The 56,221-nt window shown below is 71.3% G+C and carries 52 protein-coding genes and 1 riboswitch (2 of these 53 cut by a window edge); of the genes, 14 read left to right on the forward strand and 38 right to left on the reverse strand.

Annotated features, from left to right (window positions below; all coding sequences use genetic code 11):
• Both ACTMTI_RS41845 and ACTMTI_RS41850 read right to left on the reverse strand, forming a co-directional pair.
• Positions 1–627, reverse strand: partial view of a carboxyl transferase domain-containing protein gene (locus tag ACTMTI_RS41845; protein WP_441126352.1) — the 5' end (the start) only. Its footprint begins 861 nt before the window's first position; 627 of the gene's 1,488 nt are visible here — the first part of the coding sequence; its start codon is at positions 625–627; the stop codon falls past the left edge of the window.
• 73 nt (positions 628–700) lie between these two features.
• Positions 701–1,858 (reverse strand): CaiB/BaiF CoA transferase family protein, encoded by a 1,158-nt coding sequence (locus tag ACTMTI_RS41850; RefSeq protein WP_441126353.1) that lies wholly within the window; start codon positions 1,856–1,858, stop codon positions 701–703.
• Positions 1,859–1,934: 76 nt separating this feature from the next.
• On the opposite strand from ACTMTI_RS41850, the gene ACTMTI_RS41855 reads away from it, so the two are divergent.
• Positions 1,935–2,465, forward strand: a complete 531-nt coding sequence (locus ACTMTI_RS41855; RefSeq protein WP_441126354.1) for a uridine kinase family protein — start codon at positions 1,935–1,937, stop codon at positions 2,463–2,465.
• A gap of 6 nt (positions 2,466–2,471) precedes the next feature.
• On the opposite strand, the gene ACTMTI_RS41860 is transcribed toward ACTMTI_RS41855, so the two are convergent.
• From ACTMTI_RS41860 to ACTMTI_RS41880, 5 genes are read right to left on the reverse strand one after another with little or no spacing between them, the layout of a single operon-like run.
• The gene (locus tag ACTMTI_RS41860; protein ID WP_441126355.1) at positions 2,472–3,131 is read right to left on the reverse strand and encodes a histidine phosphatase family protein; all 660 of its coding nucleotides are present in this window, start codon (positions 3,129–3,131) and stop codon (positions 2,472–2,474) included.
• A 28-nt stretch (positions 3,132–3,159) separates the two neighbouring features.
• On the reverse strand, positions 3,160–3,915 hold the full coding sequence (locus ACTMTI_RS41865; RefSeq protein ID WP_441126356.1) for an ABC transporter ATP-binding protein: 756 nt from the start codon (positions 3,913–3,915) through the stop codon (positions 3,160–3,162).
• Positions 3,896–4,885 (reverse strand): ABC transporter permease subunit, encoded by a 990-nt coding sequence (locus tag ACTMTI_RS41870; RefSeq protein ID WP_441126357.1) that lies wholly within the window; start codon positions 4,883–4,885, stop codon positions 3,896–3,898. The genes ACTMTI_RS41865 and ACTMTI_RS41870 overlap by 20 nt, the downstream gene beginning before the upstream one ends.
• The gene (locus tag ACTMTI_RS41875; RefSeq protein ID WP_441126358.1) at positions 4,882–5,862 is read right to left on the reverse strand and encodes an ABC transporter substrate-binding protein; all 981 of its coding nucleotides are present in this window, start codon (positions 5,860–5,862) and stop codon (positions 4,882–4,884) included. The genes ACTMTI_RS41870 and ACTMTI_RS41875 overlap by 4 nt, the downstream gene beginning before the upstream one ends.
• Positions 5,859–6,998, reverse strand: coding sequence for an agmatinase family protein (locus ACTMTI_RS41880; protein WP_441126359.1), 1,140 nt, complete (start codon positions 6,996–6,998; stop codon positions 5,859–5,861). Before ACTMTI_RS41880 ends, ACTMTI_RS41875 begins: the two co-directional genes overlap by 4 nt.
• A gap of 51 nt (positions 6,999–7,049) precedes the next feature.
• Positions 7,050–7,147: riboswitch (guanidine-I (ykkC/yxkD leader) on the reverse strand.
• Between the two features lie 115 nt (positions 7,148–7,262).
• Between ACTMTI_RS41880 and ACTMTI_RS41885 the strand changes: the two genes are divergently transcribed.
• Positions 7,263–8,132 carry an NAD(P)-dependent oxidoreductase gene (locus tag ACTMTI_RS41885; protein WP_441126360.1) on the forward strand — a complete coding sequence of 290 codons (870 nt, stop codon included), beginning with the start codon at positions 7,263–7,265 and terminating at the stop codon, positions 8,130–8,132.
• 211 nt (positions 8,133–8,343) lie between these two features.
• Here ACTMTI_RS41885 and ACTMTI_RS41890 read toward each other — a convergent pair whose 3' ends face one another.
• The 4 genes from ACTMTI_RS41890 to ACTMTI_RS41905 are packed head-to-tail and all read right to left on the reverse strand — an operon-like array spanning position 8,344 to position 13,045.
• Entirely contained in the window at positions 8,344–8,766 is a 423-nt protein-coding gene (locus tag ACTMTI_RS41890; protein WP_441126361.1) for a hypothetical protein, read from the reverse strand.
• Between the two features lie 56 nt (positions 8,767–8,822).
• Entirely contained in the window at positions 8,823–10,637 is a 1,815-nt protein-coding gene (locus ACTMTI_RS41895) for a hydantoinase B/oxoprolinase family protein (protein WP_441126362.1), read from the reverse strand.
• Positions 10,634–12,700 carry a hydantoinase/oxoprolinase family protein gene (locus tag ACTMTI_RS41900; RefSeq protein WP_441126363.1) on the reverse strand — a complete coding sequence of 689 codons (2,067 nt, stop codon included), beginning with the start codon at positions 12,698–12,700 and terminating at the stop codon, positions 10,634–10,636. The genes ACTMTI_RS41895 and ACTMTI_RS41900 overlap by 4 nt, the downstream gene beginning before the upstream one ends.
• A 6-nt stretch (positions 12,701–12,706) precedes the next feature.
• Positions 12,707–13,045: a hypothetical protein gene (locus ACTMTI_RS41905; protein WP_441126364.1), complete on the reverse strand. Its 339-nt coding sequence runs from the start codon at positions 13,043–13,045 to the stop codon at positions 12,707–12,709.
• A 134-nt stretch (positions 13,046–13,179) separates the two neighbouring features.
• Here ACTMTI_RS41905 and ACTMTI_RS41910 point away from each other — a divergent pair, with 134 nt between their 5' ends.
• Positions 13,180–13,797 (forward strand): thymidine kinase, encoded by a 618-nt coding sequence (locus tag ACTMTI_RS41910; protein ID WP_441126473.1) that lies wholly within the window; start codon positions 13,180–13,182, stop codon positions 13,795–13,797.
• Here ACTMTI_RS41910 and ACTMTI_RS41915 read toward each other — a convergent pair.
• Positions 13,789–14,193, reverse strand: coding sequence for a MarR family winged helix-turn-helix transcriptional regulator (locus tag ACTMTI_RS41915; protein ID WP_441126365.1), 405 nt, complete (start codon positions 14,191–14,193; stop codon positions 13,789–13,791). The genes ACTMTI_RS41910 and ACTMTI_RS41915 overlap by 9 nt on opposite strands.
• A gap of 62 nt (positions 14,194–14,255) precedes the next feature.
• On the opposite strand from ACTMTI_RS41915, the gene ACTMTI_RS41920 reads away from it, so the two are divergent.
• Positions 14,256–15,125, forward strand: a complete 870-nt coding sequence (locus ACTMTI_RS41920) for an LLM class flavin-dependent oxidoreductase (protein ID WP_441126366.1) — start codon at positions 14,256–14,258, stop codon at positions 15,123–15,125.
• On the opposite strand, the gene ACTMTI_RS41925 is transcribed toward ACTMTI_RS41920, so the two are convergent.
• From ACTMTI_RS41925 to ACTMTI_RS41935, 3 genes are all read right to left on the reverse strand, one after another.
• Positions 15,110–15,781 (reverse strand): DsbA family oxidoreductase, encoded by a 672-nt coding sequence (locus ACTMTI_RS41925; RefSeq protein WP_441126367.1) that lies wholly within the window; start codon positions 15,779–15,781, stop codon positions 15,110–15,112. The genes ACTMTI_RS41920 and ACTMTI_RS41925 overlap by 16 nt on opposite strands.
• A gap of 36 nt (positions 15,782–15,817) precedes the next feature.
• A complete protein-coding gene (locus tag ACTMTI_RS41930) occupies positions 15,818–16,714 on the reverse strand; it encodes a hypothetical protein (RefSeq protein ID WP_441126368.1) in 897 nt (298 codons plus the stop codon).
• Between the two features lie 129 nt (positions 16,715–16,843).
• On the reverse strand, positions 16,844–17,608 hold the full coding sequence (locus ACTMTI_RS41935; protein ID WP_441126369.1) for an SRPBCC family protein: 765 nt from the start codon (positions 17,606–17,608) through the stop codon (positions 16,844–16,846).
• A 300-nt stretch (positions 17,609–17,908) separates the two neighbouring features.
• On the opposite strand from ACTMTI_RS41935, the gene ACTMTI_RS41940 reads away from it, so the two are divergent.
• Positions 17,909–19,252, forward strand: coding sequence for a cytochrome ubiquinol oxidase subunit I (locus ACTMTI_RS41940; protein WP_441126370.1), 1,344 nt, complete (start codon positions 17,909–17,911; stop codon positions 19,250–19,252).
• Positions 19,253–19,263: 11 nt separating this feature from the next.
• Entirely contained in the window at positions 19,264–20,154 is an 891-nt protein-coding gene (cydB, locus tag ACTMTI_RS41945; RefSeq protein WP_441126371.1) for a cytochrome d ubiquinol oxidase subunit II, read from the forward strand.
• Between the two features lie 122 nt (positions 20,155–20,276).
• On the opposite strand, the gene ACTMTI_RS41950 is transcribed toward cydB, so the two are convergent.
• The 5 genes from ACTMTI_RS41950 to ACTMTI_RS41970 are packed head-to-tail and all read right to left on the reverse strand — an operon-like array spanning position 20,277 to position 24,818.
• Complete coding sequence (locus ACTMTI_RS41950; protein WP_441126372.1) at positions 20,277–21,008, reverse strand: ABC transporter ATP-binding protein; 732 nt, start codon at positions 21,006–21,008, stop codon at positions 20,277–20,279.
• Entirely contained in the window at positions 21,001–21,744 is a 744-nt protein-coding gene (locus ACTMTI_RS41955) for an ABC transporter ATP-binding protein (RefSeq protein ID WP_441126373.1), read from the reverse strand. The genes ACTMTI_RS41950 and ACTMTI_RS41955 overlap by 8 nt, the downstream gene beginning before the upstream one ends.
• Entirely contained in the window at positions 21,741–22,730 is a 990-nt protein-coding gene (locus tag ACTMTI_RS41960; RefSeq protein WP_441126374.1) for a branched-chain amino acid ABC transporter permease, read from the reverse strand. Before ACTMTI_RS41960 ends, ACTMTI_RS41955 begins: the two co-directional genes overlap by 4 nt.
• Complete coding sequence (locus ACTMTI_RS41965) at positions 22,714–23,595, reverse strand: branched-chain amino acid ABC transporter permease (protein ID WP_441126375.1); 882 nt, start codon at positions 23,593–23,595, stop codon at positions 22,714–22,716. Before ACTMTI_RS41965 ends, ACTMTI_RS41960 begins: the two co-directional genes overlap by 17 nt.
• Positions 23,589–24,818 (reverse strand): amino acid ABC transporter substrate-binding protein, encoded by a 1,230-nt coding sequence (locus ACTMTI_RS41970; RefSeq protein WP_441126376.1) that lies wholly within the window; start codon positions 24,816–24,818, stop codon positions 23,589–23,591. The genes ACTMTI_RS41965 and ACTMTI_RS41970 overlap by 7 nt, the downstream gene beginning before the upstream one ends.
• A gap of 107 nt (positions 24,819–24,925) precedes the next feature.
• Between ACTMTI_RS41970 and ACTMTI_RS41975 the strand changes: the two genes are divergently transcribed.
• From ACTMTI_RS41975 to ACTMTI_RS41985, 3 genes are all read left to right on the forward strand, one after another.
• The gene (locus tag ACTMTI_RS41975; protein ID WP_441126377.1) at positions 24,926–25,960 is read left to right on the forward strand and encodes a LacI family DNA-binding transcriptional regulator; all 1,035 of its coding nucleotides are present in this window, start codon (positions 24,926–24,928) and stop codon (positions 25,958–25,960) included.
• 91 nt (positions 25,961–26,051) lie between these two features.
• Positions 26,052–26,777, forward strand: a complete 726-nt coding sequence (locus tag ACTMTI_RS41980) for a hypothetical protein (protein WP_441126378.1) — start codon at positions 26,052–26,054, stop codon at positions 26,775–26,777.
• Between the two features lie 28 nt (positions 26,778–26,805).
• A complete protein-coding gene (locus ACTMTI_RS41985; protein WP_441126379.1) occupies positions 26,806–29,121 on the forward strand; it encodes a PQQ-dependent sugar dehydrogenase in 2,316 nt (771 codons plus the stop codon).
• Here the strand turns inward: ACTMTI_RS41985 and ACTMTI_RS41990 are convergent.
• From ACTMTI_RS41990 to ACTMTI_RS42060, 15 genes are all read right to left on the reverse strand, one after another.
• Entirely contained in the window at positions 29,118–29,540 is a 423-nt protein-coding gene (locus ACTMTI_RS41990; protein ID WP_441126380.1) for a hypothetical protein, read from the reverse strand. The genes ACTMTI_RS41985 and ACTMTI_RS41990 overlap by 4 nt on opposite strands.
• A 32-nt stretch (positions 29,541–29,572) precedes the next feature.
• Positions 29,573–30,001 carry a hypothetical protein gene (locus ACTMTI_RS41995; RefSeq protein ID WP_441126381.1) on the reverse strand — a complete coding sequence of 143 codons (429 nt, stop codon included), beginning with the start codon at positions 29,999–30,001 and terminating at the stop codon, positions 29,573–29,575.
• Between the two features lie 32 nt (positions 30,002–30,033).
• A complete protein-coding gene (locus tag ACTMTI_RS42000) occupies positions 30,034–31,050 on the reverse strand; it encodes a leucine-rich repeat domain-containing protein (protein WP_441126382.1) in 1,017 nt (338 codons plus the stop codon).
• Positions 31,051–31,081: 31 nt separating this feature from the next.
• Entirely contained in the window at positions 31,082–33,451 is a 2,370-nt protein-coding gene (cutA, locus tag ACTMTI_RS42005) for an aerobic carbon-monoxide dehydrogenase large subunit (protein ID WP_441126383.1), read from the reverse strand.
• A complete protein-coding gene (locus tag ACTMTI_RS42010) occupies positions 33,448–33,924 on the reverse strand; it encodes a (2Fe-2S)-binding protein (RefSeq protein ID WP_441126384.1) in 477 nt (158 codons plus the stop codon). The genes cutA and ACTMTI_RS42010 overlap by 4 nt, the downstream gene beginning before the upstream one ends.
• Positions 33,914–34,789, reverse strand: coding sequence for an FAD binding domain-containing protein (locus tag ACTMTI_RS42015; protein ID WP_441126385.1), 876 nt, complete (start codon positions 34,787–34,789; stop codon positions 33,914–33,916). The genes ACTMTI_RS42010 and ACTMTI_RS42015 overlap by 11 nt, the downstream gene beginning before the upstream one ends.
• Positions 34,786–36,198 (reverse strand): uracil-xanthine permease family protein, encoded by a 1,413-nt coding sequence (locus ACTMTI_RS42020; RefSeq protein WP_441126386.1) that lies wholly within the window; start codon positions 36,196–36,198, stop codon positions 34,786–34,788. The genes ACTMTI_RS42015 and ACTMTI_RS42020 overlap by 4 nt, the downstream gene beginning before the upstream one ends.
• 227 nt (positions 36,199–36,425) lie before the next feature.
• Positions 36,426–37,688, reverse strand: coding sequence for an MFS transporter (locus ACTMTI_RS42025; protein WP_441126387.1), 1,263 nt, complete (start codon positions 37,686–37,688; stop codon positions 36,426–36,428).
• Between the two features lie 88 nt (positions 37,689–37,776).
• Complete coding sequence (locus ACTMTI_RS42030) at positions 37,777–38,592, reverse strand: MOSC domain-containing protein (protein ID WP_441126388.1); 816 nt, start codon at positions 38,590–38,592, stop codon at positions 37,777–37,779.
• Positions 38,589–39,794, reverse strand: a complete 1,206-nt coding sequence (locus ACTMTI_RS42035) for a Cmx/CmrA family chloramphenicol efflux MFS transporter (RefSeq protein ID WP_441126389.1) — start codon at positions 39,792–39,794, stop codon at positions 38,589–38,591. Before ACTMTI_RS42035 ends, ACTMTI_RS42030 begins: the two co-directional genes overlap by 4 nt.
• A gap of 57 nt (positions 39,795–39,851) precedes the next feature.
• Positions 39,852–40,424, reverse strand: a complete 573-nt coding sequence (locus tag ACTMTI_RS42040; RefSeq protein ID WP_441126390.1) for a TetR/AcrR family transcriptional regulator — start codon at positions 40,422–40,424, stop codon at positions 39,852–39,854.
• Positions 40,425–40,503: 79 nt separating this feature from the next.
• Positions 40,504–42,633: a protein kinase domain-containing protein gene (locus ACTMTI_RS42045; protein ID WP_441126391.1), complete on the reverse strand. Its 2,130-nt coding sequence runs from the start codon at positions 42,631–42,633 to the stop codon at positions 40,504–40,506.
• Between the two features lie 159 nt (positions 42,634–42,792).
• A complete protein-coding gene (locus ACTMTI_RS42050) occupies positions 42,793–44,166 on the reverse strand; it encodes a DUF1116 domain-containing protein (protein WP_441126474.1) in 1,374 nt (457 codons plus the stop codon).
• A complete protein-coding gene (locus ACTMTI_RS42055; RefSeq protein WP_441126392.1) occupies positions 44,166–45,542 on the reverse strand; it encodes an FdrA family protein in 1,377 nt (458 codons plus the stop codon). Before ACTMTI_RS42055 ends, ACTMTI_RS42050 begins: the two co-directional genes overlap by 1 nt.
• Complete coding sequence (locus ACTMTI_RS42060) at positions 45,539–46,405, reverse strand: DUF2877 domain-containing protein (RefSeq protein ID WP_441126393.1); 867 nt, start codon at positions 46,403–46,405, stop codon at positions 45,539–45,541. Before ACTMTI_RS42060 ends, ACTMTI_RS42055 begins: the two co-directional genes overlap by 4 nt.
• A gap of 130 nt (positions 46,406–46,535) precedes the next feature.
• Here ACTMTI_RS42060 and ACTMTI_RS42065 point away from each other — a divergent pair, with 130 nt between their 5' ends.
• Positions 46,536–48,143 (forward strand): PucR family transcriptional regulator, encoded by a 1,608-nt coding sequence (locus ACTMTI_RS42065; RefSeq protein WP_441126394.1) that lies wholly within the window; start codon positions 46,536–46,538, stop codon positions 48,141–48,143.
• Positions 48,144–48,154: 11 nt separating this feature from the next.
• Entirely contained in the window at positions 48,155–48,364 is a 210-nt protein-coding gene (locus tag ACTMTI_RS42070; RefSeq protein WP_441126395.1) for an RNA-binding S4 domain-containing protein, read from the forward strand.
• Positions 48,365–48,380: 16 nt separating this feature from the next.
• Here ACTMTI_RS42070 and ACTMTI_RS42075 read toward each other — a convergent pair whose 3' ends face one another.
• The 3 genes from ACTMTI_RS42075 to ACTMTI_RS42085 all read right to left on the reverse strand — a co-directional run bounded on the left by ACTMTI_RS42075 (position 48,381) and on the right by ACTMTI_RS42085 (position 53,361).
• Positions 48,381–49,949 carry a bifunctional 3'-5' exonuclease/DNA polymerase gene (locus tag ACTMTI_RS42075; RefSeq protein ID WP_441126396.1) on the reverse strand — a complete coding sequence of 523 codons (1,569 nt, stop codon included), beginning with the start codon at positions 49,947–49,949 and terminating at the stop codon, positions 48,381–48,383.
• Positions 49,950–49,970: 21 nt separating this feature from the next.
• Positions 49,971–51,323 carry a metallophosphoesterase family protein gene (locus tag ACTMTI_RS42080; RefSeq protein ID WP_441126397.1) on the reverse strand — a complete coding sequence of 451 codons (1,353 nt, stop codon included), beginning with the start codon at positions 51,321–51,323 and terminating at the stop codon, positions 49,971–49,973.
• A gap of 340 nt (positions 51,324–51,663) precedes the next feature.
• Positions 51,664–53,361 carry an FAD-binding oxidoreductase gene (locus tag ACTMTI_RS42085; protein ID WP_441126475.1) on the reverse strand — a complete coding sequence of 566 codons (1,698 nt, stop codon included), beginning with the start codon at positions 53,359–53,361 and terminating at the stop codon, positions 51,664–51,666.
• A 31-nt stretch (positions 53,362–53,392) separates the two neighbouring features.
• Here ACTMTI_RS42085 and ACTMTI_RS42090 point away from each other — a divergent pair, with 31 nt between their 5' ends.
• From ACTMTI_RS42090 to ACTMTI_RS42100, 3 genes are all read left to right on the forward strand, one after another.
• Positions 53,393–53,902, forward strand: a complete 510-nt coding sequence (locus ACTMTI_RS42090; RefSeq protein ID WP_441126398.1) for a TetR/AcrR family transcriptional regulator — start codon at positions 53,393–53,395, stop codon at positions 53,900–53,902.
• Positions 53,895–55,391 (forward strand): glycerol-3-phosphate dehydrogenase/oxidase, encoded by a 1,497-nt coding sequence (locus ACTMTI_RS42095; RefSeq protein WP_441126399.1) that lies wholly within the window; start codon positions 53,895–53,897, stop codon positions 55,389–55,391. Before ACTMTI_RS42090 ends, ACTMTI_RS42095 begins: the two co-directional genes overlap by 8 nt.
• Positions 55,392–55,494: 103 nt before the next feature.
• Positions 55,495–56,221, forward strand: partial view of a sucrase ferredoxin gene (locus ACTMTI_RS42100; protein WP_441126400.1) — the 5' portion only. It continues 143 nt past the right edge of the window; 727 of the gene's 870 nt are visible here — the first part of the coding sequence; its start codon is at positions 55,495–55,497; the stop codon falls past the right edge of the window.

Genomic DNA, 56,221 nt, shown 5'->3' on the forward strand with positions numbered 1-56,221 from the left:
GCCGGCCGACACCACCGCGTCGAGCAGCCCCTTGCTGTGGAGGTTCTCGGAGACCTGGACGCCTTCTGGAAAGGGGTAGCCGTGCAGCGCCTCGAACACGCGCGGCCCCAGGAACCCGATCAGCGCCCCCGGCTCGGCGGCCGTGAGGTGCCCGAGCGACCCCCATGACGCCAGCACCCCGCCGGTGCTCGGATGCCGCAAGTACACCAGGTAGGGCAGGCCGACGGCCCGGTACGCCTGGATCGCCGCGGTGATCTTCACCATCTGGACGAACCCCAGCGCGCCCTCCTGCATCCGCGTGCCGCCCGAGGCCGGCGCGGCCAGCAACGGCAGCCGCTCGCGGGTGGCGCGCTCGACGGCGGCCACGAACCGCTCGGCCGCCGCCACCCCGATCGAGCCGGCCATGAACGAGAACTCGCAGGCCACGATGGCCACCCTGCGGCCGTCGAGCAGCCCCTCACCGGTGACGATGGCCTCGTCGTAGCCGGATTTGACGCGGGCCGCGGCCAGCTCGTCGGCGTAGGAGGAGCCGGGCTCTGCCGGGTCCGCGGGCGGCGCGTCCCACGATTTCCACGATCCCCGGTCGAGGACCGTGTCGATCAGTGTGCGCGCGTCCGGACGGCTCACTATCGCTCCCTAGAGTCGGCCAACGTTGCAATGTTGACGCACGAAGGCGCCGTCCGGTGCCCCGAAATACGGATCATCGTTCGCGCTCTTCGAGCCAGGCCAGCACGGCGTCGCCGTCCTGGCCGAGCATGGGCGGCGCGGTGTGCTCGATCCCGGTCGTGCCGTCGAAGCGCAGCGGCGGTCCCGGCAGCTCGATGCGGCCGAGCACGGGATGCTCCACCTCGACGACCAGGCCCTGCGAGCGGGTCTGCGCCCAGGAGTAGACCTCGTCGATGGACCTGATCGCGCCCGCGGGCACGCCTGCCTCGGCCAGCCTGGCCAGCCAGTGGGCGCGGTCGTGGGCGGCCAGGGCCTTCTCCATGTCGGCGATCAGGTCGTCGCGGTGCGCGTGCCGGTCCCTGTTGGTGGCGTATTTCGGCTGGCCGGGGTCGATGCCGAGGAGCGCGGCGACCTTCTTCCACTGGCCGTCGTTGGCGGCGGCGATCTGCAGCATGCCGTCGGCGCAGCGGAAGGCGCCGTAGGGGGCGATGGAGGTGTGGTGGTTGCCGCTCGCGGCCGGCACCTTGCCGCCCACCGTCCAGGCGGTGCCGTGGTAGGCGTGCACGCCGGTCACGGCGGCGAGCAGCGACGTGCGTACGACGCGGCCCCGGCCGGTGCGCTCGCGCTCGTAGAGCGCGCCGGCCACGCCGTAGGCGCCGTGGATGCCGGCGAGCAGGTCGGCGATGGACGCGCCGACGCGGTAGGGCTCCTCCGGCGAGGGGCCGGTCAGCGACATCAGCCCGGCCTCGCCCTGGGCGATCTGGTCGTAGCCGGGGCGTCCCCCTTCGGGGCCGTCGTGGCCGAAGCCGGTGATCGACAAGATGACCAGGCGCGGGTTGAGCTCGTGCAGCCGCTCGACGGAGAAGCCGAGGCGGTCGAGCACGCCGGTGCGGAAGTTCTCGACGAGGACGTCGCTCTGGCGGACGAGACGCTCGATGAGCTGCTTGCCCTCGGGGGATTTCAGGTCGACGGCGATGGACTGCTTGTTGCGGTTGGCCGCCAGAAAATAAGTGGAAATATCGTGATCCGGCCCGACGAAGGGCGGCCCCCAGCCGCGCGACTCGTCACCCCCATCAGGATGCTCAACCTTGATCACCCGCGCGCCCAGGTCGCCGAGCAACTGCGTGGCGTGCGGCCCGGCCAGGGCTCTGGACAGGTCGAGCACGACGATGTCGCCGAAGGGTCCGCGCAAGGTCGACCTCCTAGGTGCGGCTAGAGCGAAAGAACATTCTCTCAGTTGCCGCTGCTCAGTCATCTACCCTGGGCCGGTGAATTCCCCGGCCGACAGCATCAGCAGCATGCCGCCTTCGTGCGGCCCCGTCCGCCTGGTGGCCGTGGACGGTCCGGCGGGCTCGGGCAAGACGACGTACGCGCGGCGGCTGGCCGCGGCGCTCGGCTGCCAGGTGGTCCACAGCGACGACTTCCCCGTGCCGTGGGACGAAGGCCCCGGCGGCTGGTTCCACCTGCTGGAGGAGCAGGTGCTCCGGCCGCTCCAGCGCGGCCGCCCCGGCTGTTTTCGCAGGTACGACTGGGTACGCGGGGAATATGCCGAGCCGGTGACCGTTCCCGTGGCACCGGTCCTGATCATCGAGGGCGTCGGCACGGCCCGCGCCTCGGCGGCACACCTGCTGGCGTTCACCGTCTGGGTGGAGGCCCCGGAGCCGGTCCGCTTCGCCCGTGTGCTGAAGCGGGACGGCCCCGAACTCGAGCCGCGATGGCGTGAGTGGTTCGCGGCGGAGCAGGCCTGGTTCGACGCCGACCGCACCAGGGACCGCGCCGACCTGATCGTCGGAACCTGACCTGGGCTATGGGCCGAGGTGCGCGACGTCGTTGAACCTGACGAGCTCGAAGCGCCCGGTGCCGGTGCGCCAGACGGAGACGGAGGCGTTCAGCACGGGGGCGAATTCGAGCACGGCGGCCAGCTCGGCGTCGGGGCCGCCCGCGATGACGTGGCGCAGCCCCAGCACCACCGAGTCATGGGCGACGATCAGCACCCGCCGCCCCTCCGCGCGCTCGTCCAGGTCGGCGAGCAGGCTTCGGAGCCGGGCCACGACGTCCGCCAGGGACTCGCCCCCGGGCGGCCGGAAGGCGTAGGCGCCCTCGGCCTCGCGCCGCGCCAGCTCCTCGGGGAAACGCTCCTTGATCGCGGCCAGGTTGTAGTGCGCGAACGCCCCCGCCTCCTGGTCTCTGAGCCGCTCGTCCACGGTGACGGGAAGGGCGTCGGCGCCCCACGCCTGCCAGGCGGTTTGCCACGTGTCGAGCGCGCGCCGGTAGGGCGAGCACCACACCAGCTCCGGAGTCTCGCCGTCGGGCAGCGTCGCCAGCAGCCGGCCGAGCGCGGCCGCCTGCGTCCTGCCGCGCTCGGTCAGCGTCACCTCGTCGTCGCCGCGCTCGTAGACCAGCGGCCTCTGGCCGGCCTGCTGGTGGGCGAGGTTGGCCTCGCTCTCACCGTGTCTTACTGCCATGATCCGGGACGGTCTCATGGCGATATCTTCACACACGGCTGCCCGCGTGCCCCCTGATGAGATCTTCGACCCGCGCCCGGAGCGCGAGGAACTCCGGTGTCCGTTTGAGACCGAGCTGCCGGTGGCCGGCGAGTGGCACCGGCAGCTCGGCGGCCACCCGGCCGGGGTCGGAGGCGAGCACGATCACGCGCCGCCCGAGCAGCACGGCCTCCTCAACGTCGTGGGTGACCATGAGCACGGTGGCGCCGGTGTCGCGCCACACCTGGTGCAGGAAGACCTGCATGTCCTCCTTGGTCTGTACGTCGAGCGCGCCGAACGGCTCGTCCAGCAGCAGCACGGACGGCTCGCAGGCCAGCGCGCGGGCGATGGACACCCGCTGCCGCTGCCCGCCCGACAGCTGCTTGGGCAGGGCGTCCGCGAGCGGCAGCAGGCCCACCTCGGACAGGTACCACTCGACCCGGCGCGCGCGTTCGGCGGCGGGCAGCGGCAGCAGCCGCAGGCCGAATCCGACGTTCTCGGCGACCGTGAGGAACGGGAACAGCGCCCCGGACTGGAAAACCAGCCCACGTTCCGGGCCTGGACCGCTGACCGGGTCGCCGTCCAGCTCGATCGTGCCGCCGGTGACGGGTTCCAGGCCGGCGATCATGCTGAGCAGGGTGGACTTGCCGGAGCCGCTGGCTCCCACCATGCACACGAAGTCGCCCTGCCCGACCTCCAGGCCGATGCCGTCGAGCACCCGCCGGCCGCCGTACTCCTTGACGACGTCACGCAGCACCAGCGTCACGCCGCCCACCTCCCACGCGCGCCCTGGCCAGCCGCAGGCCGACGTCGATGGCCAGGCCGATGAGGCCGATCACGACGAGCACCGCGAAGATCCGGTCGGTCTGCAGGAAGCGCTGGGCCCGCACGATCCGGTAGCCGAGCCCGGACTCGGCGGCGATCAACTCGGCGACGACCACGAAGTTCCAGGCGGCGGCCGCGTTGACGCGCATGGCGTCGAGCATGCCCGGCAGCGCGTACGGCCACACGACCTTGCGCAGCACCTCGCCGCCGGTCGCGCCGAGCGTGGCGGCGGCCTTGCGCAGCTCTCCGGGTACGGCGCGGACCGCGTCGGCCGTCATGAGCGTGTTGAAGAACACCACCCCGATGACCAGGATCGCGATCTTGGACGGTTCGCCCAGGCCGAGCCAGATGATCAGAAGCGGGATGAACGCCGACGCGGGCAGGTAGCGCAGCATCCCGATGACGGGCTCCAGCAGCGCCAGCGCGACCTGGGACGTGCCCATGGCCATGCCGAGCGGGACCGAGATCGCCACCGCGAGGGCGAACCCGGCGCCGACCCGGCCCAGGCTGGCGGCGGTGTCCGACAGGAGCTGGCCGCTGCCCGCCATCTCCGCGAACGCGCTCGCGACGGCGGCGGGGGAAGGCAGGAAGGTGGGGTCGACGACGTCCATGGAGCTGACCGCCGCCCAGAGTGCCAGCGGCACGAGCACCGCCACGGCTCGCAACCCCCATCGCGCCCGCCCCGTCAACGCCCGCCCGCTCCATCCGCGCCGCGTGGCGCGAGCCGCTCGTTCGGGGAGCGGCGGCCAGCCGGCGCGGTCGCCGGTCCGCCGGCCGGGCACAGGCTCCGAGGCGCGAGGATCGGATGCCGCCTCCGACGCCCGGGAGTCCGAAACCGGGCGGCCGGGCTCCGGCGCCGGGGTGCCGGCGCCGGGCAGCGGGGTGGAGGCGGCTTGGGCGGGGCCCGTCACGACGAAGCCCCTTGGACGAAGCGCGGGTCCAGGAGCCCGTCCAGGGGCGGGGCCGTGTCGGCGAGGCCCGATTCGGTGAGGAAGGCGGCGATCTCCTTCGCCTGCCGCTCCAGGCTCCCCGAGCTGAACGCCTTCAGGTTGTCGGCCAGCGAGAGGATCGTGGTCCCCGCGTCGTAGTCGGCGTACGCCTGCTCGCTCACGCCCGCCCGCTTGGCCATGATCGTACGGGCCTCGGCCTTGTTGGCCCCGATCCAGGCCAGCGTGTCGAACCAGGTCTTCACCAGCCCCTGCACCGCCTCAGGCCGGGAGGCGGCGAACTCCCGCGTCACCACCAGGTGATCGGGAATGGCGCCGGGGAAGTCCTTGGAGGTGGCGATGGCCGTGGAACCGGGCAGCTCCAGCGCGGTCGTCGTGAACGGCGCGAACGCCCCGACCGCGTCCACCTGCCCCGCCTTGAACGCGGCCGCCGCCGCGTCCGTGAGCAGCGGCTTGAACGTGATGTCGGCCTGCGTGAGCCCCGCCTTGCGCAGGGCGAGCAGCAGCAGATAATGATCGACGGTGCCCTGCTCGGCCGCCACGGTCTTGCCCTTGAGCTGCGCCACCGACGTGATGCCGGGCCTGGCGATGATCTGGTCGTTGCCGGTGGAGTTGTCGTTGACCAGCACCACGGTCTGCTTGGCGCCGCCGGAGACGGAGGCCAGCGTGTCGTTCAGGGTCTGGCTGTTGGCGTCGATGTTGCCGGTGGCCAGGGCGGTGAGGCTGTCGGTGTAGCTGTCGAAATACTTCAGCTCGACCTCGACGCCGTTCTTGGCGAACAGCCCCTTCTCCTGGGCGATCTGCCAGGGGACCCAGCCGGGCCAGGCCGAGAAGCCCAGGGTGACGGCCTTGCTGGAAGCGCTGGGGGTGGCGGCGGTGCCGCCGCCACCGCAGGCGGCGCAGAGGGTCAGCAGGGCGGCGATCAGGAGCCGGCGGATCATGACGCGGCCTCCTTCTTCCTCGAGGGCAGGTGGCCGGAGCGGACGAGGCAGCCGAGCGTGTCGCAGATGACACGGGTGGCGATCAGCGAGGTGATGTCGGCGTTGTCGTACGGCGGGCTGCACTCGACCACCTCGATCCCGGCCAGCGGCGCCGCGTCGGCGATGATCTGGATGAACTTGAGCACCTCGCGCGGCAGGAACCCGCCGGGCTCCGGCCAGCCGGTGCCCGGCACGAACGCGGCGTCCAGGCAGTCCACGTCGAACGACAGCCACACGGCCTCGGCGTTGCGCCAGGCCACCTCCAGCGCCCGCTCGGCGGCGGCCTCGATGCCCATCTCGACGCAGTCGGTGACGGTCATGATGGTGGTGCCGCGCTCCCGCCCGACCTTCACTCCGGGCCTGGGCGCCTGCCAGCCGCCGATGCCGATCTGTACGAGGTTCTCCGGCGGCACGTTCGGGAGGTCCGTCGCGTGGAACCACGGCGTCGTGTGCATGCGCTCGTCGAGGTCGGTCTCCTGGGTGTCGACGTGCCGGTCGAAGTGGATGATCCCGAGATTTCCCGACAGGTGCTCGGCGACGCCGCGTACCGTCGGGTAGCCGATCGAGTGGTCGCCGCCGAGGACGACGGGGAAGGCGCCGCTGGCGTACACGTGGGAGACGGCCTTGGAGATCTGGTCGAAGGTCTTCTCGATGTTGCCGGGGATGGTGAAGATGTCGCCGAGGTCGGCCATCGTGATCGACTCGCGCAGGTCCACGCCCAGCTCGAAGCTGTAGGGGCCGTACAGCGCGGAGATCCGGCGCATGCCCTGCGGCCCGAACCGGGTGCCGGAGCGGTACGTGGTGCCGCCGTCGAACGGGGCGCCGAGCACGGCCACGTCGTAGTCGCCGCAGGTCCGCACGTCCTCGACGTACGGGGCCTTGAGGAAGGTGTTGATGCCCGCGAAGTGCGGCAGCTCGCCGCGCGAGAAGGTCGGGATGCGCCGGTCCACGATGGAGTCGGCGCCCTGCAGGCCGAGCTCCAGCGCGCGGGCCACCTCGCGGTCCCAGGCGGTGGTGGGCAGCTCGGCCTCGCGTTCGACGGCGAAGCGCGCCTCAGGGCCGTAGTCTTCGTGGAGTTTTCGGGGGTGCCAGTGCATTCGAGCTCCGAGGGATCGTTGCCCGGCCGGAAGGCAGCCAGGCGGTGGCTGACCTCCCGGGCTTTTGTCCCGCCGTGGAGCGGCCCTGATGCCGCCTGCACCTCTTGGACCAGACCCGTGGAACCGGCGGAACCCTAGATGCGCCTCACGCTCTCGGTGAGTCCCCCTCAGTGCACTCCCGCCGTGTTTCCCCGGGATTAACAGGCTGTTCCAGTCGGCTTACCCCGGCCACGGCGCAGCTGGTCGCCGGTCATATGGTGAACCATGACCTCTGTCGCAGTTCTCGGAACCGGGCTCATGGGTGCTCCCATGGCCCGGAACATCGTCAAGTCCGGTATGCCGGTCAGGGTGTGGAACCGTACGAAGGACAAGGCTCAGCCGCTCGCGGCCGATGGCGCGGTGGTCGCGGACTCCCCCGCCGAGGCGGTCGAGGGCGCGGACGTGATCGTCACGATGCTGAGCGACGGCAACGCGGTGCACGCGGCGATGTCCGCCGCCGCTCCCGGGCTCAGGTCCGGCCAGGTGTGGGCGCAGATGAGCACGGTCGGGGTGGAGGCGGCCGGGCGGCTGGCCGCGCTGGCGGCCGAGCACGGGCTGACGTTCGTGGACGCGCCGGTCCAGGGCACCAGGCAGCCGGCCGAGCAGGGCAAGCTGGTCGTCCTCGCGGCGGGGCCCGCGGCGGCTCGGCAGGTGCTGGAGCCGGTCTTCGGCGCGGTGGGGATGCGGACACTGTGGCTGGGCGAGGACGGGGCGGAGGGGACGGCGTCCAAGCTGAAGCTCGCGGCCGTGAGCTACGCCATCTCGCTCACCGCCGTCGTGGCCGAGTCGCTGGCCCTGGCCAAGGGCCTCGGCCTGGACCCCGACCTGGTCCGCCAGGTGATCGGCGGCGGGCCGCTGGACAACGCCTACTTCCAGGGCAAGTCCAAGGCCATCCTGGAGGGCGACTTCACACCCAGCTTCACGGTCAGCAACGCGGAGAAGGACACGCGGCTGATCACGCGGGCCGGGGAGTCGGCCGGAGTCAAGCTGGACGTGGTGGCGGCCGCCGGGGAGCGGTTCCGCCGCGCCGAGGCGCAGGGGCACGGCGAAGAGGACATCGCGGCCACGTATTTCGCGAGCTTCGACAAGGGGTAAGCGATAGAGTCCCAGCACGCCGCCTTCCTGCGGGGAGGATTGGAAGTGGGCCCGGGGGGACCGCCGGAATGACGGAAGCCCGGGCCCGCGCTTTTCAGGTGACTTTCCGTGTGCGACCGGGTACACTAGGGGCATCGCCGCCCTCCTACGGGGGGGATGGAAGTGGGCCCGGGTGGACCGCCGGACGACGGAAGCCCGGGCTTCGCGCTTTTCAGCGGGCCTCAATACGGTGCACGAGCAAGTCAGCATCCACCTGACTCCAGAATCGTTGATCGCCACGCTCGGCGAGCGACTTGGCGCCCGCCACGATGTCCGGCAGCCACAGCAGGGGTTCCACTTCGGGGTCGCGCCACGACAGACGCAGCCTGGGAGGCATCGCATGGCGACCTTGCAGGACCGCGATGAGTTCGTGATCTCGCCGATCGAGCTCACTGTGGCGGCGCTCGAACACCACATCGACCACATGGTGGTTGCCCAGTTCCCAGAGAAGGCATTCCATGCACTTGCGACGCGCTCGCTCCTGACGCTTCGCATCCAGGCCGGCTCCGGCGACGATGATGCCAACCGGCCGCAGCGCCGCCACGACCTCGATGAGCTGTGCCCGACGCTTGTCGTTCTCGTCGCGCCAGTGCAACCGCAGCTGACCTCGCAGCAGTAGTGCGCGGAGGTTGACGAAGAGTGATTAACTCCTCACAATTCGTCAACCTCCGCGAGAGCCCGCCCGCCCGAGAGCTTGGCGTAGCCCGGTCCCCGGTCGAAGAAGCGGTCCGCCGGGGGCCGCAGCGTGGCCCGGAGTTCGGCCGTGCCCTGCTCGTCGATGCGGTCCCCGTCCAGGACCACCCCGTAGTCGCCGAGGGCGCCCGCGATGGACACCTTGCCGTCGCGTACGTCGGCCGCCACCGCGCGGGGGTCGCGGTCGTACGGGGAGCCCCAGCCGCCGCCCCCGGTGGTGCGGATGCGGATGACCTCGCCGGCCTGGACCGGGTAGTCGTCCACCAGGCCCTCCATCTCCTTGCCGCCGATCTCCACCCGGAACGGCCGCCCGGCGAGGCCGCCGTTGACGCCCCAGCAGGACAGGATCGAGCGGTCGGCGATGGACATGTACGAGGCGTCCCTGAGCATCCTGATGTGCTTGTCGTAGCCCAGTCCGCCCCTGTACATCCCGGGGCCGCCGGAGTCGCAGGCCAGCGCCAGCCGCTCCACCCGGAACGGCCAGCGGCTCTCGGCGAACTCCACGGGGATGTTGCGCGAGTCCGGCACCACGTGGATGGTGTCCTCGCCGTCGGCGTACCAGCGCCCGCCGGAGCCGCCGCCCAGGACCTCCCGCATCAGGTACGGCATCCCGTCCGCGTCCGTACCGTACACGCCCGTGTAGCGGATGGTCTCCTGGTCGGCCGGCATGCGCCCGCCCGTGGCCTTGGCCAGCACGCCGGCCAGCACGCCGAGCAGGCGCAGGATGACGAACGTGCGGGCGTTGGTGGGAGCCGGGAAGATCGGGGTGAGCAGGGTGCCCTTCTCCGGGAAGATCATCTTGATGAGGGGCACCACGCCCTCGTTGACGTCCAGCTCGGCCATCCGCTCCGGCGTGTCGGCCAGGTTGCGCAGCACCGGGGCCAGCCACTTCTTCAGGAAGACGCCGTCGGCGTAGTCGCCCGCATGGTTGATCGGACCCTTGGCCTGCGGCGACGTTCCGGTGAAGTCGATCGTCAGCGGGGAGTCCGCCGCGTGGTCGACGGTGAGCGTGATGCGCTGCGCGTGCAGGCGGGGCTCGTCCACGCCGTCGTGCTCGGCGTAGTCCTCCCACACGTACGTCCCCTCGGGGATCTTCGACAGCAGCTCCCTGCGGAAGGTCTCGGTGGTCTTGTCGATGATGGCGTCGAAGCACTCTTCGACGGCCTGCCTGCCGTACCGCTCGAACAGCTCGCCCAGCCGCCGCGCGCCCATCAGGCAGGCCGAGCACTCCGCGTCCAGGTCCCCGGCGAGCGAGTCGGGCATGCGTGAGTTGCGGGTCATGATCCGCAGCGCGGTCTCGTTCGGCACGCCCTGGTCCCACAGCTTGATCGGCGGGACCATCAGGCCTTCCTCGAACACCGAGCGGGCGTGCGAGGGCATGGACCCGGGCACGGCGCCGCCGATGTCGTCGTGGTGGCCGAACGCCTGCACGAACGCCACCACCTCCCCCTCATGGAACACCGGCACGGTCACGCACAGGTCCGGCAGGTGGCCGATGCCGCCCTCGGAGAGGTAGACGTCGTTGTGGAAGTAGACGTCGCCCGGCTTCATCGTCTCGATGGGGAAGTCGCGCACGACCGGCTGGACGAGCGCGCTGTAGGAGCGGCCGGTGAGCTTGCGCAGGCGCACGTCGTGGATGCCCGCGCGGAAGTCGTGCGCGTCGCGGATCATCGGCGAGCGGGCCGTGCGCGCGATGGCGGTCTCGACCTCCTTCTCGACCGAGGCCAAGGTGCCTTCGACGATCTCGATGAGAATGGGATCAGTCGTGCTCATTGGTCACTCACCAACTCCTCATTCACTCCGCGGAGTCCCGGCTCCGCCGGGTCTCCACTCCGCTCACTGGCCTTGACCTCCACGTTTCCGTACGAGTCCACGGTGGCGGTGAAGCCCGGATGGATGGGGATCGTCGAGCCGTACTCCTCGATCACCGCCGGGCCCTTCACCGTGGCGCCGGGGCCGAGCGCGGCCCGCTGGTGGATCGGGGTGTCGCGGGTCTCGTCGAAGTGCACGGGCCGGACGGACGTGGCGCCGTTGCCGGGCTTGTCCAGGGTGCGGATGACCGGCCGGGTGATGGGGCCGATGCCGGACACGCGCAGGTTCACCCATTCGACGCCGTGCCGGGGGTCGTCGCGGTAGGCGTACCCGTACAGCTTCTCGTGGGCCTCGTGGAAGCGGTCGACGACCTCGGCCTGCCAGTCGGCGTCGATCTCGCCGGCCGGGGCCGCCACGCGGACCTCGTAGCCCTGGCCGTAGTAGCGCAGGTCGGCGCTGCGGATGTAGACCGGGTCGTCGAAGCCCTCGCGGTCCAGCGCCTCGCCCGCCTGATGCTCCAGGTCGTGGAAGATCTCCACGGCCTTGCCGAGGGACAGCTCGCGGGTGACGTACGTGCGGACGTAGTCGTTCTTGACGTCCACCGTGAGGAGCCCGAACGCTGAAACGTTCCCGGGGTCGCGCGGGATGACGACGGCGGGCAGGCCCAGGATGTCGATGAGCCGGCACGCCAGCAGCGGCCCGGACCCGCCGAACGTCACCAGCGGGAAGTCCCGCACGTCCAGCCCGCGCTTGACAGTGAGCTGGCGGATCGCGTTGCTCTGGTTGAACGCGCTGATCTCCAGGATGCCGGTCGCGGTGCGCTCCGGGCTGAGGCCGAGCTTGTCGGCCAGCGCCTCGATGCCGGCGCGCGCGGCGTCGGCCTGCAGCGGGATCTCGCCGCCGAGCAGGTGGGGCGGGATTCGGCCGAGGAACACGTGCGCGTCGGTGACCGTCACCTCCGTCCCGCCCTTGCCGTAGCAGAGGGGGCCCGGGTCGGCACCGGCGGACCTGGGGCCGACCTTGAGCGTGCCCTCGGGCGAGATCCACGCGATCGAGCCGCCGCCCGCGCCCACGGTGACGATGTCGATCATCGGGATCTTGCACGGGTAGCGGCCGATGACGCCCTCGGTGGTGATGGACGGCTCGCCGTCGACCACCACGGCCACGTCGGTCGAGGTGCCGCCGCCGTCCAGCGTGATCACCGACTTGTGCCCGGCCGTGGAGGCGATGAGCGCCGCGCCGAGCGCGCCCGCCGCCGGACCCGACAGGACGGTGCTGATCGGCTGGTTGACGACCTCGCGGGCCGACAGGATGCCGCCGTTGGACTTCATGACGGAGAACGGCCGGCCCAGGCGGGTGGACAGGTTGGCGATGTAGCCGCGCATGGCGGGCTTGACGGCGGCGTCGACGAGGGTGGTGACCGAGCGCTCGTACTCGCGGTATTCGCGCAGCACGTCGCTCGACAGCGAGATCACCGCCTGGGGGTGCTCGCGCCACAGCACCTCGCGCATGCGCCGCTCGTGGTCGGGGTTGGCGTAGGAGTGCAGGAAGCACACGCCGATCGCGGTGATCCCCTTGCTGCGGAACCAGCGGGCGACCTCGACGGCCTGCTCGTCCGAGAACGGCCGCACCTCGTTGCCCAGGTGGTCCAGCCGCCCGCCGACGGTCTTCACCTGGTGCACGGGAACGATCCTGGGCGGCTTGACCCAGAAGTAGGAGTTGCCGTAGCCGTCGGGCACGCTCTGCCTGGCGATCTCCAGGATGTACTCGAAGCCTTCGGTGGTGATGAACCCGAGGTTCGCGATGCGGTCTTCGAGCAGTTGGTTCGTGGCCACCGTGGTGCCGTGCACGATCGCGCCGACATCGAGTTCACCCAGCTTCTCGATGCCCGCGATGAACCCGTCCGCCGGGTTCGCCGGGGTCGAGGGGGTCTTCGTGGTGAGGATCTCACCGGTCTGCTCGTCCACCGCGACGACGTCGGTGAAAGTGCCTCCGGTGTCCACTCCGATACGGACGCTACGCATGGCTCCTCAGCTTCGGCGACGGCCGAGTACTTCGTCGATGACTCGTGGCGCGTGCTCTGTGCCGACGTACGCGGCCAGCCTTACGACCAACTCCTGGGACCTGGCCAGCTCCGCCTCCACCCTCGCTTTACCGGATTGGCCCGCCTGCACGCCGAAGTACGCGCCGATGATCGTACCGACCACCCCGGCCACGCCCGCGAACAGAGCGGCGAACTCCCGCGTGGCGAACACGGCGGCGCCGAAGGCGACCAGGACCGCGACGATGCCCGCCACGACGACGAGGAAGCCGTACCGCCATCGGGTGGCATCGGCCTGCGCGGCCGTCACGTCGTCCTGCGTCATCATCGCGTCAAGCGACGGTGGTTTATCGGTGACCACAGTTCCTCCTGAAACCTCAGGGGAGAAATGTCCCACGAGGTTATGGAACAAGCCAACCGCTAGGCTGGCCCTCCGTGACTGAACTGTCTGCCTTGTCTGCCGTGCCCTCTGGTGCGAGGGATGCTGTACTCAAGTTCTACTTCGGGCCCATGGACTGTGGGAAGTCCACGCTGGCGCTCCAGATGAACTACAACCACGGACGCCAGGGCAGGCGGGGGCTGGTGCTGACCAAGCACGACCGCTCCGGCGGCCCCCAGGTCACCAGCCGGATCGGGCTCGGGCTGGAGGCCATCGAGGTGGACGACTCGATGGACCTCGTACGGCTGGTCACCGCGCACGACCGGATCGACTACCTGATCTGCGACGAGGCCTGCTTCTACACGGCCGAGCAGATCGAGCAGCTCGCGGACCTGGTGGACGAGCACGGCGTCGACGTGTACGCGTTCGGACTGGCCTCCGACTTCAGGTCGGTGATGTTCCCGGCGGCGCAGCGGCTGTTCGAGCTGGCCGACGAGGTGTGCCGGCTGCAGGTCGAGGTGCTGTGCTGGTGCGGGCGGCCCGGTCAGCTCAACGCCAGGGTGGTGGGCGGGGTGATGGCACGGACCGGCGAGCAGGTGGTGATCGGCGACACCGACGCCTCGGCCGTGCGCTACCAGGTGCTCTGCCGCCGCCACCACCGCGCGGGCCGGCTCGGCGAGGGCGGCGCCGCGTCACACTAGGCGGCTCAGGACGTCTCTGAGCACCCGTGCCTCGTCGCCCGAGAGGGAGGCGAGGAATCGCTCCTCGGCCCCCTCCACGGCGGGCACCGCGGCGCTCAGCGTGTCGCGCCCGCGCTCGGTCAGCTCGACGGCGTTCTTGCGCCGATCGCCGGGATGCGGCCGGCGCGCGACGAGCTTCTTGGCCTCGAGGGCGTCGATCATGGCGACCATCGTGGTCCTGTCGATGCCCAGCCGCTGGGCCGCCTCCTGCTGCGACAGCGGCTCGGCGCCGTCCAGCGTGGTGAGCACCGCCAGCTCGCGGCCATCGATGCCGTACGGCTCCAGCGCCGGCCCCGTCAGCTGTGCCAGCCGCAGGGAGGCGTGCTTGAGCAGGTAACCCAGGCGACGTCTCGACACGTCTCGATTCTCGCACTACGCTAATCGTCAGTCGTACTGATAATCAGTGGAGCTGATGCCTTATGCCGAGCTTCGGAATCAAGACCGCGCCCGTCGGCGTCACCTACGGCGAGCTGCTGCGGGTCTGGCGGGAGGCCGACGCCATCCCGGCCATCGAGCACATCTGGCTCTGGGATCACCTGGTGCCGCTGTTCGGGCCGGCGGACGGAGACATCCACGAGGGGTGGACGATGCTGGCGGCGCTGGCCGCGCGGACCGAGCGCATCGCCTTCGGGCATCTGGTGACGAGCAACATGACCAGGCCGCCCGCCCTGCTGGCGAAGATGGCGGCCACCGTGGACGCGATCGCGCCGGGACGGCTCGTGCTCGGCCTCGGGGTCGGCGGCACGCGGCAGCCGGGCGACGTCCACGTGCCGCGGGAGTACAACGCGTACGGGCTGCCCATCGTCTCACCCCGTGCGGGCGTGGCCCGGCTGGACGAGGCCTGCACCATCATCAAGCGGCTGTGGACCGAGGACCGCTTCGACTTCGACGGGCGCCACTACCGGCTGCGCGAGGCCGTGTGCGAGCCCAAGCCGGCGCGCCGCCCGCCGCTGCTGATCGGCGGATGGGGCGACCGGACTCTGGGGGTGGTGGCGCGGCATGCCGACATCTGGAACGTCCCGGGGCCGCCGCACAATTCGCTGGAGTTCATCGCCGAGCGGTCCAAGGCGCTCGACGAACGGTGCGCGGAGATCGGGCGCGACCCGGCCGAGATCGAGCGCTCCACGCAGATCATCGTCTCGTACGACGACGCGGCGGGGGCCCGCACGGAGATCCGGCGGCTCGTGGACCTCGGGATCACGCACATCGTGATCAACCTGCGGCCGCCCTTCCCCGAGGGCGCGGCCACCTGGGCGGCCGAGGAGATCATCGCTCAGATGGCGCAGTAACCGTCCTCGTCGCAGCCGTCCGCGGGGGCGGCGAGCTGGGTGATCGGCGTCTGCCCGGTACGCTCGGCCACCTCGTCGATCGCGGCCGCGAAGGCGTCCTCGGGCTGCGCGCCCGACACCGCGTACGCGCCTTCGAACAGGAACAGCGGCACACCGGTGATCCCGAGCGCCCGCGCCCTGCCGAGCTGCTCACGCACCTCCTCGGCACCCTCTCCGGAGTCCCGTACGCCGGTCTCGGCCGCCAGCTTGGCCAGCACGTCCGCGTCGGCGACGTTCAGCCCTTCGCTGAAGTGCGCGCGGAACAGCCGGTCGGCCATCTCCTCGCCGAGCCCCTGACGCGTGGCGACCTCGACCAGCCGGTGCGCCTCGAACGTGCCGGCGCTCACGGCCTTGTCATAGTCCAGCTCCAGGCCCTCCGCGGCGGCCGTGGAGACCACCCGTGCGACCATCTGGCCGGCGTTCGGGCCGAACTTCCGCTCCAGGTGAGGGATCAGCGGCTCCCCTTCGGCGGAGGCGTCGGGATTGAGCTGGTACGGCCGCATCGTCACCTCGATCGTGCCGCCCTTGGCCCGGAACCGCTCGGCGGCCCTGGCGAACCTGGCATGCCCGATATAGCACCAGGGGCACACGACATCGGAGAAAATTTCCACCTTCATGCCAGGGGACAACCACCGGCCGTCGCCGGCGATTCCTCAGCCCGCCGCCAGTTCCTCCAGCCGGTACGGCAGGTAGGCGGAGTCGTCGACCAGCGCCGACGCGCCGCGCCACCAGCCGAACCACTCGCCGCTGCGCCACATCCAATCCACGCGTTCGATGGCGGCCACCACGTCGCCGACCGTCTCCCACCGCTCGCCGAGCTGCTCGGGGGAGGCGCCATGGCGGATCGCCCAGGCGCGCAGGATGCGCACGGCGTCGGCGGGGACCTCGCGGGCGTACGGGTCGGGGTTGTCCCCCGGCAGCCGGTGCGGGCCGAGCCCGGCGGCCACGCCCCAGCTCCACTGCGCCTCGGCGGGCCGCGAGTAACGCAGGGAGTGGAAGTCGAGGTTCGACCCCAGGTCCTCGTCGGGGCGGCGGGTGACGACCGCGTCCAGCCGTCCCCCCGCGTCGAAGTGGACCACGAGCCGCTGCCCGGGCCTGACGCCCGGCGGCAGGTCGAAGCGGTCCTCGGCCTGCCAGGAGTTGAGGTCGACCGTGGCGACTGGCGTGCCCCACAGCTGGTCGGCGGCGTCGTCGGCAACCCAGGCGGCCAGCATCTCCAGCGCGGTCAGATCGGTCCACGGCTCGATCGCGACCGCCGTGCGCAGCACTTCGTCCGGAGGCGGCAGCTTGCCGCCCCTGGAGCGCGTCCACCAGTCCGCCCCCAGCTCCCGGGTGCCGACCAGCAGCGCGGCGATGGCGGCCAGCTCCGCCGAGCGCCTGGTGAGCGAGGCGCCGAGCGCGAGCCCCACCGTACGGTCGGTCCGGTCGTCGCCGAGCACCGGGCGCACGTCCGCGATCAGTGCGTCGGCGGTCGGGCGCTCCTCGCCCAGCAGGTTGCGTACGATTCGCCTGGCTTCGGTCCGTGCGTCTTCCGCGTGTGCCTGCCGCATACCGCCACGCTACGCCTGGAGATCCTTTTCCGCGAGAGCCCAGGCAATCCCACTGTCACCTGGCCGTCCACCGCCCGGCACCCTCACCGGCGCCTCGGCGGCGCCAGCGGCACACCGCCGGCGCGCGCGTCAGGAGCCGTGACGGCGGGAGCCGCGGCCGAGGAGCCAGCCCAGCGCGACGCCCGAGAGCGCGATGCCCGCTCCCATGCCGAACGACGCCAGCATCACCCAGGGCCGCGTCTCGGTGCGCTGCTTGGGGGGCCGCTCGTAGACGGCGCCGACCGCTCCGCTCTCAGCCGCCACGCCGAGGCGATCGCCCGCCACCGTACCCGGAGCGGCTACCACCGCGCCGGCCTCGCCCGGAGCAGCGGCCACGGGCGCAGCCGCGCCAGGGGAAACAGCCCCCGCCCCAGCCGCGCCCAAGGCGGCGGTCGCAGGCGTCAGAGCGGCGGCGGCCGGGGCGCGCAAATAGCCGTCAACGGCGGTGAAGAACTCGGCCGCCGTCCGCTTGGCCACCGACCCGAGCATGCGCTGCCCGACCCCGCCGATCATCCCGCCGATCACCGCGTCGGCGTCGTAGTCGACCCGAGTCCCCCCGTCGACCTCGCTCAGCCGCACCTGGACGGTGGCGTCGACCGTGCCCGGAGCCCCCTGCCCGCGCGCCTTGAGCGTGAAGCTCTCGGGCGCGAGCGGATCGGTCAGCGCGACCTCCCCCTGGTAGACCCCCTTGATGGAGGCGACGCCCGCGTTGACCGTCATCTTGTACGTGTCCGGCCCGCACTCCTCCAGCCGCTCGCACCCCGGAATGGTGCGCACCAGCACCGCCGGGTCCTGGAGCGCCGCCCACACCCGATCCCTCTGAACGCCGATCACGGCACTGCCCGCCACTTTCATGCCCGCCACTCTAAGCAGCCACGACCCCCCGGATAAGAGCAACACATGCCAGACGACGGGATCCGTGTTGCGGTTCGGCCTGCCCCGGGCGTACCCGGACGCCGCCGTACGCCCTGCGGCGGACAAGCGAATCAGCCGGGCGGCTGACGCCCCGGACCACCCCCGCCAGGCATTCTCGATACCCGGCAACCAGCACGCGAAAGCGATGTGACCAAGGTCGCATGGCATTGCTCTACAGCTTGTAGTACTACTTCAAGTAGACGTACTACAGCCTGTAGAGCTCAGGAGTCGACGGGGAAGATGGACGCACTAGACCTGGCGCGGTGGCAGTTCGGGGTGACCACCGTTTACCACTTTCTGTTCGTGCCCTTGACCATCGGTCTGGGGATCTTCGTGGCCGGCCTGCAGACGGCCTGGCACCGCACAGGGAAAGAGCACTACCTGAAGCTCACGAAGTTCTTCGGGAAGCTGTTCCTGATCAACTTCGCGATGGGCGTGGTCACCGGCATCGTGCAGGAGTTCCAGTTCGGCATGAACTGGAGTGAATACTCCACGTTCGTCGGCGACGTCTTCGGGGCGCCGCTGGCGATGGAGGCACTGCTGGCCTTCTTCATGGAGTCCACGTTCCTCGGGTTGTGGATCTTCGGTTGGGACCGGTTGCCGAAGAAGGTGCACCTGGCGTGCATCTGGGCGGCCGCCATTGGGTCCAATTTGTCGGCATATTTCATCCTCGCGGCGAACGCCTGGATGAAGCACCCGGTCGGCTACGAGGTCGTGGACGGCAAGGCCAGGATGACGGACCTGTGGGCGGTGCTGACGAACTCCACGGCGCTGGCCCAGGTGCCGCACGTGATCGGGGCAGCGTTCATCGTGGCGGGCGGCTTCGTGCTGGCCGTGAGCGGCTACTGGCTCATCAGGAACAACGCGCCCATGTGGCGCAGCGCGGCGCGGGCGGCGCTGGTGATGACAGCCATCGCGGGGGCGGTCGTCGCGGGCACCGGCGACATGTCGGGCAAGCTGCTGTACGAGCAGCAGCCCATGAAGCTGGCCTCCGCCGAGGGCCTGGAGCACGCCACCGCGGGTGCCGGGTTCAGCCTGGTCCCCGGCATCGAGATCCCCAAGGTCCTCAGCTTCCTGGCCACCAACGACTTCAACGCCACCGTCCAGGGCACCGAGGACCTGCAGCGCCGCTTCGAGCAGCAGTTCGGCCCCGGCGACTACCGGCCGGACCAGGCGATCGTGTTCTGGTCGTTCCGGGTGATGATCGTCTTCGGGATGGCCACGGTGGGCCTGTCGGTGCTCGGCCTCTGGCTGACCCGTCGCAGGCGCGCCTTCCCGGGGTGGTTGTCGCGGGCGTTCGTGCTGGCCCTGCCGCTGCCGCTGATGGCGGTGATCGCGGGGTGGCTGCTGAGCGAGATAGGCCGCCACCCGTGGACGGTCGCGGGTGAGCTGCTGACCGCCTCCAGCGTGTCGCCCGGGGTGACCCTGACCGAGGTGGCCATCTCTCTGACGATCTTCACGTTGCTGTACGGCGGGCTCGCGGTGGCCGAGGCCGTGCTGCTGACCAGGCACGTGCGCAAGGGCGTCGAGGAGCCCGCCCCCGCCCCGGCGGCGGAGCGGCTCGAGCCGTCGCTGATGTACTGAGGGACAAGACCATGATCGATCTTTGGTTCGTCATCATCGCCTTCCTCTGGACGGGCTACTTCGTGCTGGAAGGCTTCGACTTCGGCGTCGGCATGCTGGCGCCGCTCGTCAGCAGGAACGCCGCCGAGCAGCGGCAGAGCCTGCAGACCATCGGCCCGGTGTGGGACGGCAACGAGGTGTGGCTGATCAGCGCGGTCGGCGCCATGTTCGCCGCCTTCCCCGCCTGGTACGCGGGCGTGTTCAGCGCGTTCTACCTGCCGGTGACGCTGGTCCTCGTGGGCCTGATCGTGCGCGGCGTCGGCCTGGAGTGGCGCGGCAAAGTACGCGACACGCGCTGGTGCGACCTGGGCATCGTGATGGGCAGCGCGTTGCCGGCGTTCCTTTGGGGCGCGATCTTCGCCGACCTGGTGTTCGACAGCGTGCCGGCGGCGGTCTTCGGCGGTGTGTTCACGCTGACGGTGTGCACCCTGCACGGCGCCGTCTTCCTGGCGCTCAAGACCACCGGCCCGGTACGCCGCCGCGCCCGAGCCGCGGCCATGGCCGCCGGCGCCGTGGCGATCCCGGTGGCGGTGCTCGCGCTGTCGAGCCTGGGCACCTTCCCGGCGCTGGCGGCCATGGCGGCGCTGGCCGCGGCGGCGGCCCTGATCTGGCGGCGCCGGGAGGGCTGGGCGTTCGCGGCCACGGCCACGGCCATCGTCCTGACCACGCTGGCGGTCTTCATGGAGCTGCGGCAGCAGCCGCTGCCCGGCCTCTCCCTGGCCGAGGCCGCCTCCGGGTCCTACACGCTGACGATGCTGAGCTGGATCGGGCTGATCACGCTGCCGTTCATCCTGGTCTACCAGGGATGGACGTACTGGGTGTTCAGGCAGCGCGTCCGGGCGACGGCGGTCCCGGCCCACTGACCCGGAGCACGGGCCGCCCCGGCCCGTCGGCCCAGCCCCGCTCGGGCCAACCTCCGTCGCACCAACCCACGCGCCGCTCCCGCAACCCGCGGGAGCGGCGCCATCACATGGGGCGAGGGTGCTCAGGTGGCGGGGGCGCCGCCCAGGTACAGCCGGCCGAGGCGCGGGTCGGCGGCCAGCTCCCGCGCGGGGCCGGTGATGTGCACCCGGCCGAGGTCGAGCACGCACCCCACGTCGGCCATCTCCAGCGCCCTGCGCGCGTTCTGCTCCACCAGCAGCACCGCGACACCGGTCCGGCGCATGAGGTCGATCTGGTCGAACACGATCTGCGTGTTACGCGGGTCGAGCCCCATCGACGGCTCGTCCAGCAACACGACGGACGGCTCCAGCATGAGGGCGCGGGCGAACTCGACCTGCTTCTGCTGCCCGCCCGACAGCAGCCCCGCCATGCTCCCCCACCGCTCGGCCACGACCGGGAACAGCTCCTTGACCACCTTGATCCGGGCGTCGAGCCGGGCCTGGTCGCGCACGGTGAACCCGCCGAGCCGCACGTTCTCGGCCACGGTCATCTCGCGGAAGACGCTGTGGCCCTGCAGCACGTGGGCCAGGCCGAGGCCGAGCAGCCGCTGCGGCGACAGCCCCGTCACGTCCTGCCCGGCCAGCAGCACGCGCCCGGACCGGGGCTTGAGCAGGCCGCTGGCGACCTTGAGCGCGGTGGACTTGCCGGCGCCGTTCGGGCCGACGAGGCAGACGACCTCGCCGCCGCGGACGGTGACGGTCAGGCCGCGCAGTACCGGCGCGGCCCTGCCGTACCCGGCTTCGACCTCTTCCAGGGACAGGACGGCCTCAGACACCGAGATACGCCTCCAACACCCGTGGGTCCTCCCGCACCAAGGAGGGCGGGCCCTCGGCGATGGGCGCGCCCCGGTCGAAGACGATGACGTGGTCGCACATGCCCATCACCATGTCCATGTTGTGCTCGACGACGAGGAACGTGCGGCCCTCCGCGTTGAGGTCGCGGACGAGGGAGACGATCCGGTCGATCAGCGCCGGGTTGACGCCGCCCGCCGGCTCGTCGAGCAGCACCAGCTCGGGCTCGGCCATGAGCACCGCGGCCAGTTCCAGGAGCTTCTGCTGGCCATAGGACAGGTCGCGGGCCTCGGCGTCCTCCAGGTGCTCGATGCCCATCCTGCGCAGCCAGTGCCGGGCCCGCTCGACCTCGCCCTTGTCGCGCAGCCCGGCCAGCAGCTCGCGCAGGCGGGTGCGGCGGACGGCGACCAGCATGTTCTCCAGCACGGTCAGGCGCGGGAAGACGCGGCAGAGCTGGAAGGTGCGGCCGATGCCCGCGTGCGCGATGCGGTGCGGCGAGTGGCGGGTGATGTCGCGCTCGCGGTAGAGCACCCGGCCCGCGTCCGGCTTGATCATGCCGGTGATCAGGTTGAAGAACGTGGTCTTGCCGGACCCGTTCGGCCCGATCAGCCCGTTGATCTTCCCTTCCCGCAGTTCGACGCTGGCGCCGTCCACGGCCAGCACGCCGCCGAACGACTTGGCCAGCCCTTCGGTACTCAGCGAGGTCGCCGTGCCGATCATCGGGCCACCCCCTGGAGCCGCTGCTCGGCCGTCTCGTCCGGGATGGACGGCCCGGCGCGCCGCTTGGTGAGGCGGGCGAGGATGCCGTCCGGCATGAACAGCACGACGAGCACGAGCACCAGTCCCGTCGCGGTCAGGTGGATCTGCGTCTCGCCCAGCGCGATCAGGAAATACTCGCCGGCCGGGGCCACGATGAGCGCGCCCAGCAGCGGCCCGAACAGGTGACGTACGCCGCCGAGCAGGCTCATCAGCACCATGTACGAGCCGATGAGGATGGAGAAGACGAAGATCGGGTCGAGGGTGCCGAACCACATCGCGTAGAGCCCGCCGGCCAGCGCCACGAACAGGGCGGACAGGGCGAACGCCGTCACCTTGTACGCCCCGGTCGGCACGCCGAGCGATTCCGCCTTGTCCTCGTCCTCCCTGATCGCCCGCAACCCCGCGCCGAAGCGCGAGCGGGAGACGTACCACCAGGAGCCGAGGGCGACGGCGAGCAGCGCCAGGAACAGGTAGAAGAACACCATGTGGGTCTCGCCGCGGTGCAGGTCCGGGAAGGGCGAGGGGATCTGCAGGCCGGTGGAGCCGCCGGTGAGCGAGCGCCAGCCCTGGACGACGAGGTTCATCATGGACACGAGCGCGATCGACACGATGACGAACGACGCGCCGCGCACCCGGACCGCCGCGATGCCGACGACCACCGCGAACACCGTCACGAGCAGCGCCGAGGCGAGCAGCGCCACGACCCACGGCACGCCCGCCCGCACGACGAGCAGCCCGGTGCCGTACGCGCCGAGCCCGAAGAACGCCGAGTGCCCGAGCGAGACGTAGCCGGTGAAGCCGCCCAGGAGGTTCCAGGAGGTGGCCATGGCGGCGTACATGACGGTCAGGGCGCCGGCGTAGACGAGGTAGTAGTTCGGGACCAGTAACGGATAGGCGATCGCGAAGCAGGCGAACAGGAGCGGGAGGCCTTTAGAAACGATGTGCAAGCCGGCCTCCGAAGAACCCCTGGGGGCGCGCGAGCAGGGTCAGGAAGAGGAAGACGTAGAACATCATCGTGGCCCAGGTGGCGTCCACGGTGACCAGCACGATGCCCTCGACCACGCCGAGCAGGACGGCCGCCAGCGCCGCGCCGACCACGCTGCCCAGCCCGCCGACCACGATGATGGCCATGAGCTTGCCGATCCACACCCAGTGCGAGGCGGGGAAGAACGGCGTGATCAGCGCCAGCACCGTGCCACCGACGGCTGCGGTGGCGAGGCCGACGCCGAAGCCGTAGCCGGCGACGCGCTCGGTCTGGATGCCGACCAGCCGGGCCGCCTCCCGGTGCTGGATCGTGGCCCGCAGCGACTGGCCGAATTTGCTCTTGATCAGCACCGCGAACAGCACGGCGAGGGTGATCGCCGCGACCCAGAACGCGATGATCTTGTCGTACGGGAGGTGCACGCCGCCGATGGTCAGGGAGCGGGTGGCGTACTCCATGCTGACCGACTTGTAGGAGCCGGTGTAGAACGTGCCGAGCAGCCCTTCGATCGTGAGCGCGATACCGAAGGTCAGCAGCACGGACATCATGGGCAGGTTGTCGGCCGCCAAGCGCGCGATGAGCAGCCGCTGCACCGCCACGCCCAGCGCGAAGAACAGCGGCACCGTCACCGGCAGCGCCAGGAACGGGTCGACGCCGAGCGTGGTGTGCACGGTGTAGGTCAGGTAGGCGGCCAGGAACAGGAACGCCGGGTGGGCCACCATGACCACCCGCATCACGCCGAAGTACAGCGACAGGCCCGAGGCGAGCAGCGCGTACAGCCCGCCCGTCAGCACGCCCAGGGCCAGCCCCTGCAGGAGCAGGTTCACCATTCCTGCTTCGGGTAGACGATGCCGGCGGTCTTGGCGTTTTCGGGCAGGACGATCTCGATCTTGCCGTCGACGTACTGCTGGATCATGTGCGCCTGCTCCGGCCTGCCCTGGTCGTCGAAGGACAGCGGGCCCACGACGGTGTCGAAGGTGGCCTGCTTGATGTGCGCGGCCAGCTTGTCCTGGCACTCCTTGGTGGGATCGACGCACTTGACGGCGTTCACGGCCGCCTCGACGACCTGGCCGACGGTGTAGCCGTTGGCGGCGTCCTCGTTGGCCTCGCTCTTGAACAGCTCCTTGTAGCGCTTGATCATCTCCTGGTTGCCGGTGAACGTGGCGGTGGCCGACCAGCCGACCGGCGACAGGATGTGCTCGGCCGCCCCCTTCACCGCGGCGGGGAACTCCGCCAGCGTCGGCCCGGTCGAGAACGCCGCCAGCTTGGGCTGCACCTTCAGCTCCTGCAGCGCGCGCACCAGGCCCACGGAGTCCTCGAACTGCGTGCCACCCACCACGATGTCCGGCTTCGCCGCGGCGATCTTGGCGGCGATGGGCGAGAAGTCGGTGGTCTCCGGCGGGTACACCTCGTCCACCACGGTCTTGATCCCGGCCGCGGCCAGCTTGTCGCGCAGCCCGTACGCGGTGCCCTGCGCGAACGGGTCGTCCAGGCTCGCGTACGCCGCCGTCTTGGGCCTCTTGTCGGCCGGCAGCTTGGCGATGAAGTCGGCGAGGTAGTTGTAGTGGTCGCTCGCGATCGCCGGCGCCGCGTAGAACAGCCGCTTGAAGCCCTGCTCGAAGACCTCCTTGGCGGCCCCGGCCGGCTCCACGAACAGCATGTTGTACGACTCGGCGACCTTCGCCGCCGGGATCACCAGCCGCGACGAGAACGGCCCGAACACCAGGTTGACCTTGTCCTGTGTGATCAGTGATTCGTAGTCGGAACTGACCCTGTTGGGGTCGGAGGCGTCGTCACGGAAGATCAGCTCGACCTTCCTGCCCAGCAGGCCGCCCTTGGCGTTCACCTGGTCGGCCCAGACCTGGTAGCCCTCCTGGATGCCCTTGCCGGGCTCGGAGAAGTCGCCCGTGAGCGGGAGGGAGATGCCGATCTTCACCGGCCCCTGCTGCTGCCCCGGCGACTGGGCGGCGCCGGGCTCGTCGGTCTTCGCGCAGGCGGTCAGCCCTAAGCTGCATATCGAGATGATCGCCAGGGTCTTGAGAACTCTTGCCATCGAGGAAACCCCCGTCAGAAGAGGCGGCGCGGAAGCGCTTTCGTAAGCGCTTCCGGTTACGTACGATTGCACGGGATCAGGCCCCGGACAAGGGGGGTTCGCAGCGTATGGCACAACGACCTTCCCCGCCCCGCCTCGTCGACGTGGCCAAGGCCGCCGGGGTCTCGCTGGCCACCGCCTCGCGCGCCATGACGGGCAGCGCCGGCGTCAGCCCCCAGGTGGCGGCGCACGTACAGGCGATCGCCTCCCAGGTCGGCTACGTGCCCAACAGCCACGCGCGGGCGCTGGCCGGCGGGCAGGCGTCCATGGTGGGGCTGATCGTGCACGACGTCGGCGACCCCTACTTCGGGGAGATCGCCAGGGGCGTGCTGCGCGAGACGGAGAGCCGCGACTACCTGGCGCTGATCAGCCAGACCGAGCGCGATCCCGGGGCGGAGCTGGCCAGGATCCGCGCGCTGCGCGCCCACCGGGTGACCCGCATCGTGCTGGCCGGCTCCGGCTACATCGAGGCGGCCACGGAGGCCGACATCGCCGCCGAGGTGCGCTCGTTCACCGCGGCGGGCGGCCGGGTCGCCGTGATCGGCCGTCACCACCTGCCGGTCGACGCGGTGCTGCCGGACAACGCCGATGGCGCCGCGACGCTCATGCGGCACCTGCTCGACCTGGGCCACCGGCGGCTGGGCGTGCTGGGCGGCCCCGCCAACCTGACGACGGTCGAGGACCGGCTGTCGGGACTGCGGGCCGCGTTCGGCGCGGCGGGGCTCGACTGGCGCTCGGTCCCGGTCGTGCACGGGGACTTCACCAGGCAGGGCGGCGCCACGGCGACCGCGCGGTTGATACGGGCGCATCCGGACCTGACGGCGGTGGTCGCGCTGAACGACCCGATGGCGGTGGGCGCGCTGTCATGGCTGCTGAACGACGGGCGCAGGGTGCCGGACGAGATCTCGGTGGCCGGGTTCGACGACGTCCCGCTGGCACGTGACGTCTATCCGGCGCTCACCACGATCCGGCTGCCCATGATCGGCATGGGCAAGCAGGCACTGGAGCTGGTGCTCAAGCCGCCCGCCTCCCGCCCGCGCCGCTGTCGTACCCCGCACGAGCTCGTCCTCAGGGCCTCCACCGCCCCGCCGCCGCCCTCTTGACAGACCTCTCCCCCGGGTTACGATCCGCTCGAAGGTTACGTAAGCGCTTTCGGAAGCGCTTACGTAACGGCGCCCGGCGAGAGGAACCCGGATGTCAGCCCTTCGAACCCTCACCCTCGCGGCCACACTCGCACTGGCCGCCCCCACCCCCGCACTCGCCCTGCCCGCCCCGGCCGCCGCCGCCCAGGAGTGCGCCCCTGGACACGCCCGGGTGAAGGGCGTGAACGCCGGACACAACTGGGCGCCCGTGACCCCTTCCAAGTGGCAGTTCCCCGGCGACCAGGTGATCCTCGCCGAGGCCGGGGGCGCCCGTCCGGGACCGCGCCGGCCCTTCGAGTACGCGGTGCTGAAGACCGGCCCCGCCTTCGGCACGGTGCGGATCGACGCCAAGGTCCGCCTGGACACGCCGACCAGCGTCAGCAACCGCGATGTGATCATCGTGTTCGGCTACCGGTCGGACACCGAGTTCTACTACGTCCACCTCTCCCAGGACAACACCATCTACCCGCACAACGGCATCTTCGTCGTCAACAACGCCGACCGGCTGCGCATCGACGACCAGTGGAACGGCCAGGTCGGCGCGCCGCCCGCGGTGACGGACGCCGAGTGGCACCGCGTCCGCGTCACCCACTGCGCGGACACCGGCCGCATCGCGGTCTACATGGACGACGCGACCACCCCGCTGATCACGGCCACCGACCGCACGTTCCCGTCGGGCCGGGTCGGCTTCGGCTCGTTCGACAACATCGGCAGGATGCGCGACATGACCGTCAAAGGCACCCCGGCCTGCGACGGCACCGAGCACGTGGAGCAGTGACCTTCGACTGTCTTGGTGGTGAGCAGGCATGCCCAAATACCTCCGGTGCTTAGTCGCCGCGCTGCTCGCGACGGCGCTGTGCGCGCCGCCGGCGGCCGCGCAGGCGGCGCCGGTCCCGATCGACGACCCCATTCCCGAGAAACCCACCCCGTCGGGCCTCACGCTGACGCTTGAGGAGTTCGCCTCCTTCCCGAAGACCGAGACGATCCCGCCGCCGACCGACCAGCGGCTGGTGCGCTGGGCCCGGATCAACTACCTCGGCGAGATCCCCGACGGCTCGCGCCGCCTGTACGTCAACGACCTCAACGGCAAGCTCTACCTGCTCGGCAAGGGCGGCGGCGAGCCGCGCGAGTATCTGGACGTCGGCGCCACGTTCGCGCCCGACTTCGTCTCCGGCCGCGGCCTCGGCAGCGGCTTCGGCTTCGCCGCCTTCCACCCGGACTTCGCCGGGAACGGCAAGCTCTACACCGTTCACACCGAGTGGGGCGACGCCCTCACCACCAAGACCCCCGACCTGCCGCCGCAGCCCGGCACCAGGTTCCACGGCGTGATCACCGAATGGACGGCCACGGACCCGAAGGCGAACACGTTCGCCGGCACCCGCAGGGAGGTGCTCCGGCTCGGCTTCTCCGGCCAGATCCACGGCATCCAGCAGATCGACTTCAACCCGGCCGCCCGCCGCGGCGACGCCGACCACGGCCTGCTCTACATCGCCGCGGGCGACGGCGGCCGCGGCGTCTCCAGCGACGACCCGCAGAATCTGGCCGTCCCGCACGGCAAGATCCTGCGGATCGACCCGCTCGGCACGAACGGCGCGAACGGCGCGTACGGCATCCCCGCCGCCAACCCGTTCACCGGCCGTCCCGGCGCGCTCGGCGAGATCTACGCCTACGGCATGCGCGACCCGCACCGCTTCAGCTGGGACCCGCAGGCCGGCAACCGGATGTTCCTCGGCCACATCGGCGAGCACGCCATCGAGGCGATCTACGACGTGGGCCGCGGTGACAACCTGGGCTGGAGCGAGCGCGAAGGGTCGTTCCTGTTCAACAAGGCCGACCGCTGCCACCTCTACACGCTGCCGGACAACGACGCCGAGCTCGGCTACACCTACCCGGTGGCCGCCTACGACCACGACCCGCCGCCCGGCCACTCCTGCACGTCCGACAGCGGCCACGCGGTCGTCGGCGGGTTCGTCTACCGTGGGAGCCGGCTGCCGCTGCTGCACGGCAAATACCTGTTCGGCGACATCGTGGACGGCCAGGTGTTCTTCACCGTCGCCGCCGAGATGAGGGAGCAGACCGGCCGCCGGGCCACCATCCACAAGCCACGGCTGGCGGACGCGACCGGCAAGCAGGTGACCATGCGGGACCTGGCCGGCAGCACCCGGGTGGACCTGCGCTTCGGCCGGGACGCCGGCGGCGAGCTCTACGTCCTCTCGAAGGCCAACGGCAAGATCTGGAAGATCACGAAGGCCCAGTGGACGCCGCCCGACGTGCTGCCGACCCTGCGCGGCAATCTGGTGGCGGCCTACGACTTCGAGCACCCGCTGCCCGGCGACCCGGCCCAGGAGCAGGACCAGGGCCTGTCGGGCACGAACATCACGCTGGTCAACGGCGGCGCCGCCATGCGCGTGGCCGACCCCGCCTACCGGGGCAGCACGCACGCCCTCCAGACCCGCCAGGTCGAACCCGCCACGGCGGGCAACGACGACTGGAAGGCCGGAATCTACGGCGAGGGCGGCGTGCCGTCCCTGCGGGCGTTCAACGGCGTCAAGGGCGTCACGATCATGGGCTGGTTCAAGATGCTCGGCCCGGGTCCCGCCCCGAACTCCAACACGGCCGATCCGGCCGACTTCTTCAACGCGATCGGCCTGGCCGGGATGCTGAGCGGCAACTCGCAGGGCCACGACGTCAGGGCGCTGCTGGAGCTGATCACCGTGAACGGCGAGCTGCGCGTGGTGGCGCTGGCCCGGCGCGTGGACGGCAGCAGCTCCCAGACGTTCGCGGCGAACAGCCCGTGGCAGGAGATCCTGCCACGGGACAAGTGGGTCTTCCTGGCCGCGACGTTCGACTTCGACACCGCGACGATGAAGCTGTACAAGGACGGCCGGCCGCTCGACGGCTTCACCGCCGTCGCCGGCGACCCGTGGGCCGTCGAGGGGGACCCCGAGCCGGACGTCACGTCGGAGACCGACCCGAGAGGCATCAAGATCGGCGGCAGCTATCCGCAGAACACCAGGGAGCAGAATCCGTGCGACTGCCGCATGGACGGGTTGATGTTCCTGGACAAGGTGGCGTCCTCCGTCGAGATCAGAGCCCAGTACGAGCTGGCGCGGCTGCGCTAGCCCACCGTCCGCATCTTCTTGGTCCTGTGGTCCGTCATGTGCACGTCGCCGCCGAGCCGTTCCCTGAGCAGGTCGAGAACCTCACGACTGGACAGGACGGTCCACAGGCTGCCCACGAGGTGCGGGTTGTACTCGGGGGCGGCGTTCATCCAGGCGTTCTTGCCGGCCGCGGTCCTGAACGTGGTGACGACGAATTCGCCGTCCGGGGTCTTGCAGTATCCGGTGCGGATGTCGGCGGCGTTGACCTGCATGCGCGGCGTGCAGCCGACCCTGGCGGAGAGCTGCTCGACGGTGAGGGGGGCGGCGCCGGCCTGCCCGCCCGCTGCGACGGAGCCGCCGCCGCTCCCGTACCCCGGGGAGCAGGCGGCGACCAGCCCGGCCAGCAGCGCGAGGGCGGCCAGACGTGGAAATGTCGTCATGTGCGGAAGTACGCAGCCCTCGCCACCCCGGTTCAGTAGCCGCTCTTCGGGGTCGGCGAGACCCGGTGGTCCATCAGGTGCAGGTCGCCGTTGAGCCGCTCCTTCACCGCCTCGAGAACCTTCAGCGGACCCAGGACGGTCCAGCGGGGGCCGACGAGATGGGGGTTGTACTCGGGCGCCCGGTCCATCCACTCGTCCTTGAGTTTCTCGGTGGCGAAGGTGTTGACGAAGAACTCGCCGTCCGAGGTCTTGCAGTACCCCGTGCGGAGGTCTTTGGCATCGACCTGCATTTTCGGCTTGCAGCCGACTTTGGCGCCGAGTTGCTCGACCGTGAGTGGCGCGGCGTTCTGTGGGTTGGCGCCTGCTGCGACGTAGTCGCTGTCCTTCCCGACGTACTGGGAACAGCCAGCAACCAGCCCGGCCAGCAGCGCGAAAGCGGCCAGACGTGGAAATGTCGTCATGTGCGGAGGTACGCAGCCCCCGCCACCCCGGTTCAGCGGAGAACGGCGCAACCGCGGGCGGCGAGCGCGCGCAGCACGCCCGGGTCGCCGTCGAGCTTGTTCCACCGCAGGTCGAGCTTCTCCAGCGCGGTCAGGTCGGCCAGCCCTTCCGGCAGCTCGCGCAGCCGGTTGTTCCGCAGGTCGAGATGGGTCAGCCGGGGTGGCAGGGCGGCGGGCAGCGCGCGCAGCCGGTTGTTCCGCAGATCGAGCACGCGCAGCTCGCCCAGCCGGGCGATCGACTCGGGCAGCCGGGCCAGCAGGTTGCCCTGCAGGTGCAGCTCGCGCAGCCGGGCCAGGTTCCCGATCGTCTCGGGCAGCGCCTCCAGCCGGTTGTTGTAGAGCCGCAGCTCCACCAGCGAGGCCAGGCCGCCGATCGCGTCGGGCAGGCGGGCGAGCCGGTTGTCGGTCAGGTTGAGGTAGGCGAGCCGGTCCAGCCGCCCGATCGCCGCGGGCACCTCGGTGAACAGGTTGTCGCTCAGGTAGAGGTAGTCGGTGAGGTCCAGGTCGCCGAGCTCGGGCGGGATCGCGGTGAGCCGGTTGTGGCCCAGGTCGAGCATGCGCAGCCGGGTCAGCCCGCCGATGGCGGCGGGGATCCCGGTGAGGGCGTTCTCGGCCAGGTTGAGCGATTCGAGCCCGGTCAGCTTCCACAGCGAGCCGGGGACCTCCGTCAGCCCGTTGCGGCCCGCCGCCAGGTGCCGCAGGGCGGCGGGCAGGCGGCCGGGAAGGCCGCCGACGCGGTTGCCGTACAGGAAGAGCGTCTCCAGGTGCGGCGGGCAGCGTGGGAAGGACGTCAGCTCGTTGCCGTCGAGGTGCAGCGCGCGCAGGGCGGTGAGCCCGGACAGGTCGGGCAGCCGGCGCAGGCCGTTGCCGTCGAGCCGCAGCTCCTCCAGGGAGGCGAGCTCGGCCACCCACGCGGGCACCTCGGCGATCGCGTTCCAGGCCAGGTCGATCAGCCGGACGTCGCCGGGTACGGCGGGAAAGGCGGTCAAGCCGGAGTCGGGTGCGCGCATGGCGCCGATCATTTCACGCAAGCACGCGGGCTCAGTTCGGCGGGCTCGGGCGCGCCCCACGCAGGTCGAAGAGCTCCGAGGGGGAGATCGGCATGCGGTCGATGTCGATGCCCTCGGCGTCCTCGATGGCCGAGGCGATGACGGCCGAGACGGGGATCACGCCGGCCTCGCCCGCGCCCTTGATGCCGAGGGGGTTGAGCGGCGAGGGCGTCTCCAGGTGGTCCGTTTCGATGTGGGGGATCTCGGTGGCGTACGGCATGAGGAAGTCCATGAAGGAGGCGTTGAGGAGCTGGCCGTCCGGGTCGTACACCATGCGCTCGTAGAGGGCGCCGCCGATGCCCTGCGCCACTCCCCCGTGGATCTGGCCCTCCACGATCATCGGGTTGATCAGCCGCCCGCAGTCGTGCACGACGGCGTACCGGACGACTTTGATCTCGGCGGTGTCCGGGTCGGTCTCGACGATGGCCGCGTGCATGCCGGCCGCGAACGTGGACCTGATCGGCGAGTAGTAGTCGCGCCCCTCCAGGCCGGGCTCCTCGCCCTCGGCCACCGGTGGCCGGTCGGGGTTCGCGGTGCCGGAGAACTGGGTGGCCTTGGCGGCCTCCTCGTCGAAGGCGTACCGCAGCGGGTTGGCCAGCACCGCCACCGTGGACAGCGGGATGGACGCGGTCGGGGCGCCGGCCACGTGCACCATGCCTTCGGTGATCTCCAGGTCGGCCGGGTCGGCCTCCAGCGCGTCGGCGGCGATCCGCAGCGCCTTATGCCGCACCTTCCGGCAGGCCAGCGCGATGGCGTTGCCGCTGACGACGGCCGCGCGGGAGGCGAAGGTGCCGACGGCGTACCCGAACCTGCGGGTGTCGCCGGTGACCACGCTGACGCGCTCGATGGGCACGCCCAGCTCGGTGGCGGCGATCTGGGCGAACACGGTCTCGTGCCCCTGCCCCTGTGAGGTGAGTCCCGTGGACACGTGCACGCGGCCGTCGGAGGTCACCTGTACGTGCCCGCCCTCGTAAGGCCCGACCCCGGTGCCCTCGACGTAGCAGCCGATCCCGATGCCCCGCCCCGGCTTCTTCACGTGATCGTCCCAGCCGATCAGCTCCTTGATCATGCGGAGCATCTCCGGGTAGTCGCCGCTGTCGTAGATCAGCGGGCGCCCGTCCTGGAACGTCATCCGCTGGTCGTACGGGAACTCGCCGGGCTGGATGAGGTTGACCGCGCGCACCTCCGTCCGGTCCTTGCCCAGATACCGGGCGATCTTGTCCATGGTGCGCTCCATGCAGAACACGCCCTGCGGGCGGCCCGCGCCGCGGTAGGGGGTGACCTGCACGGTGTTGGTGTAGACGGCGGTGAACTCGACCCGGTAGGACCCGATCTTGTAAGGTCCGAGCAGTTGCGTCGAGGTGACGATGGGCACGATGATCCCGTACGGCGTGTAGGCGCCGTGGTCGTGCAGGATCGTCACGTCGAGCCCGAGGACGCGCCCGTCGTCGTCGAAGCCGGCCCGGACGTACTGGACCTGCCCGCGCTCGTGGGCGGAGGAGATGAAGTGCTCCCTGCGGTCCTCGGTCCACTTGAGCTCGCGGCCGAGCGTCATCGCCGCCCACGGCACGAGGATCTCCTCGGGCCACGGGTGCACGATCTTCACCCCGAACCCGCCGCCGACGTCCGGCGCGATCACCTCGACCCGCGGCAGCGGCAGCCCGAGGGTGGCGGCGACAGCCATGCGGACGCTGGTGGAGGTCTGGGTGCTGGAGTAGACGCGCAGGTCGCTGCCGTCCCAGCGGGCGTACACGCCGCGCCCTTCGAGCGGCATGCTGGCGCTGCGCTCGATGTCGAGCCGGAAGGCCAGCGTGTGCGGCGCGGCCTCGATGGCCTCCCGCGCGTCGCGCCCGTCCGCGCCGGCGACCTCCTGGAGGAGGCGCGCGCCGATGTTGCCGGGCACGTCCTCGTGGACGAGGTGCGCGCCGTGGACGGCCTCCTCCAGGCCGACGACCGGCTTGAGGACCTCGTAGTCGACCTCGATGAGCGCGCAGGCGTCCTCGGCGGCGTACCGGTCGGCGGCCACGACCATCACCACCGGCTCGCCCACGTGCCGGACGACGTCCCTGGCCAGCGGGTACGCCGTGCGCCCGTGCGTGAGCGCCGGGTGCGGGATGAGCAGCGGCAGCGGCCTGCCCACCCGCTCGGGCAGGTCCTCCCAGGTGTAGATGGCGACGAGCCCGGCCACGTCCAGCGCGGGACCGACGTCGATGTCGCGGATGCGGGCGTGCGCGTGCGGCGAGCGCACGAAGGCGGCGGCCAGCGCGTCCGGTCCCAGGTCGTCGAGGTAGCGGCCCTGCCCGGTGAGCAGCCTGGGGTCCTCCCGCCGCGCCACGGGCTCGCCGAACAACTTGGTCGTCATGACTCCTCCGCCAGCAGCTCGGCGGCCCGGTGGACGGCCTTGACGATGTTCTGGTAGCCGGTGCACCGGCACAGGTTGCCGGAGATGCCCTCGACCACCTCTTCGTCCGTCGGCGTGGGGTTCTCCTCCAGCAGGGCGGTGACCGTGCACAGGAATCCGGGCGTGCAGAAGCCGCACTGCAGCCCGTGGCACTCGGCGAAGGCTCGCTGCACGGGCGAGAGCCCGTCCGGGCCCGCCAACCCCTCCACGGTGGTGATCTCGCGGCCGTCCACGGTGACGGCGAACGTCAGGCAGGAGCGCACCGGCTGCCCGTCGAGCAGCACCGTGCAGCAACCGCAGACGCCGTGCTCGCAGCCGACGTGGGTGCCGGTCAGCCCCAGGTCGTGGCGCAGGCAGTCGGACAGCAGCCGGCGCGCGGGCACGCTCACCCGCCTGGCGGCGCCGTTCACGACGAGCGTGATCTCATGCTGCACGGGTTTCCGCCTCCCTGGCCGCGTTGCGCAGCGCCCGCTCGGCGAGCACCCCCACCAGATGCCTCCGGTACGCGGCCGACGCGTGGATGTCGCCCTCCGGCTCGGTCTCGTCCGGTACGGCCCGCGCCACCCCCGCCCAGTCGATCTCGCGGGCGGGACGGCGTTCGCAGGCGGCGCCCAGATCCACGACCACCGGCCCCGGCCCGACCCCGATGCAGGCGGCCCTGGCGGCGCCGACGTACCCGTCCTCGTCCAGGGTGACCAGGGCGCAGACGCCGGCGAGGGCGTAGTCGCCGTGTCGGCGGGCCACCTCCTCGAAGGCGGCCCCGGTCCGCGGCCCCAATGCCGGGAAAAATGCTGATATGGCGAGCTCCCCTGGCTGGACCGCCGACTCCATGGGCCCGACGAAGAACTCCCGCGCGGCCACGTCCCTCACCGCCTGGCCGTCCCTCTCCCACCGGGCCACTCGCACGGAGCCCTCCAGCACCGCCAGCACGGCGGGCAGCTCAGCCGCCGGGTCGGCGTGCACGAGGCTGCCCACCACGGTCCCCCGGTTCCTGATCACCGGATGAGCCACCAGCTTGAGCGCCCGGGTGAGCAGCGGATGCACCCCGGCCCGCTCCACCTCGGAGTGCCGGACCCGCGCCCCCACGCGGACCCCTGACTCGGCCGGCTCGATGACGCCCAGCGACGCGAGCCCGTTGATGTCGACCAGATGCTCGGGCGCCGCCAGCCGCATGTTCAGCAGGGGAATGAGACTCTGCCCGCCGGCCAGCACCTTGCCCTTCCCCTGGACCTCGGCGAGCGTTCGCAGCGCCGCGCCGAGGTCTCGCGGCGCGTGGTACTCGAACGGCGGCGGCTTCACCCGGCGTCGCTCCTGGCCGGTTCGGCGGACCGCCCGGCGATCGCCCGCAGCAGGTGGTATCCGCCCAGCACCACGATGGTGCCGAACGCGATGCCCTCCAGGACGAAGTCCCCGCCGATGAAGTGACTCACGGGCCCGATGGCGAGGATGATCCCCGCGCCGGTCGGCACCATGTTGACCGGGTCGGCGAAATCGACCCGGTTCTCGATCCAGATCTTCGCGCCGAGCAAACCGATCATCCCGTACAGGATGACGGTGACGCCCCCCAATACGCCACCAGGCGTGGCCGCGACGAGGGCGCCGAATTTGGGGCACAGCCCGAACAGGATCGCGATGATCCCGGCGATGTAGTAGGCGGCGGTCGAGTAGACCTTGGTCGCCGCCATGACCCCGATGTTCTCGGCGTACGTCGTGGTGGGCGAGCCGCCGACCGCGCTGGTCACCACGGTCGCGGCGCCGTCGGCGATCACCGCCCGCCCCACGTACGGGTCCACGTCGGTCCGCGTCATCTCGCCGACGGCCTTGACGTGCCCGATGTTCTCGGCGATGAGCGCGATGACCGCGGGCAGCACCAGCAGCACGGCGGAGGTCTTGAAGTCGGGGGCGTGGAAGCTCGGCACGCCGAACCAGTCCGCCTTCGCCACGGCGTCGAAGCTGACCCGCTCGTGCGGGAACGCCGTGGCCACGCAGTACGTGCCCTCGACCGGGCAGGGCTTCCCCGCCGCGTCCAGCAGATTGGCGCCGGGCAGCACGGAGGTGATCGGCCCGGTCGTCTTGTCGAGCACCCACGACAGCACGAACCCGGCGACGAGCCCGATCAGCACCCCGATGCGCCCGATGAACCCCTTGAACAGCACGATCACCAGGAACGTGATCAGCATCGTGATGAGCGCCATCCAGTGGTCCTGCGGCCAGTAGACGTCCGCGACCACGAACGCCAGCCCGAACCCGATCAGCATCACCACCGCGCCGGTGACCACGGGCGGGAAGACGCGGTGGATGATCTGCACGCCGAGGAAGTGAATGGCCAGCCCGGCCAGCGCCAGCACCAGCCCGGCGACCAGGATCGCGCCGGTCACGATCGCGTCCGCGCCGGCGGTGTCGCCGCCGGCGGCCGCCCTGATGGCGAACACGCCGCCCACGAAGGACGCGCTGGTGCCCAGGTAACTGGGCACCTTGCCCTTCACGATCAACAGGAACATGATCGTGGCCACGCCCGACATCATCACCGCGACGTTCGGATCCAGGCCCATCACCAGCGGGAAGACGAACGTCGCGCCGAACATCGCGATCACGTGCTGCGCACCGAACCCCACCATTCGGGGCCAGCTCAGCCGCTCGTCGGGCCTGACCACCTCACCAGGCGCCAGGTGCTTGCCGTCACCGTGTTTGGTCCATCCCAAAACCATGAAAGCCCCTTAGTGGCTGGGCCGGCGGCACGTTCCGTTGCGGGCACATTAGGCCCGGCGGGACGCTCCTACACGGGCATGATCTGCCAAATCTGCGCTCACCACCAGTGGAAACCTCGCGCACTCGAGATCGCGCCCGGTGTGAAGGGTTCGGGACAGGCAACAATTCCGGTGCGCGGGCGGTCGTGGACGGCTCCGCCGGGCGCCCTCACCACTGTGGGCGAAGGTCAGGGACGGGAACGGCCGAAGGCCAGCCAGAGGCCGGCCAGCGTCACCATGACGCCGACGCTCAGGCCGAGCGCGGCGTAGGACAGCAGACCCACGATCGCGCCCGCGACGATCGTCCCTGTGGCGCCGCAGACGTTCATCAGCAGGTCGGACAGCCCCTGCACGGAAGGCCGGCGCTCGATCGGGACCGATTCCGTGACCAGGGCGGAACCGGCCACCAGGCCGCACGACCAGCCCAGCCCGAGCAGCACCAGCGCCGCCGTCACCTGCCAGACCCGGTGCCCCGCCGTGCCGGCCAGCGTGGCGGCGGTGAGCAGCAAGGCCATGCCGAGCACCAGCACCGGCACCTTCCCCGCCTTGTCGGCCAGCCAGCCCACGACCGGGGACATCATGTACATGCCCGCGATGTGCAGGCTGATCACGAGACCGATGACGTCCAGGTGCGCGCCGTCGTGGTGGAGTTTGACCGGGGTCATGGACATGACGGACACCATCGCCGTGTGGCTGACCGCGATCATGATCAGCGCGCGGCGGGCCATCGGGGTCGTGCGGAGCGTCTGCCAGGCGGTCCTGATCGTACGCCGGCCGCCGGTGCCGGGATCCTTGTCGCCGTTCAGCTCGCGGGCCAGCGTCAGCGGGTCGGGGCGCAGGAAACCGATGATGACGATCAGCGCCAGGGCGAAGGCCAGCGCCGCGAACGCGAACGGCCCCGCCTTCTCCGTCAGCCCCAGCCGCAGACCGATCTGATCGGCGGGCTTGGCCAGGTTGGGGCCCGCGACGGAGCCGATCGTGGAGGCCCAGACGACCAGGGACAGGTGCCGGGCCGAGCGGCCCTTCGGCGACAGGTCCGTCGCCGCGTAACGCCCGGCCAGGCCACCCGCGCTCCCGCCGCCCACCAGCACCAGCCCGGCCAGCAGCAGCGGCCAGTTATGCAGGTGGATCGCGAGGACGGAGATCACGCAGCCCGTCAGCGCCCCGGCGTACGCCAGCGACAACCCCGCGCGGCGCCCGCCCCTGCTGGAGGCCTTGGCCGTCGGGAGCGCCAGCAGCGCCGCGCCGAGCACGGTGGCCGTCCCCGCGAAGCCGCTGATCACCGTGGACCCCGACAGCTCGTCGACCACGACCGGGCTGAGCGCCAGCCCGACGGCGACGCCCACGCCGCCCACGATCTGCGCCGCGGAGAGCACTCCCAGGGTGCGGCGCTGGATGATCGGGATCCGGTCAGGGGACGAAACAGCGGCTTTCGTGGGGGTGCTGGTCACCTGTGAATTTTCGCATAGCCCTCAACATCACCCCAAAGAGGACCAGCAACCCTTTCCCCGGCAAGGCCGTATGACGTTCCGCAACACTTCAGAGGATGGTGGCCGAATCTCCTCGGGTGATGAGGCCGGGGGTGTCCGGAATCAGGTTGATGCCGAACCAGACCTTGCCGTCCCACTTGCGATGCCTGGACAGGGTCCTGATGGGCTCCTTGCCCTTGGTGTAGGTGACCGGGTCGACCGTGGTCAGCACGCAGCGGTCGCAGCCCTTGGTCACGCGGAAGTCGATCTCGCCGATGCGGATCCGCTTCCACTGATCCTCGGCGAAGGGCGTAGCGACGCCGTCGATCACCACGTTCGGCCGGAACCTGCGCATGGACAGCGGCTCGGGCGCCTCCTCGCCGCGCTCCAAAGCGGTCTCGGTGATCCAGTCATTGAGCCGGGCGAGCGAGGCGCTGGACGTGAGCAGCAGCGGATAGGCGTCGGCCAGGCTCACGCGGTCCTCCGGCCGGCCGTACGCGGGGTCGACCGGGCGGCGGGTCGGGTCGTCGAGCCACTTGAGCCGGACCGGCTGCCCGGCCAGCTCCGACAGCCAGGCCGCCGCGTCCTCGCCGCAGTCGGTGAGCTCCACCGGCGTGCCCCACACGCTGACCGTCGACATCGCGGCGGCGGGGGTGACCCGCAGCGGCTCCGCGTGCGGCCCGGTCAACGTCAGCGTGTCACCGTCGAGCCGGGCGAGGCAGGCCAGCAGCCGGGGCTCCTCGCGAGCAGTCAAGATCTTGCCGTCCGCGTCCGTGATCAGGTAACGCCGGTCGCCCGCCAGCCCCCAGGGCTGCACCTCGGCCTCGTCGACCTCATGTCCTGCGGTGGATTTGACGGGGTAAAAGTGGATGCTCGCCAGTTTCATACGGCAGAAATTATCTCATCGCTTCCGGCCGGTGCCGGTTCCGGTGCCGCCGCGCCCCTGCGCTGGAGGGCCGCGCCGAGGGCCAGCGTGCCGAGGGCGGCCACGCCGATCGCGGCCCCGATCCAGGCGACGGAGGGGTATCCGAGGCCCGCCCCGATGGCCAGCCCGCCCAGCCAGGGGCCGATGGTGATGCCGACGTTGAAGGAGGAGACGTTGACGGCGGCGGCCAGCGTGGGGGCGTTCTTGGCCAGCGCGAAGACCCGGATGTTGAGCGCGGGGTTGGTGGCGAAGCCGAACGCGCCGAGCAGGAAGATCAGCGGTATGGCCACCGCCGGGATGTGAGCGGTCATGGCCAGCGCCGCGGAGCCGGCGATCAGGCCGCCGATCCCGGTGTAGAGGGACAGGAACGGGCGCCGGTCGGCGGTCCTGCCGCCGATCGTGATGCCGATCAGCGTGCCGGCCCCGTAGAGGGCCAGGACGGCGGGGACCCACGCGGAGTCCAGGCCCGTGGTGTCGACGAGCATCACGCTCAGATAGCTGAAGGAGGCCAGGAGCGCGCCGGTGGTCAGCGCGGTCGTGCCGTAGGCGAGCCAGAGCGTGGGGCTGGTCATGGAGCGCAGTTCGGCGGACACCCGGGGCTGGGCCTCGGTCTCCGGCCTGCCGCCGGGGATGGTGGCGAGGATGCCCACGGCGGCGAGCGCCGACATGCCGGCCACCGCCCAGAACGCGGCCCGCCAGCCGAGGTGCTGGCCGATGACCGTGCCGGCGGACAGGCCGATGATGGTGGCGACCGTCAGCCCGCCCGCGATGACGCTCATCGCCTTGCCGCGGGCGCCCGCGGGCACCAGCCCGATCGCAGTGGTCGCGGCCACGGCCCAGAAGCCCGCGTACACGAACGCGCCGACCACCCTGGTGGCGAACAGCATGCCGTAGCTCGACGTCAGCGCCCCCGCGACGTGCGACAGGGCGAAGACCGCCAGGAACGTCAGCAGCGCCGTACGGCGGGGCCAGCGCAGCGTGAGGACGGCCAGCACCGGCGCGCCCACCAGCATCCCCATCGCGAACGCCGAGATCAGCAGCCCCGCGTCCGGCACGGACACCCGCAGGTCGGCGGCCATCTCGGGGAGCAGTCCGGCCAGCATGAGCTCCGAAGTGCCCTGAGCGAATATCGCGAGGCCCAGCATGTAGACCGCCAACGGCATGGCGGACTCCCTTCCAGAGTTTTGGATTGATCAGTACAAAATCAGGGCACGAAAAGGTCAGAAGACGTCCAGCGCGGTTCGCGCGATGGCTTCGAGCGCGGCCCGATCGTGGCCGCCGCGGGCGGCCACACGCAGCCCGCTGACCGTGGCGAAGACGAAGTGCGCCAGCGCGAGCGGGTCCTTGGCCCGGTCGATCTCGCCTCGCGAGCGCCCGGCCTCGATCGCCGAGCGCATGATCTGCAGCCGCCTGTCGTTGTCGCGCCGCAGCAGCTCGGCGATCTCCGGGTCGCGCGGCGCCAGCTCGATCATCGAGTTGATCACCAGGCAGCCGATCGGGTCCTCGGGATCGGGCTCGGCCGCCCACCACAGCACGGTCCGCACCTTCTCCTTGATCGGCAGGTCGCCCTCCATGAGCTCGGCGAGCACGGCGTTGCGCTCGTCCATGTAGCGGCGAAGCGCCTTCTCGAACAGGTCGTGCTTGCTGACGAAGGTGTTGTAGATGCTGCTGCGCCCGAGCCCGGTGGCCGCGCACAGGTCCTGCGTCGAGGTGGCCTCGTAGCCCGCCGTCCAGAACGCGCGCATGGCCGCCTCGACCGCCCGGTCCTCTTCGAACTTCCTCGGCCGTGCCATGCCGAACACGCTAGCACGTTTTGGAACGATCAGTGCAATACGCCTTCCCCGGCGCACCGGGGGGCTTGCCCCTCGCGGGTCAGGTGGTCTGCCGGAAGGTGTCCAGGAACACCTTGCGCGTCTCGGCCTGGTCGTCCCACTTGAGCTCGGGCAGATCGAAGGCGATCTTGAACGCGGTACTGTCGTTGATCGTGACGTACCTGGTCAGCGCGTGCATGGGGACGCCGTTGGGGGTGGTGTAGGTGTACTCCCAGTCGGCCGCCTTCCAGCCGCGGTAGTTCACCTCCTGGAGCTGCACCTGAATGTAGCTCTCCAGGTCGCCGTCGGTCTCCAGCCTGCCGAGCTCGGACAGCCCGCCGTCGGTCTGCGCGGTCACCTGCTCGACCACGATCCGCATGCCGGAGTCCTTCGGCCCGCTGAACGTGGCCTCGCCGCCCGAGGCGGCCAGCTTCCAGTCCGCGGGCACGGCGGCGGAGAAGCCGGCCGCCGTGTGCTCCTTGTAGCCCTTGGGCGCGGCCGAGGGCGGCTGGGGCCGACTCGTGCCGGCGGGCACCGTGGCGGCGAGCGGACTGGGGGTCGCGTCGGGAGAGTCGCCGCCGGCCAGGACGATCATCACGGCGCCGACGACGACGGCCACCGCCACCAGCGCGCCGACGATCGGGAGCAGCCGCGGCCGCCCCTCACGCGTCCAGAAACCGTCGTCCTGTTCCGTCCTCCGCCTGCTCTTGCCCGGACGTGCGCCCCCGCTCGGCAACGTGGCCAGGCGGCTGTGGCCGACGTCGTGCGACAGGTCGCGCGACTGCTCGCGCAGGTCGTCGGCGGAGGCCAGCGGCCACGGCGTCGCGCCGGAGGACGTACGGCTGTCCGTGGTCAGCGGCAGGATCGGCTGGGGGCGCGGGCCGGAGGGGTTGTCCAGATCGTCGTCGATGGAGTTCATCCGGTGCGGCCCCGACGGGAACGCGGTGAACCCGCCCTGCTGGGGGTGCTGGTCGATCCGGTGGCCGCCCGACGGGGCCGACAGCCTGTCGTACGGGTTGGCGTGACTCCCCGACGGACTGGCCAGCGAGTCGTACGGGTTCCCCGACGGACCGGCCAGCGAATCGTACGGGTTGGCGTGGCTCCCCGACGGGCCGGACAAAGCGTCGTACGGGCTCGCGTGGCCCCCCGACGGGCCGGCCAGCGGGTCATACTGCACGCGTACCGGTCCCGAGGGCGTCTCCACGATCCGTGACGGCAGCGGTCCCGACGGCGTGTCCAGCGGCGGCAGCAGCCCGGCGGGCGTCGGGTCGGCCGGGCTGGGCAGCCCCTCCGGCTTGCGAGGCCGGGCCGACCCGTGCGCGCGCAGCACCGCCTCCAGCATCTCGATGACCTGCGTCGCCGTCAGCCGCTCCGCCGGGTTCTTGCGCAGCAGGCCCTCGATCACCGGCGCCAGCGAGCCGGCCCGCTGGGGCGTGATCGGGTCCTGGGTGAGCACCGAGCCGAGCACCGCGACCGGGTCGGGCCCCTCGTACGGCGGCCGCCCCTCGACGGCGGCGTACAGCGTCGCCCCGAACGACCACAGGTCGGCCGCCTGCGTGATCGCCTGCCCGGACAGCCGCTCCGGCGGGATGTACGCGGGCGACCCCATGAGCAGCCCGGTCTGCGTGATGTTCACGTCGCCCTCGATGGCGGCGATGCCGAAGTCGGTCAGCACCACCCGGTCCGAGGTCAAAAGCACGTTGCCCGGCTTGATGTCGCGATGCAGGATCCCGGCGGCGTGCGCGTGCATGACAGCGTCGAGAACCCGGATGCCGATCTCGGCGGCCTGGATCACCGGCAGCGGCCCGCTCTGGCGTACGGCCTGCTCCAGCGACCACGCCCGGACCAGCTCCATCACGATCCACGGGCGGCCGTCCTCCTCGACCACGTCGTGGACGGTCACGATGCCGGGATGGGTCAGCCGCGCGGCCGACCTGGCCTCGCGCAGCATGCGCCGGTGCGCCACCTGCTTGCCCGCGTGGTCGAGCCCGTACGGGAGGATGAGCTCCTTGACCGCCACGTCGCGGTCGAGCAGCACGTCGTGGGCGTGCCACACCATGCCCATGCCGCCCCGGCCGACCGGCGACATGAGGCGGTAGCGCCTGCCGATCAGGCGGCCCTGGTTTTGCGGAGCGCCGCTGGGGGCACCTCTCTCTTGGCCGGAGCCGCTGAGCAAGCGGTCGCCTGCCATGTTCCCGCCCCCATCTCGCCTCATCCGTCACGTGCGTCTATCACGCTACTTGCAGAATATGAGCGTTCGACACGATATCGGCGGTCAATACCTCAAGGGAAGCAGAAGTCCCTTTACAGTGGCCCTGACGTGCGGATATGCCGCCATTCAAATGGATCTTTAAACGGCGTCGGCCAGCGCCAGCAACGCGCTGACGAACGCTTCCGCGGGCGGCTTGACCAGGCCCGCCCCGACCTGTCCCGTTCCGGCGACGCGGCCCGCGATGCCGGTGTTCACCACGGGTAGCAGGCCCGTCCTGGCCACGAGCGTGACGTCGATGCCGACCGGCGTGCCGCGGAAGCCGAGTCCCGGGATCTGGTAGGCGGGGTGCTCGGCGAGCGTGATCTCGTACATGGAGCGGGTGGCGCGCACGGCGTCGGCCACCTCGCCGCCCACGAACCGGACGATGGCCGGGGACGCCGCCATCGCGAACCCGCCGAGGCCCGACGTCTCGGTGATCGTGGAGTCGCCGATGTCGGCATTGGCGTCCTCGGGGCCGTACGAACCGAGGAAGAGCCCGTCGGGCACGCCCGCGGGACCGGTGAACCACCGGCCGCCCAGCCCCGACACCTGGACGCCGAAGTCGGTGCCGTTCCTGGCCATGGCGACGACCATGGACGAGCCGGGGATGTCACGGGCGGCGTCCGTGCTGACCTTGGCCGCGGCCATGCCGGCGTTCAGGAAGAAGTGGTCGTTGCCGTTGATGAAGCGCAGCACCTGCGCGGCGCTCCCGGGGGCGGCCTCCACCACGGCCGGGGCCAGCTCCCGCAGCAGCAGCGAGGTGGCCGCCCGGTTGCGGTTGTGCAGCTCGTCGCCCATCTGCAGCGCCTGCGCGATCAGCGAGCGCAGGTCGATCGGGCCCGTCAGCTCCAGCGTCGCGGCGAGCGCCGGGCCGAGCACCTCGTCCATCCAGCGCAGCCGGTCCAGGACCTCGGGCCCGTACGCGCCGTACCTGAGAACCTTGCCCAGGCCCTCGTTCAGCGAGCAGTAGGCGGTGCCGCCGTGCTCCTCGTCGCGTACCTCGAAAAGCCACATGGACGGGCTCACCACGCCCGCCATCGGGCCGACGGCGGCGTGCTCGTGGCACGGCCGCAGCGCGATCTCGCCCGCCGCCAGCCTGCGCTCGGCGTCGTGCTCGCCGGTGGCAAGGCCCTCGAACAGCATCGCGCCGATCAGCGCGCCGCGCATCGGGCCGGACGCGCGCTCCCAGGTGATCGGCGGCCCGGCGTGCAGGAACGTCCCCTCGGGCAGCACCTCCGCCGCCCGCCGCACCCCCACCAGGTACGGCCGCGCGGACGTCAGCCGGTGTGCGGCCAGCTCGTTGGCGGCCTGCCTGCGCGCGTCGGCGAGCACCTTGGCCAGGGCCTCCGCGGTGGCCTCGAGGGGCGGGCGCCACGTCACCGGGGTCGTCGGGACGGCCTGCGCGGCCAGCGCCTCGTCGAGCAGCCCGGCGCCGACCGTGATGACGCGCGACGGCGCCGTGAGCGGTCCCATCACGATCCCTCCCCGCAGAGGCTCCTGGCGTGCCGGGCGGCCTGGGCGTTGGAGGCGAACACCGCCGCGCCCGCCTCCCGGAAGGCCGCGGCCTGACGGTGGAAATCCTGCGGGTCGCCCATGGTGCCGACGAGGGCGACCACGACGGCCGCGGCGGAGGTGCGGGCGACGGCGGGCGCGAGCGCGGCGGCGGGGTCGGGGTCGGCGCCGTGGCCGAGCACGACGTCCATCAGCACCACGTCCGCCTCGCCGGCGCGGGCCAGCGCCTCCATGCGCAGCGTCGGGTCGATCATCGGGTGCGCCCTTCCCCTGGTGTAGACGTCGTCCCCGTAGTCGACGAAGTCGCCCCGGCCGGCGACCGCCGCGGCCTCCATGCTGAGCGTCCCCCCGGCGTAGATCCCCTTGAGCGTCTCCCCCGGGGCCCGCCGGGGCGTGCCCGGCCAGGACGGCCACTCCGGCACGGGCTTCCCGAGCGCGCGCAGCGCCTGCTCCGCCGCCTGCGTGAGATCCGCGGCATCCGATGCGCCCGAGTCCGGCGCGGCGAGCAGGGCCCGCACCACCGGCGTCCGCAGCGCGGCCACGGCCTCCTGTACGGCCCGCGCCACCTCCGGGTCCGGCGGCTTGGAGATGAGCACGATCAGCTCGGTGGCCGGGTCCTCGTCCAGCAGGCGCAGCGCACGGAGCGTCGACAGGCCGCCGACCTCGGCCGACAGGTCCCTGCCGCCCACACCCAGGATGTGGCTGACGCCGGTGCCCGCCCAGTCGAGCAGCGACGTCACCTGCTGGGCGCCGGTGCCCGACGCGGCCACCACGCCGACGGGGCCGGGGGTGAGGACGTTCGCGAAGCCCAGTCCTACGCCGCCGAGAGCGGCGGTGCCGCAGTCCGGGCCCATGACGAGCACGTCCCGCTCCTCCGCCAGCTCCTTCAGCCGCCGCTCCCGCGCGACGGTGACGCCGTCGCTGAAGATCATGACGGGCAGCCCGGCCTCGATGGCGTCGTACGCCTCGCAGAAGGCGTGCTCCCCGGGGACGGAGACCAGGACGAGCCCGGCCGGGGCCCGGGCGGCCGCCGCACGCGTGGTCAGCGGGGGCTGCTCCGACGCGGTCCCGGGCTGCTGGAGCGTAGTGAGCTGCCGGTCGGCCTCGGCGACGGCCGCCTGCGTGTCGCCGGCGCGCACGGCGATCAGCAGGTCGCCCGGGCCCGCCTCCGGGACGGCGAAACCCAGATCCTTGATGATGGCGACGTTGAGCTCCGTCCCCATGGCCACCATGGCCGCCTCGACGCCCGGCGTCGCGGTCAGCGCCCGGCTCACCCGCATGAGCTGGACCGAGTCGTAGTACGCCCCCTTGCGGACCAGCACCGCCTCCGCGCTCACCGCGGCCCGCCCAGCGCGAGGACCGCGGTGACGCCGATGGCGATGCCCTGGGCGAGGTCGGCGCCCGAGGTGTGGCCCAGGCGGTGCAGCCGGCGCAGGGCCGGTTCGAGCGCCTGCCGGCCGGTGACGCCGCGCAGCACCGCGGTCACCTCGGGGCTCGCCTCGCCCCTGGCCGCGCAGTGCAGCAGCGTGGCCGACAGCGGCGTCGTACGGGTGCGCGCGTCGAACGTGACGGCCGGCGCCAGCCAGTCGGCCAGCCAGACCGCCCGCTCCGCGCCCGCCGCCGCGCCCAGGTGCCGCAACGTCACCAGCAACCCCGCCAGCACGTCGTCGCCGCTCGGGGTGAGCCCCGGCCCGAGGCCGACGAGCTGCTCGGCCGCCGTGACGGCCCCCAGCAGCCAGCCTTCCGCGCAACTGCTCGCGAGCGAGGCCACCGCGCCGTTGCCCGCCAGCCCCGGCCCAGGCCCCGGCTCCCCGGGAAGCATCAGCTGCGCGGCGGCCTGCGCCAGGCGGGGCAGGTCGACCTGGCCGAGCGGCGGGGCGGGGTCCCACCAGCGGCGCACGCGCAGACTCAGCGGGCCCAGGTCGATCGAGCGGTCGCCGACCGCCGCCTCGTCACCCACCGTGACGTGCGGCAGCGGCGTGGCCAGCAGCACCGAGTTGGGCAGCCGGGTGGCCTCGCCGGTGATGACGGCGATCACCGAAGGCTCCAGATCGGTCCTGACCTCGAGGTACACCCCCGCAGGAAAGGCCGCCAGCACGCGGGCGGGACGGCGCGGCGACTCCAGGACGGGGCGTACCGCCGCGCTGGCCGCACCCGTGACATGGATGCGGGTACGCCTCGCGTGAGTACTGACCGTCACCAGACCTCCCAACCGACCCTGGACCTGACCGTAGAACGGGCCGGGAACCCTCCGTACGGATAAATTTGCCAACAGTCAGCGGGAAGGTTGGCTCTTCCTGACAGAGCCCTTCCCGGGTCACAATCTCCCCATGGAGCCCCCCGTCCGTCTCGCCAGCACCGGAACGATCATTCACGGTGTGTCCGTAGGAGAGGTGCTCGGCGTGTCGACCCTGGCGGAGGCCAGGCTCATCGCCGGGGAGAGCGGGCTGTCCCGCATCGTGCAGCGGCTCAACGTCATGGAAGTGCCCGACATCCTCGCCTGGGTCAAGCCGCACGAGCTCCTGCTCACCACCGGCTACCCGCTGCGCAACACGCCCCAGTCACTCGGCCGGCTGGTGGCCGACCTGGACGAGCGCGGGCTGGCCGCGCTGGGGATCAAACTCGGCCGATACGTCGACGAGCTGCCCGGCGAGATGGTCGAGCAGGCCGACCGGCTCGGCTTCCCGCTCATCCTGCTGCCGAACGACGTCGGCTTCGACGACATTCTCAACCAGGTGCTGACGGACATCCTCAACCGTCAGGCCGCGGTGCTCGCCCGCGCCGAGGAGGCGCACCGGGCGCTGGTCCAGGTCGTGCTGGCCGGCGGCGGGCTCAACGAGGTCGCCGCCGAGGTGGCGCAACTGCTCGACGTGTCGGTCGCGGCCGTGGACGGCTCAGGACACGTGCTGGCCACCGCGGGGCCCGCCGACCACGTCACCGTGCTGCGCGAGTCGATCTCCCGCGAGGGCCCGCCCACCTCGACGGGCCGCCCGTCCCCCAAGGGGCGGGCGTTCGCCTCGGTGCCCGTGCTGGCCGGCGGGCACCACCACGGCAGGATCGTCGCCTACAGCGCGTCGGGGGAGATCAGGGACAGCGACGTCGGCATACTCGAACGCGCCGCCACGGTCGCCGCGCTCGTCGTCACCCGGCAGGAGGCGGTCAACGCCGTCGAGAGCAAATACCGCGCCGACTTCCTGCGTGACGTGCTCACCGGGCGGGCCGGCACGGCCGAGCGGATCACGGCCAGGGCCAAGGCATTCGGGTGGGACCTGGCGCGCCCGGCGACCGTGCTGGTGGCCGAGCTCGACCCGGACGGCGACGAGCGCAGCGCGCAGGACCGTCTCGTCTCCTGCTGGACGGCGGCGATCAGGCGGCACGACCCGCGCGGGGCCGTGGCGGGGTTCTCACATGAGGTGGTGGCCGTGGTCGACGCCGCGATCGACGCCGCCCGCGTGGCCAAGGACGCGGCTTCGGCGTTCGCCGACGTGCCGCCCGCGACGTTCTCGACCGGCACGTCCCGGCCGAGCCCGGGGGCGGAGACGCTGCCGGAGGCGTACTCGCAGGCGTTGAAGGCGGCCAGGGTGGGCCGCCAGCTGCACGGGCCCGGCGCGGTCGCCCACTTCGACCAGCTCGGCGTCTACCGGCTGCTGTCGCTGGTCAACGACACCGACGAGCTGCACGCGTTCGTACGCGAGACGCTCGGCCCGCTGGCCTCCGACGTCGACGCCGAGAACGCCGACCTCAGGCGCACCCTGCAGGTGCTGCTGGAGACGAACCTCAACGTGGCGGAGACGGCCAGGCGGCTGCACTTCCACTACAACACGCTGCGCTACCGCATCGGCAAGCTGGAGCGGCTGCTCGGCAACTTCACCGACGACCCGCACCTGAGGCTCAACCTGACCCTGGCCCTGCACGTGCTGCGGATGCGGGGGATTTAGGGTAAGGGTTCGTGGACCTGGACTTCGAACTGCGCTCCGACTACATCCCGCTGTGCGACCTGCTGAAATACTGCGGGATCACCGAAACGGGCGGCTTGGCCAAGCACCTGATCGCCGAAGGCATGGTGCACGTGGACGGCGAGGTGGAACTGCGCAAGAGGGCCAAGATCCGGTCGGGCCAGGTGGTCAGCGGCGAAGGGTTCACCATCCACGTGGCTTAGCGCAGCGGCCGGGCGTTCACTTGGCGTCGGCGTAGCAGGCGACCGCCACCGCCTCCATCGGGAACCGTACCGGCGTCTGCCCGAACAGCAGCCTGCTGGCCTCGGCCGCCGCCGCCGACACGGCCGCCATCACCTCCTCGGCCTGCTCGATCGGGCAGTGCACCATCACCTCGTCATGCTGGAAGAACACCAGCCGGGCAGGCTCGGGCAGCCGCCCGCGCAGCACCGCCAGCAGCGCGAGCGCCCACTCCGCGGCCGTGCCCTGCACCACGAAGTTGCGGGTGAACCGCCCCCTGTCCCGGGCCGCGCGCCCGCCCTCGGGACCCGACACCAGCTCCTTCCACCGGGACGAGGGCGGCGGGCTGGTGCGCCCGAGCCAGGACCGCACCAGCCGGCCCTCCTCCCCCGCCTTGGCCGCGTCCTCGACGAACTGGTAGGCCTTCGGGAACCGCTGCCGCATCACCGCCAGCAGCTTGGACGCGTCGCCGCTGGTGCCGCCGTACATGGCCGACAGCATCGCGATCTTGGCGTGGTCCCGCTGCCCGCCGAACGACTGCGCCAGCGCCGAATACAGGTCGATCTCGCCGGCCGCCCTGGCCAGCCCCACGTCCCCGGCCATCGCGGCCAGCACCCTGGGCTCCAGCTGCGCGGCGTCGGCGACGATCAGCACCCGGCCGTCGTCGGCCATCACCACCCGCCGCATGACCTTGGGGATCTGCAGCGCCCCGCCCCCGTTGGTGGCCCACCGCCCGGACACGACGCCGCCCACCACGTATTCGGGCCGGAACCTGCCGTCCCGCACCCACTGGTCGGCCCACGCCCATCCGTGGGCGCTGAACAGCCGGGCCAGCTCTTTGTACGCCAGCAGCGGCGCCACCGCCGGATGGTCGATCTGCTTGAGCTCCCCCGACCGAGTGGTCTTCAACGCCACCCCGGCCCCTTTGAACGCCTTGACGAGCTGCTGCACCGAGTCGGGGTTGACCGGATGCCCGAACGCCGCCGCCACCTCGCCGGCCAGCGCCTGCAGCTTCGCGGGCCGCATGCCGTGCACCGGCCGCGGCCCGAGCAGCTCGGTCAGCAGCGCGTCGTGCACGTCCCTGCGCCACGGCATGCCCTCGTGCGACATCTCGGCCGCGACGAGCGCCCCCGCCGACTCGGCCGCCACCAGCAGCCGGAACCGGCCCGGCTCCGGCAGCGCCTCGATCCGCCGCAGCTGGTCCGCCAGCACCTCGGCCACCGCCTCCGCGCTGAGCGGCTCCGGAGCGAACAGCGTGCCGGGGGCGTGGGGGTGCTCCTCGGGCACCGGAAGCCCGTGCAGCCGGGCGTGCGCGGCGCGGGCCGAGCGGCTCTCGCCGTAGCGGCCGTCGTAGGCCAGCAGCAGGCCCTCGGTGAGCGCGATGTCGTGGCAGCGCGCGACCCGCACGCCCGCGCGCAGCAGCGGCGGATAGTCCTCCCGCGTGTCGGCCCACACCCATCGCGGCCGCTCGGCGGCCTCGATCTCGTGTGCGGCCCGCGCCAGGTCGGCGGGACGCCGGACAGCGCCCCCGACCGGGAGCACCGTCTCTCCGGCGACCACGACATGCACATCGTCAAGGGTGCCAAACGGCTACGACAAACTGATCCGCACCTCGTCCTCCACCGGGGGCTCCACCTCCTGCGCCAGGCAGCCCGTGGCGGCGAAGCACCGCAGCGTCAGCTCCTCCGGCGTGACCGACGCGTGCAGGAACTGCTTGAAGAACGGTGGCGTGTCCCAGTCGGACAATTCCGACAGGTAGCGGTGGAACACCCTGTCCACCGGCAGCCGGAACGGCCACGGCCAGGCCCCCAGCAGCCGTGCCGCCCACCGCATCCTGCGCGTGATCTTCACCGTCCCTTCCGGCGTCCTGACCGGCTCGTTCTTGATGTGCTCCGACATGATGCACAGCGCCTCGTCGGGCGTGAGGCAGAGCCACTTCATCCGCAGCCTGCGGGCGTAGAGCTGGCTGTAGAACGACAGCGAGTCGCCGCGCAGCGGATAGCACTTGAAGGCGTCCTCGTGCACGCCCCCCACGCCGACCCGGCCGATGGTGTGCGTGGCGTGCATGAACGCGCCGCCGCCGCCCGACACGATGTACTGGATCACCCGGTCGCCCACCTTGACCGGATAACGCTGGTAGTTGTGCACGTCTCCGCCGATGGCCGCGACATACCGGTGCGCCGGATCCCGCACGATGTCGTCGATCGTGCCGCCTTCCTCCAGCGGCGACGGCTTGTAGGCGTTGGCGGTGTAGATCGGCTTGCCGGTCACCAGGATCTTCGGCCGGGGATCGAGCGAGACGCGGCGCAGCCACGCGGTCTGCGCCTTGTCGATCACGTTCCTGATGCCGGTGTCCACCCCCACGACGAGCAGGCTGTCGCTCTCGATCATCCAGTACGGCCCCGGCTGCGTGGCCTGCTGCGACGGCTTGCCGCGGAGGGAACGCGCCTCGGCCAGCCGCGCCTCGTCGATCGTCTCGGGCTTGCGCCACAGCAGCCCGCGCAGCCCGCGGTCCGGCTTGGGCTTGAGCGCCGGCGCGTCGCAGAAGACCCGCATGAACCCGCCGAGCCCGTCGTACCAGTCGTGGTTGCCGGGGATGGCATAGATGGGAGCGTCGTAGTCCTTGTACGGGCGGAAGAATTTGTCGCCGTACTCGTTGCCCGATCCGGTCGGATAGATCACGTCGCTGGCGACGATGGCGAACGATGTCCCTTCGCCCACTTTGAGCATCCCGGGAACGACGGCGTACTGGGAGGCGTCGCCCTCGCCGGTATCGCCCAGGAGAAGGAAACTGAAATTTCCCCCAACGGACGGCTTGATACGAAATTCCGGGTCAATCCCTCGCGCTTCCTGAGCCGCCACCCACCGCGTCCTGACCTCTCCCGAGGGATCGCCGAACAGCCCGGCGAGGATCTCGTTGCGGGATCGCCATAGCGTGCCCAAATTCAACCAGGAAAATCCGCGCTTATCTGGCCTGAGCTGGGCGAACGTTCCGATCTGCGAACAGGACCACCCCGCGCCCGCCTGTGACACCCGTGAAGAAAGCTGCTTTGCGCGCTCGGCCGCGACTTCCACCATGACCACATCTTTACCGTGATCTACCATTCGCGCACACTGAACTCTCCGTACTGCAGAGAACACAGATGGTTCACAATGGTGTAGCCTCACCCCCCAAGCAAGCGGTTGGGACCGCCACAAAGGAGGCTCCCATGACGCGTAACGGCCCGGACGACGCGACCCGGGAAGGCACTTCAGAGGTGGATGCCATCGAGGGCCTGCTCGCTTATGCGCAGACCCGGCCGCGATGGGGCGGCGCGGCGCTCAATACCGTGAGCGAGGCCATCGCGAGGAGCCGCGCCCTGGTCAGGGAGTCTCCCGAGAAGCACACGGCGCTGCTGGCACGCTGCCTGCGCACCGCGGCCCAGTTACTCCTCAGGCGCGGCCGGCCCACGGAGGCGCTGCCGCTGGCCCAGGAGGCGGTGGCGCTCACCCGCGCGATCGGCGGCGGGCCGCTGGTGGTCTCGCTGACCTGCCTGGCGGCCGCGCTGGAGGACCTCCACCAGTATGGCGAGGCCGCCATGATGCTGGCCGAGGCCGACAAGATCACTCCGCCGGAGGAATGAGCACGCCGGGGTTGAGTATCCCGGCTGGTGAAGTAGAGCGAGGCGCCGGTCTCGTACACGTGCGAGATGTGGCACATGATCAGCGGAGCCGGAGCCTGCCCGAGCGCGCCGAGCAGGGCCAGGCGCACCGCGTCGTAGAGCCGGGGCAGGTTCGCCCAGAAGCCGGCCGTCTCCAGCGTCTCGACGGTGGCCCCGGCCGCGAGCAGGGAGTCGCGCAGGTACGGGGCGGAATAGCGGCCCCGCTCCCACGCCGCGCCCGGCGCCTCGCCCAGGGGTTCCCCGCCCGTCCGCGCCAGCACGGCGGAGGCGGCGGCCCGCCGCTCCCCCACGGAGGCGCCCTCGTAGCCGGCGATCGCCAGGCAGCCGGAGTCGCCGCCGCCGATCGCCTCCGGCTTGGCCAGGCCGATCATGGTCTCCGTCTCGTCCGACAACCTCAACACGGTGGGCAGCGGCCCTTCCTGGGCGAGCGCCCGCAAAGCGGCCGAGCCCGCGGCGAACGACGCGAACCGCCACCCCTCGTACCGGCGCTCGGCGGGGGCGCGGCGCACGCGCAGCCGCAGCGACGTGATGACGCCGAAGACGCCTTCCGAGCCGAGGACGAGCTGGCGCAGGTCGGGCCCGGCCGCCGACTTGGGGGCGCGGCCGAGGTCCAGGGTGCCCGACGGCGTGGCCACGGTCAGGCCTGCGACCATGTCGTCGAAGCGGCCGTATCCGGCGGAGGCCTGGCCGCTGGAGCGGGCCGCGGCGAAGCCGCCGAGCGTGGCGTACTCGAAGGACTGCGGGAAGTGCCCCAGCGTCAATCCGTGCCCGGCGAGCAGCCGCTCGGCGTCGGGGGCCCGCACGCCCGGCTCGAAGTCGGCCACCATCGACTCGGCGTCCACCGACCGCAGCCGGTCCAGCCGGCCCAGGTCCAGCGCGATCACGCCGGCGAAGCCCGCGCTCAGGGCCGCGAGCCCGCCCACCACCGAGGTGCCGCCACCGAACGGCACGACCGCGATCCGCTCGCGCGTGCACAGCCGCAGCAGCTCTTCGACCTCCTCGTGCGAGCCGGGCAGCACCACCGCGTCGGGCGCGTCCGAGCCGTCTCCGGCGCGCATGCGCAGCAGGTCGGGGGTCGACTTGCCGCGCGTGTGCCGGACGCGGGCCTCGTGCGTGGTCAGCACGTGCTCCGCGGCCACGACGCCGGCGAGCTCCTGGAGCAGCGGTGGCGGCAGCGCCACCGGCGGCAGCCGCACCGACTCCAGCGTGGCGGCGGGCGCCCGCGGCGGGCGCACGCCCAGGAGGTCGTGCAGCAGCTCGCGGACCTTCTCGGGCAGCTCGCGGCTCTTGGCGGGGTCGCCCCAGCCCGACCACAGCATCGGTTCTCTCGGCACGCTTACACTGTGACACATGACGTCGATTCGTCACAATGAGGGCGTTCTGGACGCAGCTCGCGATTGCCTGCTCGCCTACGGGGTACGCAGGACGACGCTCACCGACGTGGCACGCCGGGCGGGCGTGTCGCGGATGACGATCTACCGCCACTGGCCCGACGTTCGCTCCCTGGTCGCCGACCTGATGACCAGGGAGTGGCTACGCGTCGTCGCCGCGCTGGACCTGTCGGACCCGGTACGCGCGGTCGTGGCCGGCGTACGGGGGCTGCGCGGGCACCCGCTGTGGCGGAAGATCGTGGAAGCGGATCCCGAGCTGCTCATGCCCTACCTGCTCGACCGGCGGGGCGCCACCCAGGACGCCGTCCTGGAACTGCTGGAGCGGGCCGTCGGCGATCCGCGCAAGGCCAGGGCGGTGCTGCTGGTGGCGCAGTCGTTCCTGGTGTCGGCGCCCACCATGCTCGACCCCGTGACGCTGGACGAGCTCGACGCCGAGCTCGCCGCCCTGCTGGAGGCCTACCTTGAATAGCTCACTCAACGCCCGCAGACGATCCCGCGAGCTGCGCGAGGTCGCCGAGGAACGCGTGGACGTGCTGGTGGTCGGGCTTGGCGCGACCGGCGCGGGCGCCGCTCTGGACGCCGCCTCGCGTGGGCTGAGCGTGGCCGCGATCGACGCCCACGACCTGGCGTTCGGGACGTCCAGGTGGAGCTCCAAGCTGATCCACGGCGGTCTGCGCTACCTGGCCAGAGGGCAGGTGAACGTCGCCTACGAGAGCGCGGTCGAGCGCGGGATCCTGCTCCGCACCACGGCGCCGCACCTGGTCAAGGCGCATCCGTACATGCTGCCGCTGACCCCGGCGATCTCCCGGCGGCAGGCGGCGACGGTGATGGCCGGCTACCGGCTCGGCGACGCCCTACGGGCCGCCGCGCGCACGCCGCGCCGCCTGCTGCCGGGCCCCGCGCGCCTGAACGCGGCGCGAGCGCACACGCTCGCGCCCGTGCTGAACGAGGACGGCCTGCGCGGCGCGTTGCTGTCGTGGGACGGCCGGCTGCTCGACGACGCCCGGCTGGTGGTGGCGATCGCCAGGACGGCCGCCGCGCACGGCGCCCGCGTGCTGACCCGCTGCCGCGCCCTGCGGCTCTCGGACGAGGGGGCCGCGGTACGCGACGAGCTGACGGGCGAGGAGTTCACCATCCGCGCCAGGGCGGTGATCAACGCCACCGGCGTGTGGGCGGGCTCGCTGGATCCCCAGGTCGAGCTGCGCCCATCGCGCGGCACGCACCTCGTGCTGCGGCCCGGGACGCTGCCGGGGCTGATCGCCGGCATGCACGTGCCCGTCCCGGGAGAGCGCAACCGGTTCGCGCTCGTGCTGCCCCAGCGCGACGGCCGCGTGTACGTCGGCCTCACGGACGAACCCGTGGACGGGCCGGTGCCGGACGTCCCCGAAGTGCCCGAGGAGGACGTCAGAGCGCTCCTGGAGGTGCTGAACGGGGTTGTCGGGACTCCGGTGACCAGAGAGGCGGTCGCGGGCGCGTACGCGGGCCTCAGGCCGCTCCTGGCGGGTGACGGGCGGACGGCCGACCTGTCTCGCAGGCACGCGGTGCTCTCCGAGGGAGGTCTCGTCACGGTGGTCGGCGGCAAGCTCACGACATATCGGCGCATGGCCGAGGACGCGGTGGATCGAGCGGTCTCGTCGAGGAACCTCCCGGCAGGGCGGTGCCGCACCCGGAAGATCCCGCTCGTGGGCGCGGGCCCGCAGCCGTCCGGGGTGCCCGCGCGCCTGGCCGAGCGGTACGGCGGCGAGGCCGAGGCCGTGCACGAGCTCGTCAAGGCGCACCCGGAGGAGGTCGGGCTCGGGATCACCAAGGGCGAGCTGCTCTGGTCGGTCCGCCACGAAGGCGCGCTCGACGAGGGCGACCTGCTGGACAGGCGGACCAGGATCGGCCTGGTCAGACAGGACAGGGACCGCGCTCTGGCCACGACACGTGACGTATTGGAGCGAAGCAGCCAGCTCTGACCCGTTCCATCGGCTAGGTTAGGCTTACCTAATTCGATGGCGAAGGGGGAGAGAGGCGTTGGCGAGGGGCTGCGAGCATCCTGTCGGATGTCACACCGGGGAGGTGCCCACGCTGGCCAGCGCCACCGTGGGGGCACGGCTCTGGCTGCTCATCGAATACACCGGCGCCTGGCCGTCACACCTGGAAAGCTTCGAACTTCCTGAAAAAATCTCCGAACTCGTCCGCCGCGCGCTCGAACGCGGTATCAGGCCCCAGCTGATCCGCCGCCCCGGAAAGCGGACCCGCCCGCCGGAGCAGGGCATCCGTGTGCTACTGGGCTACGCCGCCGGGGAGCGCCCCTGGCTGGCGAGCTGCGTCATCGCAGGTCCTGACGATCTTGACCTGGACTCGCTGGTGACCGGAGTGGTCCCGGAGTCCTGCATACTTGAAGACGAGCCGGTATTTCTGGTCTGCACGCACGCCAAGCGCAATGTGTGCTGCGCCCGCATTGGACTACCCCTCGCTCGATCGCTGGCCGAATCTCTGCCGGACAGAGTGTGGGAAACGTCACACGTTGGTGGCGATCGTTACGCCGCCAACCTCGTGTGCTTGCCACACGGAATTTTCTACGGCAGCATGTCTCAGGCTGCTGCACTGGCAGCGGCTAACGCGTACCGGTCGGGCGAGGTCATCCTCGACCGCTACCGGGGACGCGCAGGCATCCCTGAGCCATTGCAAGCCGTCGAGCACTTCGCCCGAGCCCATACGGGAGAGTGCTCCGTCGGCGCGGTGGCCGTGGAATCCTCCAGGTCGGACGGCGACGTCACCGAAGCCATCGTGCGCTGCGGCG

Source organism: Nonomuraea sp. H19 (genome assembly GCF_052068215.1).
In the GTDB taxonomy this organism is placed as follows: Bacteria; Actinomycetota; Actinomycetes; order Streptosporangiales; family Streptosporangiaceae; genus Nonomuraea.

Excerpts from the sequence above, each read along its gene's own strand:
- ACTMTI_RS42085 (WP_441126475.1), bottom strand. The coding sequence starts at position 53,361 with ATGCTGTGGTCGGGCTGGGGCGACCCCGCCAAGAGCCGCGAGCTGCCC.
- ACTMTI_RS41955 (WP_441126373.1), bottom strand. The coding sequence starts at position 21,744 with ATGATCGGCACGGCGACCTCGCTGAGTACCGAAGGGCTGGCCAAGTCG.
- ACTMTI_RS41965 (WP_441126375.1), bottom strand. The coding sequence starts at position 23,595 with ATGGTGAACCTGCTCCTGCAGGGGCTGGCCCTGGGCGTGCTGACGGGC.
- cutA (WP_441126383.1), bottom strand. The coding sequence starts at position 33,451 with ATGACGACCAAGTTGTTCGGCGAGCCCGTGGCGCGGCGGGAGGACCCC.
- ACTMTI_RS41985 (WP_441126379.1), top strand. The coding sequence starts at position 26,806 with ATGCCCAAATACCTCCGGTGCTTAGTCGCCGCGCTGCTCGCGACGGCG.
- ACTMTI_RS41900 (WP_441126363.1), bottom strand. The coding sequence starts at position 12,700 with ATGCGTAGCGTCCGTATCGGAGTGGACACCGGAGGCACTTTCACCGAC.
- ACTMTI_RS42040 (WP_441126390.1), bottom strand. The coding sequence starts at position 40,424 with ATGGCACGGCCGAGGAAGTTCGAAGAGGACCGGGCGGTCGAGGCGGCC.
- ACTMTI_RS42090 (WP_441126398.1), top strand. The coding sequence starts at position 53,393 with ATGACGTCGATTCGTCACAATGAGGGCGTTCTGGACGCAGCTCGCGAT.
- ACTMTI_RS42000 (WP_441126382.1), bottom strand. The coding sequence starts at position 31,050 with ATGCGCGCACCCGACTCCGGCTTGACCGCCTTTCCCGCCGTACCCGGC.
- ACTMTI_RS41920 (WP_441126366.1), top strand. The coding sequence starts at position 14,256 with ATGCCGAGCTTCGGAATCAAGACCGCGCCCGTCGGCGTCACCTACGGC.
- ACTMTI_RS42045 (WP_441126391.1), bottom strand. The coding sequence starts at position 42,633 with ATGGCAGGCGACCGCTTGCTCAGCGGCTCCGGCCAAGAGAGAGGTGCC.
- ACTMTI_RS41995 (WP_441126381.1), bottom strand. The coding sequence starts at position 30,001 with ATGACGACATTTCCACGTCTGGCCGCTTTCGCGCTGCTGGCCGGGCTG.
- ACTMTI_RS41880 (WP_441126359.1), bottom strand. The coding sequence starts at position 6,998 with ATGCACTGGCACCCCCGAAAACTCCACGAAGACTACGGCCCTGAGGCG.
- ACTMTI_RS42020 (WP_441126386.1), bottom strand. The coding sequence starts at position 36,198 with ATGGTTTTGGGATGGACCAAACACGGTGACGGCAAGCACCTGGCGCCT.
- ACTMTI_RS41930 (WP_441126368.1), bottom strand. The coding sequence starts at position 16,714 with ATGCGGCAGGCACACGCGGAAGACGCACGGACCGAAGCCAGGCGAATC.
- ACTMTI_RS41970 (WP_441126376.1), bottom strand. The coding sequence starts at position 24,818 with ATGGCAAGAGTTCTCAAGACCCTGGCGATCATCTCGATATGCAGCTTA.
- ACTMTI_RS42065 (WP_441126394.1), top strand. The coding sequence starts at position 46,536 with ATGGAGCCCCCCGTCCGTCTCGCCAGCACCGGAACGATCATTCACGGT.
- cydB (WP_441126371.1), top strand. The coding sequence starts at position 19,264 with ATGATCGATCTTTGGTTCGTCATCATCGCCTTCCTCTGGACGGGCTAC.
- ACTMTI_RS42030 (WP_441126388.1), bottom strand. The coding sequence starts at position 38,592 with ATGAAACTGGCGAGCATCCACTTTTACCCCGTCAAATCCACCGCAGGA.
- ACTMTI_RS41860 (WP_441126355.1), bottom strand. The coding sequence starts at position 3,131 with ATGGCAGTAAGACACGGTGAGAGCGAGGCCAACCTCGCCCACCAGCAG.
- ACTMTI_RS41875 (WP_441126358.1), bottom strand. The coding sequence starts at position 5,862 with ATGATCCGCCGGCTCCTGATCGCCGCCCTGCTGACCCTCTGCGCCGCC.
- ACTMTI_RS41925 (WP_441126367.1), bottom strand. The coding sequence starts at position 15,781 with ATGAAGGTGGAAATTTTCTCCGATGTCGTGTGCCCCTGGTGCTATATC.
- ACTMTI_RS41935 (WP_441126369.1), bottom strand. The coding sequence starts at position 17,608 with ATGAAAGTGGCGGGCAGTGCCGTGATCGGCGTTCAGAGGGATCGGGTG.
- ACTMTI_RS42050 (WP_441126474.1), bottom strand. The coding sequence starts at position 44,166 with ATGGGACCGCTCACGGCGCCGTCGCGCGTCATCACGGTCGGCGCCGGG.
- ACTMTI_RS41980 (WP_441126378.1), top strand. The coding sequence starts at position 26,052 with ATGTCAGCCCTTCGAACCCTCACCCTCGCGGCCACACTCGCACTGGCC.
- ACTMTI_RS41885 (WP_441126360.1), top strand. The coding sequence starts at position 7,263 with ATGACCTCTGTCGCAGTTCTCGGAACCGGGCTCATGGGTGCTCCCATG.
- ACTMTI_RS41895 (WP_441126362.1), bottom strand. The coding sequence starts at position 10,637 with ATGAGCACGACTGATCCCATTCTCATCGAGATCGTCGAAGGCACCTTG.
- ACTMTI_RS41975 (WP_441126377.1), top strand. The coding sequence starts at position 24,926 with ATGGCACAACGACCTTCCCCGCCCCGCCTCGTCGACGTGGCCAAGGCC.
- ACTMTI_RS41990 (WP_441126380.1), bottom strand. The coding sequence starts at position 29,540 with ATGACGACATTTCCACGTCTGGCCGCCCTCGCGCTGCTGGCCGGGCTG.
- ACTMTI_RS41940 (WP_441126370.1), top strand. The coding sequence starts at position 17,909 with ATGGACGCACTAGACCTGGCGCGGTGGCAGTTCGGGGTGACCACCGTT.
- ACTMTI_RS41905 (WP_441126364.1), bottom strand. The coding sequence starts at position 13,045 with ATGATGACGCAGGACGACGTGACGGCCGCGCAGGCCGATGCCACCCGA.
- ACTMTI_RS42035 (WP_441126389.1), bottom strand. The coding sequence starts at position 39,794 with ATGCCGTTGGCGGTCTACATGCTGGGCCTCGCGATATTCGCTCAGGGC.